This is a genomic window from Halarsenatibacter silvermanii (genome assembly GCF_900103135.1).
Taxonomy (GTDB): Bacteria; Bacillota; Halanaerobiia; order Halanaerobiales; family Halarsenatibacteraceae; genus Halarsenatibacter; species Halarsenatibacter silvermanii.
In genome coordinates, this window is the sequence record NZ_FNGO01000002.1 from 115,343 (window position 1) to 173,013 (window position 57,671).

54 protein-coding genes (2 of these 54 running past the window's edge) are annotated in these 57,671 nt (G+C 48.0%); 5 read left to right on the forward strand and 49 right to left on the reverse strand.

Going from position 1 to position 57,671, the window contains the following annotated elements:
- The 22 genes from BLT15_RS01515 to BLT15_RS01620 form a co-directional block, all read right to left on the reverse strand.
- On the reverse strand, positions 1 to 1,314 hold the start of the coding sequence (locus tag BLT15_RS01515) for an FAD-dependent oxidoreductase (protein WP_089757978.1). Its footprint begins 1,773 nt before the window's first position; the window shows 1,314 of its 3,087 coding nt (coding positions 1-1,314); its start codon is at positions 1,312 to 1,314; its stop codon lies beyond the left edge, outside the window.
- Positions 1,315 to 1,316: 2 nt separating this feature from the next.
- Positions 1,317 to 1,751, reverse strand: a complete 435-nt coding sequence (locus BLT15_RS01520) for a 4Fe-4S dicluster domain-containing protein (RefSeq protein WP_089757980.1) — start codon at positions 1,749 to 1,751, stop codon at positions 1,317 to 1,319.
- Positions 1,741 to 2,676, reverse strand: coding sequence for a methylenetetrahydrofolate reductase (locus tag BLT15_RS01525; RefSeq protein ID WP_089757982.1), 936 nt, complete (start codon positions 2,674 to 2,676; stop codon positions 1,741 to 1,743). The genes BLT15_RS01520 and BLT15_RS01525 overlap by 11 nt, the downstream gene beginning before the upstream one ends.
- 3 nt (positions 2,677 to 2,679) lie before the next feature.
- Positions 2,680 to 3,363: a methylenetetrahydrofolate reductase C-terminal domain-containing protein gene (locus tag BLT15_RS01530; protein ID WP_089757983.1), complete on the reverse strand. Its 684-nt coding sequence runs from the start codon at positions 3,361 to 3,363 to the stop codon at positions 2,680 to 2,682.
- On the reverse strand, positions 3,360 to 4,736 hold the full coding sequence (locus BLT15_RS01535) for a hydrogenase iron-sulfur subunit (protein WP_089757985.1): 1,377 nt from the start codon (positions 4,734 to 4,736) through the stop codon (positions 3,360 to 3,362). Before BLT15_RS01535 ends, BLT15_RS01530 begins: the two co-directional genes overlap by 4 nt.
- Before the next feature lie 70 nt (positions 4,737 to 4,806).
- Positions 4,807 to 5,850 (reverse strand): FAD-dependent oxidoreductase, encoded by a 1,044-nt coding sequence (locus tag BLT15_RS01540; protein WP_089757987.1) that lies wholly within the window; start codon positions 5,848 to 5,850, stop codon positions 4,807 to 4,809.
- A gap of 156 nt (positions 5,851 to 6,006) precedes the next feature.
- Positions 6,007 to 6,654, reverse strand: a complete 648-nt coding sequence (locus BLT15_RS01545) for a DUF1638 domain-containing protein (protein ID WP_089757989.1) — start codon at positions 6,652 to 6,654, stop codon at positions 6,007 to 6,009.
- Between the two features lie 25 nt (positions 6,655 to 6,679).
- A complete protein-coding gene (locus BLT15_RS01550) occupies positions 6,680 to 8,650 on the reverse strand; it encodes a hydantoinase/oxoprolinase family protein (protein ID WP_089757990.1) in 1,971 nt (656 codons plus the stop codon).
- A 159-nt stretch (positions 8,651 to 8,809) separates the two neighbouring features.
- Complete coding sequence (locus tag BLT15_RS01555; RefSeq protein ID WP_089757992.1) at positions 8,810 to 10,261, reverse strand: trimethylamine methyltransferase family protein; 1,452 nt, start codon at positions 10,259 to 10,261, stop codon at positions 8,810 to 8,812.
- Positions 10,262 to 10,282: 21 nt separating this feature from the next.
- Positions 10,283 to 10,915 (reverse strand): corrinoid protein, encoded by a 633-nt coding sequence (locus tag BLT15_RS01560; protein WP_089757993.1) that lies wholly within the window; start codon positions 10,913 to 10,915, stop codon positions 10,283 to 10,285.
- Between the two features lie 76 nt (positions 10,916 to 10,991).
- Positions 10,992 to 12,467 carry a trimethylamine methyltransferase family protein gene (locus tag BLT15_RS01565; protein WP_089757995.1) on the reverse strand — a complete coding sequence of 492 codons (1,476 nt, stop codon included), beginning with the start codon at positions 12,465 to 12,467 and terminating at the stop codon, positions 10,992 to 10,994.
- A 21-nt stretch (positions 12,468 to 12,488) separates the two neighbouring features.
- A complete protein-coding gene (locus BLT15_RS01570; RefSeq protein WP_089757996.1) occupies positions 12,489 to 13,118 on the reverse strand; it encodes a corrinoid protein in 630 nt (209 codons plus the stop codon).
- Between the two features lie 327 nt (positions 13,119 to 13,445).
- Entirely contained in the window at positions 13,446 to 13,850 is a 405-nt protein-coding gene (locus BLT15_RS01575; protein ID WP_089757999.1) for a hypothetical protein, read from the reverse strand.
- A gap of 38 nt (positions 13,851 to 13,888) precedes the next feature.
- Positions 13,889 to 14,839: a branched-chain amino acid ABC transporter permease gene (locus BLT15_RS01580; RefSeq protein ID WP_089758000.1), complete on the reverse strand. Its 951-nt coding sequence runs from the start codon at positions 14,837 to 14,839 to the stop codon at positions 13,889 to 13,891.
- A gap of 13 nt (positions 14,840 to 14,852) precedes the next feature.
- Entirely contained in the window at positions 14,853 to 15,788 is a 936-nt protein-coding gene (locus BLT15_RS01585; RefSeq protein ID WP_089758002.1) for a branched-chain amino acid ABC transporter permease, read from the reverse strand.
- Positions 15,789 to 15,802: 14 nt separating this feature from the next.
- Positions 15,803 to 16,516 (reverse strand): ABC transporter ATP-binding protein, encoded by a 714-nt coding sequence (locus tag BLT15_RS01590; RefSeq protein ID WP_089758004.1) that lies wholly within the window; start codon positions 16,514 to 16,516, stop codon positions 15,803 to 15,805.
- A gap of 5 nt (positions 16,517 to 16,521) precedes the next feature.
- Positions 16,522 to 17,286, reverse strand: coding sequence for an ABC transporter ATP-binding protein (locus BLT15_RS01595; RefSeq protein WP_234985456.1), 765 nt, complete (start codon positions 17,284 to 17,286; stop codon positions 16,522 to 16,524).
- A 176-nt stretch (positions 17,287 to 17,462) separates the two neighbouring features.
- Positions 17,463 to 18,752 carry an ABC transporter substrate-binding protein gene (locus BLT15_RS01600; RefSeq protein ID WP_159429759.1) on the reverse strand — a complete coding sequence of 430 codons (1,290 nt, stop codon included), beginning with the start codon at positions 18,750 to 18,752 and terminating at the stop codon, positions 17,463 to 17,465.
- Between the two features lie 508 nt (positions 18,753 to 19,260).
- The gene (locus BLT15_RS01605; protein WP_089758007.1) at positions 19,261 to 20,007 is read right to left on the reverse strand and encodes a Mut7-C RNAse domain-containing protein; all 747 of its coding nucleotides are present in this window, start codon (positions 20,005 to 20,007) and stop codon (positions 19,261 to 19,263) included.
- Positions 20,008 to 20,043: 36 nt separating this feature from the next.
- On the reverse strand, positions 20,044 to 20,982 hold the full coding sequence (locus BLT15_RS13495) for a LysO family transporter (RefSeq protein WP_234985457.1): 939 nt from the start codon (positions 20,980 to 20,982) through the stop codon (positions 20,044 to 20,046).
- A 58-nt stretch (positions 20,983 to 21,040) separates the two neighbouring features.
- Positions 21,041 to 22,114: an alanine/ornithine racemase family PLP-dependent enzyme gene (locus tag BLT15_RS01615; protein ID WP_089758009.1), complete on the reverse strand. Its 1,074-nt coding sequence runs from the start codon at positions 22,112 to 22,114 to the stop codon at positions 21,041 to 21,043.
- Positions 22,115 to 22,250: 136 nt separating this feature from the next.
- Entirely contained in the window at positions 22,251 to 24,641 is a 2,391-nt protein-coding gene (locus tag BLT15_RS01620) for a Lon protease family protein (protein WP_089758011.1), read from the reverse strand.
- A 195-nt stretch (positions 24,642 to 24,836) separates the two neighbouring features.
- On the opposite strand from BLT15_RS01620, the gene BLT15_RS01625 reads away from it, so the two are divergent.
- A complete protein-coding gene (locus tag BLT15_RS01625; RefSeq protein ID WP_089758013.1) occupies positions 24,837 to 25,484 on the forward strand; it encodes a redox-sensing transcriptional repressor Rex in 648 nt (215 codons plus the stop codon).
- Here the strand turns inward: BLT15_RS01625 and BLT15_RS01630 are convergent.
- The 3 genes from BLT15_RS01630 to phoU form a co-directional block, all read right to left on the reverse strand.
- Positions 25,478 to 25,753, reverse strand: coding sequence for a DUF503 domain-containing protein (locus BLT15_RS01630; protein ID WP_234985464.1), 276 nt, complete (start codon positions 25,751 to 25,753; stop codon positions 25,478 to 25,480). The two genes, BLT15_RS01625 and BLT15_RS01630, sit on opposite strands and share 7 nt — an antisense overlap.
- Before the next feature lie 42 nt (positions 25,754 to 25,795).
- Positions 25,796 to 27,214, reverse strand: coding sequence for an amidohydrolase family protein (locus tag BLT15_RS01635; protein WP_089758015.1), 1,419 nt, complete (start codon positions 27,212 to 27,214; stop codon positions 25,796 to 25,798).
- A gap of 107 nt (positions 27,215 to 27,321) precedes the next feature.
- Positions 27,322 to 27,978: a phosphate signaling complex protein PhoU gene (gene phoU / locus BLT15_RS01640; RefSeq protein ID WP_089758016.1), complete on the reverse strand. Its 657-nt coding sequence runs from the start codon at positions 27,976 to 27,978 to the stop codon at positions 27,322 to 27,324.
- A 334-nt stretch (positions 27,979 to 28,312) separates the two neighbouring features.
- Between phoU and BLT15_RS01645 the strand changes: the two genes are divergently transcribed.
- The 4 genes from BLT15_RS01645 to BLT15_RS01660 are packed head-to-tail and all read left to right on the forward strand — an operon-like array spanning position 28,313 to position 31,142.
- On the forward strand, positions 28,313 to 29,062 hold the full coding sequence (locus BLT15_RS01645; RefSeq protein ID WP_159429760.1) for a SagB/ThcOx family dehydrogenase: 750 nt from the start codon (positions 28,313 to 28,315) through the stop codon (positions 29,060 to 29,062).
- A 40-nt stretch (positions 29,063 to 29,102) separates the two neighbouring features.
- Complete coding sequence (locus tag BLT15_RS01650; RefSeq protein WP_089758019.1) at positions 29,103 to 29,708, forward strand: flavodoxin family protein; 606 nt, start codon at positions 29,103 to 29,105, stop codon at positions 29,706 to 29,708.
- Positions 29,709 to 29,720: 12 nt separating this feature from the next.
- Positions 29,721 to 30,818 carry a flagellar hook-length control protein FliK gene (locus BLT15_RS01655; RefSeq protein WP_089758021.1) on the forward strand — a complete coding sequence of 366 codons (1,098 nt, stop codon included), beginning with the start codon at positions 29,721 to 29,723 and terminating at the stop codon, positions 30,816 to 30,818.
- Between the two features lie 15 nt (positions 30,819 to 30,833).
- Positions 30,834 to 31,142 (forward strand): EscU/YscU/HrcU family type III secretion system export apparatus switch protein, encoded by a 309-nt coding sequence (locus BLT15_RS01660; RefSeq protein ID WP_089758023.1) that lies wholly within the window; start codon positions 30,834 to 30,836, stop codon positions 31,140 to 31,142.
- Between the two features lie 4 nt (positions 31,143 to 31,146).
- On the opposite strand, the gene BLT15_RS01665 is transcribed toward BLT15_RS01660, so the two are convergent.
- From BLT15_RS01665 to BLT15_RS01780, 24 genes are all read right to left on the reverse strand, one after another.
- Positions 31,147 to 32,166, reverse strand: coding sequence for a molybdopterin-binding protein (locus BLT15_RS01665; RefSeq protein ID WP_089758025.1), 1,020 nt, complete (start codon positions 32,164 to 32,166; stop codon positions 31,147 to 31,149).
- Positions 32,147 to 32,524 carry an XdhC family protein gene (locus BLT15_RS01670; protein ID WP_089758026.1) on the reverse strand — a complete coding sequence of 126 codons (378 nt, stop codon included), beginning with the start codon at positions 32,522 to 32,524 and terminating at the stop codon, positions 32,147 to 32,149. Before BLT15_RS01670 ends, BLT15_RS01665 begins: the two co-directional genes overlap by 20 nt.
- On the reverse strand, positions 32,524 to 33,276 hold the full coding sequence (locus BLT15_RS01675) for an XdhC family protein (RefSeq protein ID WP_089758028.1): 753 nt from the start codon (positions 33,274 to 33,276) through the stop codon (positions 32,524 to 32,526). The genes BLT15_RS01670 and BLT15_RS01675 overlap by 1 nt, the downstream gene beginning before the upstream one ends.
- A gap of 127 nt (positions 33,277 to 33,403) precedes the next feature.
- On the reverse strand, positions 33,404 to 34,204 hold the full coding sequence (yqeB, locus tag BLT15_RS01680; protein WP_089758030.1) for a selenium-dependent molybdenum cofactor biosynthesis protein YqeB: 801 nt from the start codon (positions 34,202 to 34,204) through the stop codon (positions 33,404 to 33,406).
- Complete coding sequence (gene yqeC / locus BLT15_RS01685; protein WP_143422992.1) at positions 34,116 to 35,069, reverse strand: selenium cofactor biosynthesis protein YqeC; 954 nt, start codon at positions 35,067 to 35,069, stop codon at positions 34,116 to 34,118. The genes yqeB and yqeC overlap by 89 nt, the downstream gene beginning before the upstream one ends.
- Before the next feature lie 237 nt (positions 35,070 to 35,306).
- A complete protein-coding gene (locus BLT15_RS01690) occupies positions 35,307 to 35,669 on the reverse strand; it encodes a winged helix-turn-helix domain-containing protein (RefSeq protein WP_234985458.1) in 363 nt (120 codons plus the stop codon).
- The gene (locus BLT15_RS01695) at positions 35,653 to 36,315 is read right to left on the reverse strand and encodes a nucleotidyltransferase family protein (protein WP_143422993.1); all 663 of its coding nucleotides are present in this window, start codon (positions 36,313 to 36,315) and stop codon (positions 35,653 to 35,655) included. The genes BLT15_RS01690 and BLT15_RS01695 overlap by 17 nt, the downstream gene beginning before the upstream one ends.
- A gap of 5 nt (positions 36,316 to 36,320) precedes the next feature.
- Entirely contained in the window at positions 36,321 to 37,136 is an 816-nt protein-coding gene (locus BLT15_RS01700; RefSeq protein ID WP_089758037.1) for a P-loop NTPase family protein, read from the reverse strand.
- A 41-nt stretch (positions 37,137 to 37,177) separates the two neighbouring features.
- On the reverse strand, positions 37,178 to 38,308 hold the full coding sequence (locus BLT15_RS01705; RefSeq protein WP_234985459.1) for a sodium ion-translocating decarboxylase subunit beta: 1,131 nt from the start codon (positions 38,306 to 38,308) through the stop codon (positions 37,178 to 37,180).
- A gap of 48 nt (positions 38,309 to 38,356) precedes the next feature.
- Positions 38,357 to 38,851 (reverse strand): biotin/lipoyl-containing protein, encoded by a 495-nt coding sequence (locus BLT15_RS01710; RefSeq protein WP_089758038.1) that lies wholly within the window; start codon positions 38,849 to 38,851, stop codon positions 38,357 to 38,359.
- On the reverse strand, positions 38,848 to 39,312 hold the full coding sequence (locus BLT15_RS01715; protein WP_089758040.1) for an OadG family protein: 465 nt from the start codon (positions 39,310 to 39,312) through the stop codon (positions 38,848 to 38,850). Before BLT15_RS01715 ends, BLT15_RS01710 begins: the two co-directional genes overlap by 4 nt.
- A 42-nt stretch (positions 39,313 to 39,354) precedes the next feature.
- A complete protein-coding gene (locus BLT15_RS01720) occupies positions 39,355 to 40,899 on the reverse strand; it encodes an acyl-CoA carboxylase subunit beta (protein ID WP_089758041.1) in 1,545 nt (514 codons plus the stop codon).
- A 205-nt stretch (positions 40,900 to 41,104) separates the two neighbouring features.
- On the reverse strand, positions 41,105 to 42,442 hold the full coding sequence (locus tag BLT15_RS01725; protein WP_089758043.1) for an NCS2 family permease: 1,338 nt from the start codon (positions 42,440 to 42,442) through the stop codon (positions 41,105 to 41,107).
- A 166-nt stretch (positions 42,443 to 42,608) separates the two neighbouring features.
- Entirely contained in the window at positions 42,609 to 44,387 is a 1,779-nt protein-coding gene (gene ade / locus BLT15_RS01730; protein ID WP_089758044.1) for an adenine deaminase, read from the reverse strand.
- Positions 44,388 to 44,397: 10 nt separating this feature from the next.
- Positions 44,398 to 45,480: a 4Fe-4S binding protein gene (locus BLT15_RS01735; protein ID WP_268762211.1), complete on the reverse strand. Its 1,083-nt coding sequence runs from the start codon at positions 45,478 to 45,480 to the stop codon at positions 44,398 to 44,400.
- 38 nt (positions 45,481 to 45,518) lie between these two features.
- Positions 45,519 to 47,867 carry a xanthine dehydrogenase family protein molybdopterin-binding subunit gene (locus BLT15_RS01740; RefSeq protein WP_089758047.1) on the reverse strand — a complete coding sequence of 783 codons (2,349 nt, stop codon included), beginning with the start codon at positions 47,865 to 47,867 and terminating at the stop codon, positions 45,519 to 45,521.
- Entirely contained in the window at positions 47,864 to 48,346 is a 483-nt protein-coding gene (locus BLT15_RS01745) for a (2Fe-2S)-binding protein (RefSeq protein WP_089758048.1), read from the reverse strand. The genes BLT15_RS01740 and BLT15_RS01745 overlap by 4 nt, the downstream gene beginning before the upstream one ends.
- Positions 48,346 to 49,275, reverse strand: coding sequence for an FAD binding domain-containing protein (locus BLT15_RS01750; RefSeq protein WP_089758050.1), 930 nt, complete (start codon positions 49,273 to 49,275; stop codon positions 48,346 to 48,348). Before BLT15_RS01750 ends, BLT15_RS01745 begins: the two co-directional genes overlap by 1 nt.
- Positions 49,217 to 50,551: a putative aminohydrolase SsnA gene (gene ssnA, locus BLT15_RS01755; protein ID WP_089758052.1), complete on the reverse strand. Its 1,335-nt coding sequence runs from the start codon at positions 50,549 to 50,551 to the stop codon at positions 49,217 to 49,219. The genes BLT15_RS01750 and ssnA overlap by 59 nt, the downstream gene beginning before the upstream one ends.
- Positions 50,535 to 51,938, reverse strand: coding sequence for an 8-oxoguanine deaminase (locus tag BLT15_RS01760; protein WP_089758054.1), 1,404 nt, complete (start codon positions 51,936 to 51,938; stop codon positions 50,535 to 50,537). The genes ssnA and BLT15_RS01760 overlap by 17 nt, the downstream gene beginning before the upstream one ends.
- A gap of 95 nt (positions 51,939 to 52,033) precedes the next feature.
- Positions 52,034 to 54,784 (reverse strand): molybdopterin-dependent oxidoreductase, encoded by a 2,751-nt coding sequence (locus BLT15_RS01765; RefSeq protein WP_089758056.1) that lies wholly within the window; start codon positions 54,782 to 54,784, stop codon positions 52,034 to 52,036.
- Positions 54,785 to 54,862: 78 nt separating this feature from the next.
- A complete protein-coding gene (locus BLT15_RS01770) occupies positions 54,863 to 56,155 on the reverse strand; it encodes a TRAP transporter large permease (protein WP_200769666.1) in 1,293 nt (430 codons plus the stop codon).
- Between the two features lie 48 nt (positions 56,156 to 56,203).
- Complete coding sequence (locus BLT15_RS01775) at positions 56,204 to 56,746, reverse strand: TRAP transporter small permease (protein ID WP_089758057.1); 543 nt, start codon at positions 56,744 to 56,746, stop codon at positions 56,204 to 56,206.
- A gap of 80 nt (positions 56,747 to 56,826) precedes the next feature.
- Positions 56,827 to 57,671 carry the 3' portion of a DctP family TRAP transporter solute-binding subunit gene (locus tag BLT15_RS01780; RefSeq protein ID WP_089758059.1) on the reverse strand. It continues 199 nt past the right edge of the window, so the window shows 845 of its 1,044 coding nt (coding positions 200-1,044); the start codon falls outside the window, past its right edge — the gene reads right to left on this strand; its stop codon occupies positions 56,827 to 56,829.

The window sequence follows — 57,671 nt, forward strand, 5'->3', positions numbered from 1 at the left end:
GGCCTCTTCAAAACCCAATTCCTGAACATCAAGGACTGAATGGCGGGCAGCTAAAGCTGCTGATCCGCTGGCGCCCATCACCGATTCAGGTATGTCTTTAGGACCGTTAACCACGCCGCAGGCATAAACTCCATCCCGGCTGGTGGAGAGAGGATCGAATTCATCTTCAGCAGCGAAACCGTATTTGTTGGTTCTCACCCTGAGATCCTGCAGTGTTTCGTGCATTTTTTCGGTCGGCTCCATGCCGCTTGCTAAAACGACGAGATCGTAGTCCTCAGCGGCAAAACCATCATCTCCCTCCGTGACTTTAAGCCTGACGTCTCCCTGGTGTTCTCCTTCTTCGATCTCGGCTACCCGGGAGCGCACGAAATTTATTCCTTCTGTTTCCTGAGCGCGATTGTAATAGCGTTCAAAACCCTTGCTGAATGATCTCATATCCATATAGTACATATCCACTTCTATCTCATCGCGGTGCTCTTTGGTGATAAAAGCATGCTTGAGAGAGTACATACAGCAAACTGAAGAACAGTAATTATGATCACAGCGCCTGTCACGGGAACCGGCACAGTGGATAAAAGCGACTTTTTCTGCTTCCTCCCCGTCTGAAGGACGAACGATATGGCCATCAGTAGGCCCGGAAGCATTCAAAATTCGCTCGTATTCCAGGCTGGTCACCACATTTTCATGTTCATCATAACGATACTGGTCGACTACAGTACCGTCAAAGGCTTCATAACCGGCAGCAAAAACAACCGAGGCTGCTTTTACGGTAAAATGCCTTTCGACCTGATCATAGTCGACTGCATCGAAGTTACAAACTTTTTCACAGACTCCGCATTTGTCCTCCTGCAGCTTGCGGCAGTTTTCCTCATCTATAACAGCTACATTGGGAACAGACTGAGGCCTGTACATGTGAATGGCACCGTGTTCATCCATACCCATATTGTACTCATCTTCTATAGTTACAGGACACTTGTCCAGACAGTCACCACAGCCTGTACACTTTTCTTCATCGACATAACGGGGCTTTTTCTTCAGCTTCACCTGAAAATCTCCGGGTTCACCGGACAGATTCATGAGTTCGGTCATCGTATAGGTGGTAACGTTCTCGTGTGTAAAACAATCGGTAATCTTGGGAGCCAGAATACAGGTGGAACAGTCATTTGTGGGAAAGGTCTTATCGAGCTGTGCCATGCGCCCGCCCAGACTGGGGCCGCTTTCAACCAGATAGACCGGCACTCCCATTTCGGCCAGGTCTGTAGCCGCCTGAATCCCGGCTATACCGCCTCCAACTACTACTACTGGATCTGGCATATTTATTCACCACCGGTTTCTTCGAGTGTATATTCGGTCGGTGCTCTGTCGCTCTCTAAGGCTTCTTCAACGCTGTTCAATCGATAGCGCAGCACATTTTTGTCCAGTTCGTCAAGCTCCTGTTCCAGCCCGGCATCACAGTAATCCTCTTCAACAGCCATTCGGCGCAAAACCCTGACAATATCGGCAAAACGGACATTTTGCGGGCAGGCCGATACACAGCGCCGACACTGAATACACTGCCAGATCTCTTCCCCATCGAGCAGCTCTTCTTCAAAACCCAGCAGAGCCTTTTTGATCATAAGGCGGGGATTAAAGCTTTCACGCTGCTCGGCCACGGGACAGGTTCCTGTACAGCTGCCGCAGCTGAAGCATAGAGAAAGATTTTCTCCTCCGGGACGATCCTGTACGGTGCGTTTAAATTCGCTATTCATCATCTACTTCCACCTCCGGTCGGGGATAAAGTCCTGCTTCTTCAACTACCACCGGTGTTATCTCTTCCCAGCCCACCGGCATCAGATGTATTCCTTTAACTCCCTCTGTATTTTTCACATGCTCTATTATTTCCACGGTAAAGTCTATGCCTTCCTGCCTTTTATCATCGGCATTAGCGATTCTATCTATAAGCTCATCAGGCACATCCATGCCCGGCACATCATTCTTCATATACTTGAGAGCAAATTCGGATTTGGTTGGCAGAAGACCTGCCAGGATATGAACTTCTTCATGCAGTCCTTCTTTTCTCATATCTTCCATCCAGCGATCAAATTTTTCCAGATTATAAATACACTGGGTCTGAATAAAATCCATGCCGGCCTTTATCTTCTTTTTAAGCTTCAGCATATGCATCTCATAGGGCTCAGCAAAAGGGTTGTGAGCTCCGCCGATATATAATTTGGGCGGGGTCCGCAGCTCGTCGCCGCTGACCAGTTCTTCATCGTCCACCATATCGCGAGCAGCTTTGATTAAACTAACGGAGTCCATATCGAATACATTTTTTGAGCCTTCGTCCTTACCAAAACTTTGATGGTCACCGGTGAGACAGAGAACATTGCGGAGGCCTAAAGCGCTTGCTCCCAGCAGATCGCTCTGAAGACCGATTCTGTTTCTATCCCTCGTGGTGGCCTGAATTATCATCTCCAGGCCTTCTTCATGTGCAATTTTAGATGCAGCAATGCTGGACATTCTCACTATAGCTGTCTGATTATCGGTCACATTGACAGCATCCACATATCCATGCAGATCCTCGCACTTTTCTCTGATAAAATCCGGATCCGCGCCTATCGGTGGGCCCATCTCGCTGCAGACGACAAAGTGATCCTCTTCCAGCAGTTTATGCAGGTTGGAAATATATTCTGGCATACACTACTCTCCTCCCGAGCGGAAAAATTCAGGGTTCTTATGGCTGCGCACGCCACCATCCCGGTAGGTTGTCCAATCCTTGGGTTCCTCGTGTTCCAGCAGCCGATCGAATACCTCGAGCTCCTTGGCGCGTTCATAAATCAATTCCCAGCCGCAGTCGATCTCGTCATCGACCTCGCAGTTGCCGTCCTCGGAACCGCCACAGGGTCCATTGAGAAGGCTTTTGGAGCAGCGGGCTATAGGACAGATCCCGGCGAATCTATCGAGAACACATTCTCCACAGCCGTGGCACATTTCCTCCCATTCTCCCGTAGCGCTGGTGCGGCCATAGAAAGTCGTATTAAGACCGGGCAGAATGAGTTTCTCGGGAAATCTGATAGCCAGATGCTGCACTCCAATACCACAGGCGAGCGAAAGAACAGCGTCGCTTTTCTCTATCTGCTCTTCAATCTCGTCTATAAATTCATCATCACACTGTCTTTTGATAGCATCGGCGGCGATATCAAGACTCTCTCCGTTCTGACTGAAATAAAGTTCCAGAAGATCACGCAGCGATTTCGCCTCTCTTTCTCCGCCGGCCAGGCTGACGGTTACACAGGTGCCGCAGCCCACAATCAGCAGTTCTTCGATATCCTCGGGCAGCATATCCCTTATCTCATCAACCTCTTTGCGTTCACCAACGATCATCGGTGGGATTCCTCCTTCCAGTTATCCAAAAAAGCACTGAGATCTTCGGCCATCCTGGGTGAAAGACGCCGGTACTCCAATCGAGAAGTATCCAATCCCAGCTTTTCCATATCCTCTCTGGCCTTATTTACCACCTGTTCACATCTATCATGTCCGGTAAGGTGCTTGCAGGCTTCGGATATGCACCCGAGTATAAGCAGTTCGCCATTACCGCCTTTCAGCCGGCTGAATATCTGCTCCCTTTTGACCGTGCTGGCACAGGGAACTTCCTCGACTTCCTGGGCTTTTAGAGGGTCATCATCAGCTTTCTCCCGGGCGATAGCGGCGGAATTCTCGCAAATTATCACCTGTACACCATCCTGCTCTTCTCCGTTTTCGCTTTCCCCGCTGCGGGTAATAGCACCGGCAGGACATCGGCTGATACATAAATTGCAGCCCTGACAGGCCAGGTCCATTATAGTCATGGAGTTGAGTTCTTCGTCACGCTGAACTGCCCCGTGGGGACAGACTCTCTGACAGGTGTAGCAGACAACGCACTTTTGATCATCTATCTCTCTATCCTCATCGTCCATCTCCTCCACACCCTGCAATATTCGCTTTATCTCAGCAAGGGTGAAGCTTTTTTCTTCCTCCTGATAGGTCAGAGCATTGGGACCGCGGGCGCCGCCGAGCACATATACGCCCCTCTTCCCGCTCAAAGTGGGCTGGAGATAGACATTTTCCTTCTGCAAATATCCATATTCATCCTGTTCTATCTTTAATATATCGGCCAGTCTGTCATTGTGAGCAGCCGGTTTCAGCTCGGGAGCTATAATCATCTCACCGGTCAGCTCAATATCTATATCCTCTCGTTGATAGCAAATTTCTTTTTCGCCGATTTCGAGTTCTCCCAGATCATATTTGAGGAAAACTACATTCTGCCTGCGGGCTTTTTCATAAAGCTCATCATTATTGTCCATAAATCTCATAGCCTTGTAGAAATAATATATATCTCTTTCAGGGGATTTTTCTCTGGCCTCGAGCGCGGTTTTTAACCCCCAGCTGCTTATGGCCGCTGGTGACAGCTCCGAATAATCCTGTACTATAAGCAGAGGCTCGTCGGAATCTTCCTCAAGAAAATCCTCCGGATCATCAGTCAAAGACTGACCTGCTTCTACGGGCAGCTCCTCCTGGAAAGGAAGATTTATGACTATGCTGGCTGCAGAAAGGCTCTCATTAACTTCACCATTGTCTTTAATTCCCAGCTCAAAGCCTCCTACCTCTCCCCGGCAGCTGCTCAAAATCTCCGGAGAGATGGAGGTGGAACTGAGTTCTTCCTCCTCCAGAGACTCCCCAATATATACAACATCATACTGATTGTCGGAACCTGACATCAGATTACCTCCTTTTAGCCTGCTGTAAAAATTGAAAGTTCCCGATCCTATCGTCAGCTTTGTATTCTTATCAGTTAGCCTTTTCCACCAGTTTATTATCAAGCAGGCGATAGGCCGTCTCCCGGCTTTTTGCAATGGTGGTGGCGCTGTCTCCCGGGCCGGTTACAGTCCCGGCCAGATACACTCCTGTCTCCTCTCCGGGCCAGATCGGCCGCAGAAATCCATCCTCTGTCTGCTGCAGATTGAAAATCTTTGACCAGTGCTCGTGTTCTGTGCCGCGGTGAATTCCTTCAGAGAGCACAAGCAAATCTGTATCCAATTTTTCCATCTTTCCCTCTTTTTGGTCTTCGTAATTGAGTTGTAAGGAGTCAGAGCTGCTCTCCAGGCGCAGAGGCTTGCAGTTATAATAATCGATATCGAGCTCGGAGAGCTTCTCAAAGGAAAGATTTACGAGGAAGCCGGCTTCCTGCATATCGATAAAGAACATGCTGAGATCCATTTCAGGAAAGTTGTGCCTGAGTACCTGAGCGATGCGATAATTATAGCCGCAGCAAACTTTAGAACAGTAACGAGCCTTTTCCTGAATGCTGCGGGAGCCGTTACACTGAAGAAAAACAGCCGAATCAGGGCTAAATCCCAGATTCATCTCCAGTGATTCCTCACAGAGCTGATCTTTTCTCCCTTCGAGCATATCCTCAAAATCACTGGCCCAGAGGATCCTCTCATCTTCGAATATTTCCGGGGTGCCAGTTTCCAGCTCTGACCACCGCTTGTGACCGGTAGCCAGCACGATTTCGGAGATATCATCGAGAGTATATTCTCCATCATCATCCTCGACAACCAGACCAAAACCTTCTTTTTCCAGACAGTCCAGCACAGCTGTGTTTTCTCTTACTTCAATTCTGTCGCTTTCTCGCACAGAATTGAAGATACTGTCAACAAGGCAGAGATTGCATTTGGTGCAGCTGTCGGTGGCTTTACAACCATAATTTTTTATATTACCACCCAGTTCATCTTCCTTCTCCAGCAGCACCACATCTTCCCCGGCATCAGCCAGCTCGGAAGCTACAGTACACCCTGCAATACCTCCACCGATTACACCAATTCTTGACATATTGTTCTCCCCTTCCGAATAAAGACAGGATGGTGTGATTTTACGGCTAAACAGGCCTTCGATCAGATAGGTTGTTAAACAATTTTAAAAAATTTAAACCTGCTTTCATGTCATATTTTAACATAACTGCTAATTTAAGTTCAACCGGCCTGGCGGCTAAACCAGGTTATGGCGCAGTATCGAGCGTCCGGGAGGAAAAACAGCCACTCCCTTTCCTTCTTCCTCAAATAGAAGCCTATGCATGAGGTCAGAAGAGCCCTCAATCTCCTGATAATCAAGATCCAGAAATTCCGCCGCCTCGCGGGCATATTTGCGATATTCAGCCAGATCATCTATCCAGGTATTCACAAATACGAGCCTCGTATAATTCTTATATTCCCTCGTCACCGTCTCCCGGGCCATCTCTTCGCCCACTCGATCAACATATTCTTCGAAAACGCTGAGAGGATCGCCTCCAAAATCTATCCAGCCCCGGGAAAGATAGATTGTGCCAGGATTGTCTTTGAATTCCTCCTGGTATTTGCCAGCTGATCCCAGAAGCAGGCTGATACAGTCGTGAACACGCGGGGCAATAATCGGCGATTCACTGGAACTGAGCCCCGAAATTCCGTGCGAACACAATCCATAAATCAAACGAATTTTATCGTAGCCCTCTTCTTCGCTCTGATCGATCTCATTTTGCAGCTTTTCCCGCAGTTTATCTGGCACCCTGTGTAAACCATATCCCATAAAATTAAGGTCATGATCAGGATCGAGTGCCTCTATTTCAGGTCGCATAGTCGAACAGGCGATAACTTTATCCAAAACAATCAACCCTCCCGCCCGATATTTAACTCCAGGGCTGGCCCACAGCCGAAAACTCCAGTCTGGTTTCCAGAAAAATTCCCTCTTCTTTACGGGAGCCGGCTACCTTTCCGTATACATCCTCGCGTTCGTACTCAACCTTGATATCCCGGCCGCCCGATCTTTTAGCTTTTTCAAGAATGTATTCTCGACCTTTCTCGATGGCGTTCTCAACTGCGTCTTCAAATTCCCGGTAGCCGAGCTTCTCATCGGGAAGATGTACTAAATAGCCAACATTTACCTCATCGGTGCGGACTATTATGGTTTCTCGCTCGATGATCTTACCCATAACTGTACCGACTGCATTGGCTACCTCGGCTGCTTCCGGCAGTTTTAGTTCAGCATTGAGTTTTTCTGCAACTTCAGGGAAATAAGCTCTGACCGGCGCTCCTACTCCCACCAGAGGAGGACCGAGTCTGCAGATAGTTTCCAAAAATTCACCGTTATCAGGTGAGATCAACCTGGCAATCATATATTCCATCTCCCGGGAAGAAAAATCTAGATCTTCCTCCCGGCCCAGCACTGCCTCGATGACCAGCGAGGTAATTTTATCATATACGCCGTTCAAAATTTCTTCAGCAAGTTCTTCCGGGTTTTGAGAATTTCTATTGGACATAACTTCCAGGGCAATCTCCGATGCCTGCTCATTCCAGCGATCAAACTCTCCACTGGTATGCAGAATATCGGTTGGTGTCAGGGAAGCTCTATGCAGACATCCCACTTTCACCAGCTGTTCCCAGGGGAGAAGTTCTGCATCCTGATCGAGTTTTCGCCCCAACTGCCATATGGTATGAGGCTTATCTTTGAGAACTGATACCAGCTCACGCTCCCGTTCGTTCAGCTCCATTCGCTCGGGTTCTGATAGATAAACCAGGGCTGAAACAGGCTGATAATTATAGGTGTAGGGATTCCTATCTCTGATTCGCTCGAGCTCATCGATTAAATGAGGATATTTTTCGGCCGCCCAGCTGAGGGGAAAAACTCGCTGAGGCCCTATCGATGTTTCTCCATCTTTGGATATCTGGATAAGACTATCCCCTCCAAGACCGATAGTGGTTATATCAGCGGCTTTAACCCGGGTGTGCCAGCCGCCGACCATAGCTCCTCTGGGATTTATGCGGGGACTTCCTTCCTCCAGCAGAGCCAGATCGGTGGTCGTCCCACCCATGTCAACTATAATCCCATTTTCTATATCGGCCAGATGACGAGCTCCCACCACACTGGCCGCCGGGCCGGAAAGGGAAGTCTCGACCGGTCTTTCTCTGGCTTCCGAGGTGCTTATAAGGCTGCCGTCTCCGCGAACCACCATCACCGGGGCTGATATATCTCTTTCCTCTATCAGAGAATCCACACTTTCTATCAGCTCAGTTATAAGAGGCAAAAGCCGGGCATTGAAGACAGCTGTAACCGCCCGCTCCTGAAATCCAAGATCGCTGGTCAGCTGATGTGCAGCTACCACCGGACAGCCGCTTTCCTCTCTCACTATTTCGGCCGCCTTCTGCTCCTGAATCGGATTGCGAACGCTGAGATAACCTGAAACCGCGAAAGCATCTACCTCGCCTTTCATCTCCCGGACCGCTTCTCTAATCTCCTGCTCATCTATTTCCTCTTTTATTTCACCTTTTATGCTGCAGCCTCCGGAAACTACAGCCTGTTCATCAGCGGGCAATCGCTCCTCGGGCTCAAAGCCTAAAAGCAGGGTACCTACAGCGGCTCCCTGCCCCTCCACAATAGCATTGGTGGCCAGAGTGGTCGAAAGGGAAACAAGTTCAATTTTCTCCGCCAGAACGGATTCATCTGCCATCAGATCATTGAGGCAGTTTTCTATGGCTGCATTCAGATCTTCCCGGGTGGTTATCTGTTTGGTGCTGGTTACTATCTCTTCTGCGCCCAGATCCATCACAACTCCATCGGTAAATGTTCCTCCTGTGTCTATTCCCAGTGCTAATTCAGACATCTAATTGTCCTCCTCAAGCTGATTAAAAACAAACAATTTTGCAGGATTGAGCCGTTTACAGGCTCCCCTGAATAAAAAGCCAAAAAAAATTTGTTGAGGAATAACCCACCCCGACAATCCGAGGCCGGGGCGGGTAATCCTGTAGTTCTTTCCGGGCATTTAAAGAATTTCGTTTTCAGCTCTCTGCACGATTTCATTTAATCTTCTGCTCACAGCATCGGGAAGAGGTTCAGGTTCGTAATTCTCCACAATATCCATTACTTTTTCATGAGCTCTGTCATAAAGAGTATCCTCATCTTCGGCCCAATTATCGTAAAACTTGCGCTCGAACAGATCAGGATACCAGGTCTCTTCCTCGAAATGATTCATGGTATGCTGTTCGCCCAGGAAGTGGCCTCCCGGTCCGACATCATCAACTATTTCGGTGGCCAGCTTTTCCGGAGTTACATCGATTCCTTCAACGATCCTGCGGGCAAAACCGATCAGTTCATCGCTGATCACCAGATTTTCCAGGGAAGCACAATTGCCGTGTTCAATATATCCGACATCGTGATTTAGGTTAGCACCTGATTGAGCCGTTATCACGATAGAAAGTGCATCCTCTATAGCCGCCTGTTCATCCACGATTTTTGCATCGGTGCAGCCGCAGGTTCCAAACATGGGGATGTCGATATAATTGGAAACGTCTGCCAGTGCTGCCTGCATCAGATGAAATTCGGGAGCACCGTAAGAGAATATTGTGGTGTTCATATCCATTATGGTGAATACTCCACCCATTACAAAAGGATTACCCTTATTGGTCTGCTGATTCAGCACCAGCCCGCTCAGACTCTCGGCCAGGCCGGTAGCCATAGCGCCGGCCAGTGTGGCAGGCACAGTTCCTCCAGCCATTATGCAGGGTGTATAAACTACGGGCAGAGATTTTTTGGCGGCAAGGACGAGTTTTCCGGCCGCATCCTCAGCATGCTGCAGAGGTGATATGGGTTCGGCATAGAGAGTCATGAAAGGATTTTCCCTGAGCTCCGCTTCTCCGCCGGCAATAACCTCACACATCTCTATGATATCTCCATAACCTTCGGCATCGTTTGCAGTAATTACTATCGGTTTGGATGAATTTTCGACCATCGCCTGAAATTGATGGCGGTCATAAACCGGCTGCGGGACATCCTGAACTATACCCAGAGACATAACAAAGTCCAGGTTGTCAAGCGCATCTATGGTTTTGGTAGCCATTTGAACAGATTCTTTACTGGCTTTAACTCTTTCTCCGGTACGGGGATCGCGAAAATGGGGTGTGTCAGAACCCGTGCCGAAATAGGCATTGTTGCCGGCCAGCTCCATAACCCTCTCCTTGGTTCGGCTGTTGCTGAGCGTTACCTTGTGGGGGGCAGTGCGGATAGCATCTTCAACTAGTCTGGAAGGAACTCGCACGTTATTGCCTTCCACATAACAACCGGCATCTTCCATGATTTCCAGGGCCTCGTCATGATAATATACTACACCTGTTCTTTCCAGAATTTCCATTGAAGCTTCCAGAATTTTTTCGATTTCATCTTCAGACAGAACTTCCAGTTTGGTGCCCTGTATAGTCCTGTAATTAGCTTTCTTCATATTTTATTACCCCCACCTTATTTAAGAGGTCATTTCCTGTACCAGATCTTTGGCGGAAGCAGCATCCGGAGCCCAGCCATCAGCACCGATATCATCAGCAAATTCTTTGGTCACCGGAGCGCCACCTACTAATACTTCAACATCATCTTTCAGCCCCTCTTCTTCGAGAACTTCAATTACGTTCTGCATCTCCATCATGGTGGTGGTCAAAAGCGCACTCATACCCAGCACATCAGCATTGTTTTCTCTGACCGCATCCACTATTTCATCGGCCGGCAGGTCTACTCCCAGGTCGATAACCTCCATGCCGCCGCTTTCCAGCATCATTCCGACCAGGTTCTTACCGATATCATGCAGGTCACCTTCGACGGTAGCCAGCACTACTGTCACAGATTCTTCTCTATCAGCGGCAGTGAGAAGAGGGTTGACCAATTCCATGCCCGCCTTCATGGCTTTAGCCGACATCAATACTTCTGGAACAAACATATCTCCTGCTTTAAATCTCTCACCCACTACATTCATCCCGCTGATTAAACCCTCGGAGATTATCTCCTGGGGTTCTGTGTCCTCATCTATTGCCTCCTGGGTAAGCTCCTTCACAGCCTCCTGATCACCATCAATAACCTTTTCTCTCATCTTTTCATAATCTGGCATGTTAACTATCCCCCTCTACTTTTTTTAATTCTTGTATATTTTAATAGATGCTGCTCAATTTTAAAAGGCGATTTCATCAATCGCGTTCGGCTTCTCTTTCTTCAGCCCGCTCCAAAATCTTATCAACCTCTTCCTGCTTGTCATCGGGAAGCTCTGGGGCTTCATAATTCTCAAGAATATCGTGCAGCTTATTTTTTATCCGATCGCTCATGCGTGAGCTGTCAGCCTTTTCCTTCCAGCCGTCGTAACGCATTCTATTGATCAGATCAGGAAACCAGGTCTGATTTTTAAAGTGTTTGCGGGTATGATCTTCGCCCAGGAAATGACCTCCCACACCTACCTCATCCACAACATCAACTGCCAGAGTTTCGTCGGTTACCTCGATTCCATTCATAAAGCGGCGAACCATTCCTATTATTTCATCATCCATTACCAGCTGTTCCAGGCTGCCCATGTTGCCTGAACTCATGTAACCGCAGTCGTGAACTAAGTTGGCGCCCGATTGAGCTGCCGTAAGTATGCTCATAGCTGCTTCTGCTGCTGCCTGTTCATCGATGGTATGGGAATCTGTGCATCCTGCTGTGCCGAACACAGGCACTCCCATGTGGCTTGAAACCTGAGCTATGCCGGCCTGCAGGCAGTTAAATTCGGGGCTGCCGTAGCTGTAAACTGTGGTATTCATATCCATAATGCCGTAGACTCCGCCCATAATGATCGGAGTTCCGCGGTTGGCCAGCTGAGCAAGAGTTATACCTGTAACGCTTTCCGCTATTCCCTGAACGAGAGTAGCAGCCAGAGTGGCAGGGCAGGTTGCACCAGAGATAATGCAGGGGGTGTAGACGATGGGTATACGTTTACGAGAAGCCAGCAAAACTTTGTCAATAGCCTCACGACCATGAAGAAGAGGTGAAGTGGGCTCGGAATAGAGGAAGAAAAAGGGCTTTTTCTGAAGTTCTTCCAGCGAACCGGCCACGACAGAGGCCATATCGATCATATCTTCGTACTGTTCGATGTCAAAACCCCAGTGAACAATGGGCTTATTGGTGTTTTCCAGCATTGCTTTAAAAGCATGAACATCGGCTATATTTTCTGTTACATCGCTGGGAGTTCCCAGATCCATAACATAGTCAATATTGTCCAGAGCATCACATACCTTAGCCGCATTTCTGTTGTCCTGAACCACAGGACGACGCCTCTCTCCAGAGTAAGGATCGCGATGATAAGTATTGGTTGGTCCGGGGCCAAAATGAGTTTTGTCATCATGTAAATCCAGAGCAGCTTTACCTTCCTGATCATAAAGGGTGATCTTAGAAGGGGCGTTATTCACCGCCCACTGACTCAAACCGACAGGTATCTTAACCAGCTCATCATCCTCTATCCAGCAGCCTGCCTCTTCGAAAATCTCCCGGGCTTCTTCCGAAAACACCTTGACACCAGTCTTTTCCAGCACTTCCAGAGCGGCCATATAAATCTCTTCACACTCATCTTCAGACAGTGACTGAAAATTCACAGTAGAGTTGGCTTCGAATCTGGCCCTCTTGTAGTTTGACATTATCTTACCCCCTTTTATTTTCTAAACCATTTCCTGCACTAAATCTTTAGCAGAGGCTGCATCCGGGGCCCAGCCATCAGCACCGATATCATCAGCAAATTCTTTGGTCACCGGAGCGCCGCCCACTAAAACATCAACATCATCTTTAAGTCCTTCTTCTTCGAGAACTTCAATTACGTTCTGCATCTCCATCATGGTGGTGGTCAAAAGCGCACTCATACCCAGCACATCGGCATTGTTTTCTCTGACCGCATCCACTATTTCATCGGCCGGCAGGTCTACTCCCAGGTCGATAACCTCCATGCCGCCGCTTTCCAGCATCATTCCGACCAGGTTCTTACCGATATCATGCAGGTCACCTTCGACAGTGCCTAAAACTACAGTGGTCGACTCCTCTCTGTCGCCTTCGGTAAGGAGCGGATTAACTATCTCCATACCGGCCTTCATGGCCTTGGCCGACATCAATACTTCCGGAACGAACATATCTCCCGCTTTAAATCTCTCCCCCACTACATTCATGCCGGCTATTAATCCCTCAGAAATGACTTCCTGAGGTTCTGCTCCTTCATCAACTATTTCCTGAGTCAATTCAGCTACGTTCTCCTGATCTCCTGCAATAACTTTTTCGCTCATCTTTTCATAATCTGGCATTTTTTGTATCCCCCTGCTGTTTGTAATTATATATATTGTCTATTTGGGTATTATAATCATGATTATTTCGGTTTAAAAAAATAATTACCTCGTGTAAAATAATCATGATTTTCCCTATATAATAATTTGTATACTGATATCCAAATTCCTCTTTTTTAAAAATAAACTTTTATCAAAAAACTTTTTTAAGCCAGCACCGGCATCAGCGCCAGCTAAGATATGCTGATCTATTATTTAGTTTTTCCTCATTATTAATAATTAAATGAAACGGGCTATTTTTCCTTTAAATTAAGATAATCACAACCAATGATTATAGGTCAATCGAATTCACCAGCCGGGATCAAAACGGTCGTTATTAATTCTTTTCCGCAAAGAGTTTATCAGTTTTTTTACGTGTTTCCAGGATTTCAGCTCACTTTCTCTATAAATATTACCATCAATCCCCCGAAAAGTTCGCTCTCTCCCCCGACTGCGATGGGGAAGAGAGCCGAGCTTTTTGAGTAAAAATGCAAATCTTTCTCTCACACTGGAGGCTGTTTTTACGCCATCTCTGGCCAACCCCTCTGCCTCTGCCGGCTCTATCTCCTTCAAACAGTAAAGATCTATCAGGGTTCCGATCACATCATCATTGTAATGAAGCCTCCTGTACTGAATAATTTCCTCGCTTATCTCAAGGAGTTTGTTTTCAAGATGGGTATAATCTTTGTCGCTGTCTTCTTTTAATTGGCTCATTTATTTCACTCCGCTGAATATACTTTTTTGATAATATTTTATTCCACCCTCTCTTCAACTTTACCGGCGGCAGCCGAAACGGCTCTTTCGCGGCCGATCAATCCCCGGGGGCGGAATCTCAGAATAGCAATTATGATGACCCCGACAGTCAACATACGCACATGCGGCAGCTGCTCGGCTCCCAGCGGAAAATACCCGGCAAAAATTTCGCTGGTGCTCCAGGCAGTCCAGATGAAAAAGGCGCCGATTATTGAACCCTTATTGTTGCCGCTGCCGCCGGCCACAACCATCAACAGAGGAATAAATGTCATCATGATGTCATCATAGGATTCTGGGTTGATATAGGCCTGATAATGAGCATAAACGGCGCCTCCCAGTCCTATTATCATCGCCCCCAATACCAGCGACTGCATGCGGTAGGAAAATATGTCCTTCCCCAGCATTTGAGTCAAAAGCTCATCTTCTTTAATTGCCATCTGAATTCTTCCCCAGGGAGAATGAACCAGTCTTTCCAGCACAATATAAACCAGAACCATCAGCAGAAAAGAAACGACTGCATAAGCCACGTAGATAAAAAATGGATGATCAAAATACCAGTCAAAAGGACGGGGTATGTCGCCTATTCCCCAGACTCCATCTCCTATCCAGCCTTCGTTTATCAAAACAGCCTGAACCATCATCCCCAGCCCCAGGGTGGCTATGGCGAAAAATCCGAATTCCAGGTGAAGAGTTACCCTGCCAATAATAGCACCTAAAAGACCGGCTATCAGCGCAGCTACAATCAGCCCCACGGGATAGGGCATGGCAAAACCACCAATCCTGCCGGCTGAAGGAGAGGTGGTCATTATAACAGCTCCATAACCCCCAACAGCTGCCATTCCGTGGACAGCAAGGTTGAATAAACCGGTGTATCCCCACTGCAAATTCAAACCCATAGCTATAATAGCATAAGCAGACCCAACGCAGATAATACTCAAAAGATATTGCATGATCTTACCTCCTCTAGCGGTCTAAGAAAGTTCCCTGAAAGATGCCATAAGGTCTGGTCAGGAGAATAATGATCAGGAAGAAAAATGCCAGCACCTCTTTATAAGCGCTCATTTCGATTGGTATGCCTCCCGCATCTATGAAAATCTGGAGGAAAACTGAACCGAACTCCTGAACCACTCCTATGATCAATCCGGCTCCCAGTGTGCCTAAAATAGCTCCGTGTCCTCCCGTGATGACCGCAAAGAACATGGCCATCAGCAGATTAAACCCCATCAGAGGTCTCAGCTGAACTACAATACCGTAAAATACTCCCCCCATTGCAGTCACCAGCCCGGCTATTACGGTGACCGTCGTATGTATATTCCTGATTTTTATGCCGGTTATGGAAGCGAGTCGTTCATTATCGGCGGTGGCCAGCATGGCTTTACCCAGGCTCGTATGGTATTGAAAATAATAGAGAACAGCCACAAGAACCACTGTGCCAATAACTACAAATAGTTCATCGGCGGTAACATTTATCCCCCCGGGAAACCTGTACATATGAGGAAGCCCGGCCACGTATCTGCGCATATCAGCTCCCCAGACCAGATAAACGATGCTGCGAATTACGAATAACATACCGAAGGCTGTAAGATAAAAAAACATGAAGGGAGCATTTCGTTCACGCAGTGGTTTGAATAAAATTTTGTCAAAGAAAGTCATTATTACAGCCAGAAAAATCATGGCGAGCAGCATCGAAACTAAAAGTCCAGGGCCGAAAGTGACCAGAGGCAGTTCACCCATCGGTATAAATTCCAGAAAGCCATAGGCCAGAAAAGCTCCCAGGGTAAAATAGGTTCCCCCGGTAAAGTTAAAATAATTCTGCAGCAGCAAAACATAGGATATTCCCAGGCCACCAAGAGTTATCACACATCCCAGTACGATTCCATCTACCAGGTTACCCAGCATATTATAATTCCTCCTTATCCGCCGAAGTAAAGATCCATTACTTCGTCACTTTCAAGAAGTTTATCTCCTTCAGTACCCAGAACTATCTCTCCGCTTCTTATCAGGTATCCAAAATCAGCTTCTCTAATGGCCTGATCTGTTTGAGCCACCAGGAGGATGGTCATATCATCCTTCTCCTGCAGCTCGACGATAGAATCCATAACATCAGTTACCAGATTGGGCTGAAGTCCGGAAGTTGGCTCATCCAAAATCAAAAGCTCCGGCTCCATCATTATCCCGCGGCTTATAGCCAGCATCTGCCGCTGGCCTCCCGATAAAGTCCCGGCTTCCTGGTCCAGCCGTTCTTTTAGAATGGGAAAGACCTGGAAAATCAATTCCAATCTTTCCTCTGGATCTCCCTCATATGAATATGCTCCCATCTCCAGATTATCCTCGACGCTCATCTCAGCAAATATATTTCTCTCCTGGGGAACATATGAGATATTCCTCTGCAGCATCTGTTCGGGGTTTAAATCGGTAACATCATCACCAGAATGGTAAACCCGGCCTTTCTGAGGGGGAACAATTCCCATAATGCTGCGCAGCAGGGTGGTTTTACCCGCGCCGTTGGGACCTATTAATACCACGAATTGACCCTTTTCCACTTCCATAGAAATGTCAAATAAAACCTCGATCATGCCATATCCACTGGTGACATCTTCTACAGATAAAAAAGAATTATCGGACATTATATTCACTCTCCCAGATAAGCCTTAACCACTCTCTCATCGTTTTGAACCTCCTCAGGGCTGCCCTCAGTGAGCAAACTGCCGTTGACAAGGACCATTATGGGATGGCAAAGATTCATGATTACAGCCATATCGTGCTCCACAACCAGAAAAGTGATATTCTGTTCCTCATTCAATTCTATTATTCTCTCATTAACTTTTCTCTGTTTTCCCGGTGGCACCCCAGCTCCCGGTTCATCCAGCAGAACAAGTTCCGGTTCAACCATCATCATCCTGCCCAGCTCCAGCAGTTTTCTATCCCCGCCGGGCAGGTTTCCGGCATATTCATCACATTTATCTCTCATATCCAAAAATTCTAATATCTCCAGCGCTTTTTCCACCAGCTCCTCTTCTTCCTGTTCGACTTTTTTGTTGTTTATCCAGTTATTCCATAATGTTTCTCCGGCCTGATCATGAGGAGCTATGAGGAGATTTTCGAGAACTGTAATTTTTGAAAGTTCCCGGGTTATCTGGAAAGAGCGGTAAATTCCCTTTCTGAAAATATCATTAGGACTATTTCCGGGCTGTATCTTCTCACCCCTGAGATAGATTTCTCCTGAAGTGAGGGGATGAAAACCAGTTATCAGGTTAAAGATCGTCGTTTTGCCGGCTCCATTAGGTCCTATCAACCCGGTAATACTGCCCTCTTCTACTTCCAGAGAACAGTTATCTACAGCCTGAATACCGCCAAAGTTTTTGCTGACATTTTTAAGCTCAAGTATAGAACTCAAACTAACCCCTCCCTCGCCTTATTAAGCCAACTGATATGGAGAAGATCCCAAAAAAAAGAGGGGAGATCACGGTGCTCCCCTCCTCTGACTTCATCATAAATACTCGAACTGTTATATAATATTAGACTCCCGGGATGCCGGGATGTTTGTTTATCTCAACCGCACCTCATTCTTGCTTACTCCTGAAATTCGGGAGGCATCAAATCTCTGGGGATAGGTTCTTCCATGCGGTTTTCTATTGTTACAATGCTGCCATCATCATCTATAGTCCAGAGCTGAATGGCAGAAAGAGCATCTCCGTATTCATCGAATTCTATAGCGCCTCCTACCCCTATAAAGTTGACATCTTCTCCTTCTTCCAGCAGTTCAAAAGCTCTGGCAAAGCCCTCAGCGGTAGCATGAACCTCCTCTCCAGGAGGAGAGGTGACTTCTCGCATGTGATCTCTTATATCGGTTCCCGTAACTTCATCCGGGCCTTTGTCGGAAGCAGCTATGGCCAGGGCGATTGAAGAAACGCCATCAAATACCGGAGCCATATAAGGTCGAGGAGGCTCTTCGCCATACTGCTCTTCATATCCATCATAAAAGCTATCTCTGGAAGGACTGTCCCAGCGTCCCTGAGTGGTGCCTAAAGCTATACCTGACATATAATCTGCGCCCAGAGCTTCGACCAGATCAGGTACACGCTGATCGGGGCTTCCATACCAGGGAATATCAGTCCAGCCGGCCGCATGAACTTCACCGTGCATGACCTCAGCATCTTCGGGATAGGCAATAATTACTGCCGCATCAACATTTCCGTCATCATATGCTCTTGCGATTTCGGAAGCATAACTGGCCTGACCGATCTCGAAGGGAACCGAAGCTACAACTTCACCGTCATGATACTCTTCAAAAGTTGCAGCAGTCGATTTCGCCAGCCCTTCACCGTAAGGATTGTTAACGTATATAATTCCTATCTCCTCATGACCGTCTTCAGCTATAGCATCGCCCAGAACCCGTCCGTTTTGCAGTCCGTGACCGGAGGTTCTAAAGAAATAACCATTATCATCTACTATTGATATCATGGGGGAAGTTCCAACGGTGACAAAAGTAACTTCCTGTGGAATTGTCACACCTTCAGCCACAGCCATGGCCACACCGCTGGAATAACCTCCTGCTATAGCCGGTACGCCATCAACATCGACAAGGCGCCGGGCTGCATCAACTCCGGTGGTTTCTTCTGTGGCCGTGTCCCGATTTTCAAGAACCAGGTCATATCCGTGTATGCCGCCCGCTTCATTAACATAGTGAGCCGCCAGCTCTCCAGCATTATACATAGCCTCCCCGAAAGGAGCAGATGGTCCGGACATGGGGGTTAAAGTTCCAATAACATATTCCTCCGCAGCACCTGTAAATGTAAAGGTAAAAGTGAAAACGACCGCCAGAAAAATTCCCAGAGCAAAGGTTAATGATTTATTTTTCACTTTTTGGCCCCCCTTGCAGAATTTTAAGAAAGAGTTTTTGTAAATGCTGTCGAATTTGCGCGGAATCATTTCACAAGATTATGTTTGCAATTTAAAATTTTTCAAATTTTTAGCCCTTAGCCTAACACCCCCTTCTGAGCTCGCTGGTTTAAAATATAGATCTTCTTTTCTTCAGCTGGTAAATAGGTGTGTCAAAAATTGCACTCCCATCGCCAAAGCCTGTCCCTGAACACACGCTAAGCCCGGCAGATCCTGAGCCGGGGACACTATTTTTTGGCCGTGGACTTAACCTGAGTTTCGAAAAATTTCGAGTATCACTTTGCTTTATATCTTCCAGCCATTATTTTTATGATAGTGATCTCATACGATATCTATCAACTGATAACAATCTTAAAATATTTTTATTTTTTATTTATAAAATATTTCTCACTTTTTCCTCATACTATTATCCTTATTCAAGAATCTGAATTTTTCTCCTTTAAATTATTTTGATCACAAGCGCGATTATTTACTGGCAGCATCTGTCAATCATCTTTTTTATATTATTATAATGTGAACCTCGCCAGTATATTCGGGCACAACCCGGACATAATTTAAAATTATCGTAATATTTTTTGGTGAGAGGTTTCAGGCGGTCGATAATTTGCTCTTTATCCACTTTTTTTAATAAAGAGTTGCATTCGGGACAGCGTCCGAACTCATTGATGTTTTCCTGCAGCCTGTATCTTGCCACGACCTCCTGCAGCTGTCGGGCAGGATCATCAGAGATAATTAAATGTCCCAGTTTGACTTTTTTTCTCTGCAGCAGACCCCGATCCCGCGAGAGCAGGACTCTTTCTTCCTCTTTTTGAATTCTGGCCAGCTCGGGATCGTCATAATCATTGTGGTACCAGGCATCAAAACCCATCATTCGCAGATAGGAGGCCAGCTTGCCGAGATGAGCATCGAGCACAAATCTTATGGGATCAGGGGGAACAGGCTGAAGCAGCCGCTGCGAATTTACATCTAAATTCAGGGGAGGAGGATAAACAGCCAGTCGGTCTCCAGCTCGAACTGCATAGGAGAAATCGAGAAACTCATTCCTGTCAGCGGCGGAAATTATAAGATCCACTTCAGTATGAGGAACTCCCATTGATTCTATCCTGTCCTTGACCGACTGTTTGCCGCTGAATCTGTGCTCTACCAGCCCGTTTTTATGTTCGCGGCGTAGAATTTCCTTTAAATAACCATAAAATCTAAATACCGCTGATTTCATCAATTATCGATCGCCTCCAGATGTCAAAAATTTTCTCTACAGGCTGATAAAAAACGGGACCAGTATGGGGACAAGAGCCGAAAGTATCATACCGTTTATAAAAGCTGGAATAACGATTGCTTCACCTCCGGATCTTTTTAAAAGCGGTAAAGTTACGTCCATGCTGGTCGCTCCACAGGGTGCAATAGCAGTTATGGGGCCCAGGGCGCTGGCGATAAGAGGGATTGAAACTATGGCCATCATCTCCCGCATGATGTTGGTCAGAAAAGCCAGAGAGCCCAGCTCGACTGAATAAATCTCCGTCAGCATAACCGCCGAAAGGCTGTACCAGCCAAATCCGGCCCCCACAGCTCCGGCTTCGCCAGCTGCAAACCCCAGCAAATTTCCAGTTATTATAGTTCCTATAATGCTGCCGACAGCAACAAATAAAGGGATCATGACGATACGCAGGCCCAGAGTTTTGAGCTGAGCCAGAACCCCATGTCTGCTGCCCAGATCTATCCCCACTCCCAGCAGCAGAACAGCCAGAGCGTACTGGGTCATATTTTCCAGCCAGGGCAAAAACCCCTCAGGAAGCACAAGTCCTATCACCAGCCCTGTAACGACCGTCAGCAGAATTATCGCTGTCAACCCCAGTAAACTGCCGCTGCTCTGCGAAACGAGGTCCTCGTGTGTGCTCTCATCCTCTGCTCTGACAGTCTGAGCCGCCCGCAGGTAATAAGAAAAAAGCTGCAGAAAAATGAGACTACCGATAATACCTCCCAAAGCCAGAATAAAAGACTGAAAGCCGATTCTCATTATATCGGAGATAACTTCTTCATCAGCCCCTATTCTCGCCCCCATAATTCCGATGAGAATGAGCAGCCCTATATGTAAAATATAGCCCGAAACTTTCAAAAGTTTACTGCTGTCCGCCGTAAAAAATCCGGCTGCCATTCCGCCGCCCAAAAAAACAAGCAGAATCCACATATCCATAACTGCTGGTCAGCTCCTCATAATAGTTATTTCAGATCCTTCCAGGGCAAAAAATCTGTCAGTCGAGCAAAACCTTTTTCATATACTCCGAGGTCATTCCCGCCAGCATGGCACCGTAAGAAAGGTCGAATTTCATCACATCCCCGACCTGATAATTCCTCCCGGCTTCGGTAACATCAATCAGCAGATGATCGCTGCTGGCTCCCATAATTTCCAGATTTTCCTCAAGGGGTTTTAGACCATCAACTCTGACATCCTGGCGACCCAGGGCCAGAATAGCTCTGCGGCGGAGACCGCGATCTTTAAATTCAGGCTTTTGACCGAAGGAATCGCGCCCGAGATTGCCGCGGGGAAGAGACGGTTTGTTTTTCAGTTCGATAATCCGGGCTGCCGCTTTAAAATTGCCGACTTTAAAGCCAGGCAGTTCTCTTTGATGGGTTGCGTCAGTTCCCTGCAGAATCCCTTCGCCTATTCTGAGATTGTTAATCTCCTGCGGCAGAGCATCTTTTTCCAGCAAAATAGTGGTGGCGGTATTGCCCCCCGAGATTACAGGCAGCTCAACATCAAATTTCTCTCTCAATTTATCCCTGATCTCGACCAGTTTTCCGGTATTTTCCCCGTCGGGCAGCACACCTCCATAACATCCCACATTGGTTCCAATTCCTTCGAAATCAAGTCCCTCCATCTCCAGAGCCCGCGAAAAGAATTCATCGATCTCGCTTTCCCAGAGCCCCTCTCTCAAATCTCCTGTGTCGATCATCACTATGATCCTGTGCCGGCGTCCGAGCTTCTGAGCTGCCAGGGAGAGAGCCTTCAAAGTTTTGAGCTCGCTGTTGAGGCTTATATCGACCTGACGCACCACCTCTTCTGCCTCTTCCGGATCGGGCAGACGCAGCAGCATATATTCAGCTTCGAGTTCTGCCTCCCTGAACTTTTTTATGTTATTCAACCGGGAATCCCCAAGAGAGGAAATCCCTTCTTCGATAAAAGCGCCAGCAACCTCTATATTCCCTGCCGCCCCCTTCACCACCCCGGTAAGTTCAACTCCCCTCTCCCGGCATCTTTTTTTCATAAGGCGGATATTTTTTCTTATCCCTCTCAAATCAATTTCAATATTAGGATATGCTGTCATCCTGGTGCCTCCTGAAGAAAACCGTTAATTTTTTGAGGTCTTCAGCTGGTAAAAAGAAGAACCTTATTTGTAATCCCTGCGAATCTCGATAGAATGTTCCGGTGAAAGCCGAATTGAGGACAGATCAGAGGGGGATTTATACCGATTCATCTTCCCCTTTCTCATCCTCATCCTGCAGATTACGTGCTGTTTCGGCCATCTCCTCCAGGACCGATTCCATGCGGGAATCTACTTCTTCCACTGAAGGCTCGAAGAAAAGATCGATTGCTTCGTCTATCCTTTCCACGGTGTAGATATGAAATTCACCTCTGCCCACTGATTCCAGAACTCTATCCTCGAGCATCAAATTTTCCAGATTCTGTTCGGGTATAACAACACCTTGCTCTCCGGTGAAACCCCGATTCCGGCAGACATCGTAAAAGCCTTCAATTTTGCAGTTGGCGCCACCTATAGGCTGAACCACACCTCGCTGATTCATAGAGCCAGTTATGGCCAGATCCTGTCTCAGGGGGAGCTCGGTCACAGAAGATATTATAGCCAGCAGTTCGGCACATGAAGCGCTGTCGCCATCGATATCGGAATAAGATTGCTCAAAAGCCAGAGAAGCCGAAAGTGTGAGAGAATGCTCGCGCGCATACCTGCCTCCCAGAAAACCGGAAAGGATCAATACTCCTTTGTCATGTATGCTGCCGCTCATCTCCGCTTTTCTTTCAATATTCACAACTCCTTCTTTCCCCGGAAAAGACTGACAGGTAATCCGGCTGGGTCGGCCGAAGGTGTGCTCTCCGGAATGATGAACAGAGAGACCGTTGATCTGTCCGATCTGCTCACCTTTTACATCTATAAGCAGCCTGTCCCTGTCCAGCATTTCCTGAATCTTTTCCTCGGCCAGATTTGCCCTGTATTCCTTCTTTTCAAGCGCTTTCTGAACATGTTCTTCTCTGACTTTATCATCATCTTCCATCTCCGACCAGGTGCTGGCTTCATAAATGACCTCGATTAATTCATTAAATCTGGTGGTCATCTTTTTGCCGTCCCGGGCCAGCCGCGAGCTGTACTCAATTGTTTTGGACACCGCTCCCGCGCAAAAGTGATTGATATCCTCCCTCTCACAAACCTGGGCAACAAATGAGGCAAAATCCCTCATATTCTCCTGGCTTCTTTCCATCTCTGTATCAAAGTGAGCTTTTATCTTAAACAGCTTCTTGAACTCCTCATCAAAATTGTAAAGAAGACTGTAAAGCATGGGACTGCCGACCATTATGACTTTTACGTTTATATCAAAGGGCTCGGGCTTGAGAGAGCTTATGGGATAGGATCGATACTGCTCTCCGATGTTTTCCACCTTGTGTTCCTGATTGATAAGGGCCCGCTTTAAGGTTTCCCAGGAAAAATGATTGGTCAGCACATCCTTGGCCTGCAAAATCAAATATCCTCCATTTGCCTCGTGGAGAGAACCTCCCTTGATCATGGTAAAATCAGTCGTAACCGTTCCGAATTTGCTCTTGCCTTCAATTTTTCCGAAAAGATTGTAATAGGTGGGGTTGGTTTCGAAAACAACCGGTCCACCTTCGGTGTCGGAATTATCGACTATCAAATTCACCTGATAGCGGACAAAAAAGTCGTCATCCCCCTCTCCCATATTCACGGGAAAAGGCATCTGCTGATCGTTATCCCCCTGAAGAAATTTATCCAGATTATTGACAATATCCTGTTTGACGTCCTCCAGATAATCGGTAACTTCTTCACCGCAATCCGAGTACCGATGCTTTAGCTGATCTATAATGGGCTGCACTATGGAAAGTCCCATCTCCTCCTGCAGTTCAGAAAGTTTCTCCTGAGCTTCTTCCTTTTTATCCCGAATATTTCTCATCAATTTGTCGAGCTGTTTCTTAATCTGCTGGCTCTTTTCTCTTATCTCTTCCCGTCTGTCATCATCCAGCTTTTGATATTCATCCTGTTTTATCGGTTCTCCTTCCTCATTTATCGGCACCGGCACAGGTCCTCGTTCGGATTTTTGCAGAGTGAAGCCTTCTTCGCGAATCTCCTGATCGAATTCTTCCATCATCCGGTTCGACTCCTGCTGATATTCCCCCATTATCTCACTGCGTTTTTCCTCGAATTCCTCACCCTCAAAAAGTTTGGGCAGCTCCTCTTTGAGCTCTTCAATAACATTATCCATATCGTCGCTAAGAGGCCTGCCGCTGCCGGCGGGTATGGTTATAGCCCGGGGAGACTCCGGATCTTCAAAATTAAAGATATAGAGCATATCATTCGGAGTAGGAATTTCATCGGCGATATCCTGCGATTTTCTGCGAGCATAAGTTTTCTTGCCCGTGCCGATAGGACCTGCCATAAAAATGTTATATCCTTCTTTATCAATATTGAAACCAAAATCGGTAGCTTCCACTGCCCGCTGCTGCCCTATAATCCCCTCTTCGAAAGGCGTTATTTCCTCGGTGGTTTCAAATTCGAATTGATCCCGGGCACATTCACAGCGCAGCTCTTCCGCGTCTAATTCTCTCATTATTTCATACCTCCTGTTGGTGCTCCAGCAGAATTAAGCACTCAAAATTGTAAGTCAGCGTTTGTACCTCGCAGAGTTGAGCATGCTTCCCTTGATAAAAAAACATCAATACGATAAAATGTAAACAGAAGGCTTGTGATTAGTATAACTTTTTGTTGGGGTTATGCTCCAGATATTATCGGGGGAGGTTTGAAAATGTCGGACAAAAGTCAGATCCCGGACAAAATTATAAGCAGACTTCCGCAGTACTATGTGCAGTTAAAAAGACTTCTGGAAAAAGACTGCCAGTACGTCTCATCCGAAAAATTGGCCGAACAGATGGAACTTTCCAGCTCGCTGGTCAGAAGAGACCTGAGTCATTTTGGCAGCTTCGGCAAAAAAAGCTATGGCTACGATATTCACTGTCTGCACGAAAAAATAGCCAGCATAATGGGCTTTACCCGGGAGAAAAACATGATTGTACTTGGGGCCGGGTACCTGGGTCGGGCCTTAGCTCATAACGATAGTTATGAGGAAAGAGGCTACCAGGTTCTGGCACTTTTCGATGTGGACCCGGCTATAATAGGTCTGGAATTCAACAATACTACAGTTCTGGATGTGGATTTAGCCCCGGAATTTATCGAAGAGCACGAAGTAGAGGTGGCCGCCCTTGCCGTTCCCTTTGAAGCAGCCCAAAAAATGGCTGACATGGCTGTAAATTCTGGCGTGCAGGCAATCTGGGACTTCACCGAAACTCCACTGGAAACGCCTCAGGATATAATTCATATAGAACAGAATATGAACGACGGCCTGTGCAAAATTTCCTGCCGACTCATGGACAGGAGCAAAACAAAAACTCAGTAATAATTTACCTTTCTATCTATCAGCTCCATGCCATGAGTTTCATCGGCTCGCTGAATTATTGCCGAGAATATCTTTTCCAGCTGATTTTTGTCACTGCTGACAGAAGCAACTCCGATCACCGACCGCTGCCAGAGATCCTGGTTTTCCACCTCTGAAACAGACACATTAAAATCATTATCAACTTTATCCTTGAAGCTCTGCAGCAGCATCCTCTTTTCCTTCAAAGAAGTTACGCCGGGTAAAAAAAACTCCATCCTCATAGCAGCCACCCTCAAACATATTACCTCCCGTTTACGGCATACTTATCAGCATCATTTGCGACCAAAAAGTGAAGATTTTCCAGCTGAAATAAAATCACCCCGGCCTTTATCGGCCTTGAGCTCTCCCTCTCTGGCGATTATCTCTCCTCCAGCTATGGTCATCCGGGGATAACCTCTGACGGTGATGTGAGCATAAGGAGAATATCCGGCAGCGGAATGGAGGTTATCGGATGTAAGCCGTTTTTTCTTCTCAGGATCAAAAACAACCAGGTCTGCCAGACTTCCCTCCGCTATACTGCCCCTCTGCGGATATAAACCGAAAAGTCTGGCCGGATTGGTGCTAAGCTGCCTGCTCAACTGCTGATAGGAAATGTGGTTTCTGTTTACGAAAAAATGATGGAGCAGAGCCAGGAGGGTTTCTGAGCCTGGTATGCCGGGCAGCATATTTAAAGGATTTTTTTCCTCGCGTTTTTGAGCGAGCGAAAATGCACAGTGATCTGTTGCCGCTGTGTCCACACTTTCCCGGGCAAAATAATTTCTCAAAAGATTTCGCTGGCCGCGGCTGCGCAGCGGCGGGACCATAAAATATTTCTCCGGCTCAGCCCCCTCCAAAAACTCCCTGTCCAAACACAAATAATGGGGAGTGGTTTCAGCGGCTATATTCGCCCCTTTCTCTCTCAGCTTCTCGACAGTCTTCATGGTCTCTCCGGCTGAAATATGGTCGACATAAAGAGGAACATCTTCCTCCCGGGCCAGCCGCCCCAGTCTTTTGACCGCAGCAGTTTCTGCTTCGGGCGGCCTTAAATCAGCATGATCGCTCAGCTTAAAATTGCTCTCCCCACCCAACCGAGAACTGATATCCTGGCGGGCTCTGGTTATTATCTCATCATGCTCGGCATGCACGGTGGGCAGAAGGCCCAGCTGCGAACATGCTTTCATGAGCCCGGCCCTATCCGCCTGCGGTATAAAATAACCAGCATCTTTATAGGTGGTAAACATCTTGATGCTGCTTATTCCCATATCCCTGATCTTCTGCAGCTGACGATAAATTTCATCATCAAAATAATGAACGGTCTGGTGAAGATTAAAATCTATGACCGCATTTTTTTCAGCCTGTTTTCTGCGGGAGCGGGCTGATTCCCCCAGAGATATATTCTCCTGATGATCGGCAAAATCGATAAAAGCAGTAACTCCTCCCAGAGCAGCAGAGCGGGTGCCGCTGTAAAAATCCCCGGCTGTCACAGTATCCCGCGAATGCAGCTGGTAATGAGTATGAGCATCTATGACTCCCGGCATAATCACACAGCCTGAAACATCGATTGTTTTAAGACCTTGCAAACCGTTTTCCAGATCAAAATTTTGATTCTCTCCGGATAACACCCTGCTGATAATTCCATCTTTTATCAGCAGGGTGCCCGGAAAAGTATCATTTTCCGTTACAATTCGGCCATTTTTCAAAAGCAGCGGCATCTAATACCTCCCGGTGCTGATCCCTTTCTGAGTATCTCATATTTTATCTGCGATAATAATGCAAAAAGACGGCCCGCTTACAGGCCGTTAACTGACAAATATTCAGCTCAATATTTAACCCGGTTTCCTGTGGACACAAAGATAGTCTCCTCTCCTATGTTTGTGGCGTGATCTCCGATCCTTTCCAGAGATTTGGCCACAGTTACAAATCTCATGGCCTGATTGATATCTCTCTCATTATCGCTGGCATTATCTATAATCCGCAGACTTTCCTCATAAATCCGATCGTTGATATTATCCACCCGTTCATCCTTGCGGCAGGCAGCCTCAGCCAGCTCATGATTTTCGGTCACGAAGGCCTCGAGTACCGCATCAAGCATGTCCAGCACCAGCTCTGCCAGTTCGGGAATCATGACCAGCGGTTCGAGATACTCCTCGTTTCTAAGCTCCAGAGCTATTTCCGCTATATTCGTGGAATGATCGCCAATTCTTTCCAGATCGCGCGTAATTTTGAGCATGGCCATGGCATATCGAGCTTCACCGGCTATAGGACTCCGCAGGGTCAAAAGCCGGGATATCTTGTCCTCTATAGTGACCTCAAAATTGTCCAGAACATCATCCCTGTTTATAATCTGCCGGGCCAGCTCGCCATCCTGGTCATCCAGAGCCTTGATGGAATTTTGCAGCATCTCATTGGCTATTTCGCTCATATCACTGAGATCATCGATTATTTCCTGTCTTTTTTGCTCGTAATCATTTTCCATATGGTTATCGAGCCCCCTTACAGAATTTTAACTGCTATAAAATGAGACTTCTGTCAGGTCAAATCAATCCAAGTCCCTGAAAACATTCCCGGTCGTGTCCAAAAATATACCCTCCGCAAAAAGCTTTCTTCTGCCTATTCGGTAATTAAATAATTCTGTGTTAAACCGAGAAATCCTGCTTGACCTCCACCGTCAAAGAGCTCAAATTCTTAGGTTCTTCTTGAGTTCAGTATCAACTGATAACAGGAAGAGCCATTTTTAAATGCCAGACCGTTATGGTATAATAAAACAGCGATTCTCAAAATTAAGAATTAACCGAGGGAGGTATGTAAAAATGAACGCAGAAGAGAGTGACCATATCGGAAAAAAATTTCTTGAGAAGACCAGACCAGATCAGCTGAGCCAGCCTGATCAACAGAAAAATGTCCCTCCTCCTCCCCGAAGCTGGGATTTAACTCCCAAAAAAACATATGATCTTCCCGCTCCCGAAGAAATTGACCTGCCCGAGGCGCATCTTCTCGAAACCATCGATAGCCGGCGCAGCAAGAGAAGTTTTACGGAAAAACCACTCAGCAATGAGGACCTATCGATCCTTCTCTATTACACTCAGGGTATCCAGCGTGAGCTTTCGGGTGAGATCAGCCTGCGCACAGTGCCTTCAGCCGGCGCCCGGCATGCTTTTGAAACCATGATCTACCTTGATAAAGCAACCAGTCTGCCCCGGGGGATCTATCACTATCAGGCCGAAGATCACAGTCTGGGCCTTATATTATCAGGCAACTTTCAAAAAGAAGCCGTCAGAGCAGGCCTGGGGCAAAATCATCTGGCCGAGGCTGCCGCGGTATTCTTCTGGGTCGCCGACAGTTATCGCATGGAATGGCGTTACAGCGAAAGGGCCTTTCGCTATCTTCATCTTGATGCCGGTCATGTCTGTCAAAACCTTTATCTGGCAGCAGAAGCTTTAGACGCAGGTGTCTGTGCTATAGCAGCCTATGATGACGATTATGCCAATAAACTTCTCAATCTGGACGGTCAGGATAATTTTGTAATATACATGGCCGCGCTCGGCTTTCGCAAAAACTAACAGCCGTGTTTTAAAACTGCCTCCGGGGAGGAAAAAGAACATGAAAATCACAGCTATCGAAGGAAGTCCGCGTCCACAGGGACACAGCAGTGAACTTTTGAACCAGGTGCTTAAGGGCTGCCGTGAGAAAGCGCAGCATCAGGAAGCCGATGTCGAAATCAACCATCTCCGTCCCTTCGACATGGATATAGAACCCTGCACCGGCTGTTTTAGCTGCAGCGAAACCGGAACCTGTATATTTTCCGACGACATGGATCCGTTGATAGATGAAGGGGGATTTGATCAGAGCGATATAATTTTGCTTTCCACCCCGATTTATTTTAACGGACATCCCTCGCATGTGAAAAAGATGATAGATCGCTGCCAGCCCATATACGCCAGCAAATACGATCTCAAAAAGCCAATAATTGACCGCGATAAGTTCAGACTCTCAGCCTGGCTGGCCTGTGCTGGCGGACCCTCATATGAAGATCAGTTCACCGCTGCCAGAATCGTGGCCGAAATGTTTTTCAAAACTGTCAACACTGAAAAGTTCGATGAGATAGTCAGACCTAACACCGATGAAGAAACTCCGGCCGACTCTCCCGGGCTCAAAAATAGTTCAAGGAAGCTGGGAATCAGCCTGGTAGAACGTTTTCTCTCCTGAGGAGGTTAGATCATGCCTTTTGAATCTTTAGAACCTCCCCGTCGGGCTGAACTTGAAAGGATAATAAGAACCCAGGTAAAAAAATCTTCCGTAGAATCCTCCACTTCTCAGGAGGGGTTGGCTGCAGATGCTGGCGAAGCTGAACTGGAAGCCGGTGAAAATCTGCTTCAGCTTCTCGGTGAACTTCCGGATGACATCGGCCAGGAATTTCTGCGAACCTGGCTCAATTCACGGCTCCCCCTCAAAGCTGAAACCGTTTTACCTCTCCTGCAGCAGCTGCAGGAGTTATCTACTTCCAGCGCCCGTCAGCGCCTGATAACGACTGCCGCTTTTCTTCAGCGCCAGGACCTACCTCTGAGACAGCATTTTCTGAGGTCTCTGACTGCTCTATCCGAAAGCCAGGAAAAACCAGAGATGGCTGAAGAACTCACTTCCGAACTGCCGTTATTTAACCCGGATTCTACTTCACTTTCGTCAGCAGAAAACCTGCAAAAACTCCCTGAAAACTTAAATCTTCTTTTTGAGCAGTTATTTTCTTTTCAGGACGAATCCGGAGGTGAAGGGGAAAGCGAAGGAAAAAACCTGAGTCCGAATGAAAACAGATTGCTTTCCGGGCTGCTCTCCATAAATATTTTGAATTTGAGCGAGCAGACAGGAGAAGCAGGTCGACTGAGGCTATATCTGGAATGGCCTCCTTTGAACATCCAGGCTGAAAGGCAGCTGGCTCTGCGAATTTCTTCGTTCTTTTCCGAAGAAGATAAAGAAAAAGCTGAAACGGAAGATGAAAATTTCAGCATCAGTTTTATCGTAGAGCTGCAAAACCTTGGGGTTATCAGAGCTGATGCTCTGCTTTTCGATCGGGAGATCGATCTGACTTTTACCGCCGGAAGCTACAGGACGCAGGAAGTGATAAGAGAAAATCTGCCCCGGCTGCAGGAAAAGCTTCAGGAGCTCGATTTTCAGATCAGATCCAGTTCAGTCTCTCTGGATGAAAAACTCGATACTTTCGGGCTCAGAAACGAGATTATGCAGCCAGAAACAGCTGATACGGAAGCAGGAGAGATTGAAGACCTGATAAAGGAATACCGCCATCTCGATTTTAGAGTTTAGAGGAGGTATCGGCGAATGGAAACAGATCGGGACGATAAACAAAACAGGAATTCAGAGGAAAAAATGGGACGAAAGCTGGCTGCCGCCCTGGGCTACGATATTGAAAAGGATGCTGCTCCCCGAGTTCTTGCCCGGGGCAGAGGGGAAATAGCCGAAAAAATAATGGAAAAAGCCCGGGAGGAAAATATACCTATTCACGAGGACAGGGATATCGTCAAAGTTTTGGTCAACATGGAATTAGGCGAGGAGATCCCCCCGGAACTCTATCGGGTAACCGCCGAAATTCTCAGCTTCATATATAGTCTGGAGGAAGACAACAGCTGAAAACTCAGCTCCTGCCAAAACTGCATTCGGGATAGCGGCAGATTTCACATTGCAGGCAAAGTCCGCCGTGACCTGCCTCTGCTATCTCTTCCGCCCGGATTTTTTCTCCCGCTGCTATTCGGGGCAGCATAATATCCAGAACGGTAACATCATAGAACATGGCGCAGGCGGGCAAACCAATGACCGGCACGTTATCGGCATAAGCCAGCATGAACATAGCCCCGGGCAGCACCGGAGCCCCGTAGGAGATCAACTCATCAGTCTCATCTTCAATAGCAAATCTGGTGACGTCATCGGGATCGACCGACATTCCGCCTGTGCATACTACTAGATCCACCTCCGCAGCCAGGGCAGAACTGATAGCCTCCGCTATCTGCTGTCGATCATCGGGTTTTATATCCGTTAAAACTACATCCCCACCGATATACTCCAGTTTTTCTTCCAGCACCTCTGTAAATTGATCCTCCACTCTGCCCTCATAAACCTCGCTGCCGGTGGTTATGACCGCCGCCTTCATATCTTCATAGTGTTTTACCCGCATGAGCGGTTTATCTCCCAGTTCGTTTTCAACTTCCCTGAGTTTCTCATCAGCTATCAACAGCGGTATGATACGGGTACCGGCCAGTTTCTCGCCTTTTTCCACGGGCGTGTTATTGTGGCGGGTGGCCATCATCACGTCCGGATGAAGATTGAGCTGTTTCAGCCTGCTGCTTTCCACCTTGAGCAGCCCATCATGGGCAGCCAGCAGGTTGATTTTCCCTTCCGATGGCTCTGTTCTTTTAAGTCCGCTGCCCTGGGCCAGATCAGCCAGCCTGGCCGCCCCTTCATTTTCATGCACCCTGTCTTCGCTATTTTCGAGTATATAAACGGATTTTTTGCCCAGATCCAGCAGATGGGGTACATCTTTTTCTTTGATAATATAGCCCTTTTTGAATGCAGGGCCTTTTCTCTCGCCCTTCTTGATCTCGGTTATATCATGAGCCAGCACATGTCCTACAGCTTCTTCAACTTTCAACCTCTTCATCATCTCTGCTCCTTTCGGTTAAGTTTATAATCTCAATCATTACCTCCACACTTCCGCCGCAAATTCCTCCTATCTTTTCGATCTCTTCGCTATCAAGCTCAAAACTGAGCCGCCGAAAATCAGGTTCCTCTTTTGATAGCATGGCTTCAGCGGTGGCCAGCACCTCATTTTCCACCGGTCCGCCTCCGATAGTCCCCACGGTTTCACCATCAGGTTTGAGCAGTATTACAGCCCCGCTCCCCCTGGGAGTAGAACCTCCGACCTCGATGATTTTAGCCAGAGCAAATTTTAAATCCTGATCGAAATCTGCTCCTGATTCAAATTCACGCAGCATTTCTTCGACCATAATCTCATTCATCAGGTACACCTCCTCACAGCTGTTAAAGCGCCGGCTATCGAGACGGCGATCTCCTCCGGTGTTTCGCTGCCTATTTCTATTCCTATGGGAGCATCAACCCCGTTTAAAATCTTTTCATCAATATCCAGTTCCTCCTGAAGCTCCTGAAAAATAATGCCGACCTTGCGCCTGCTGCCTATCATACCCAGATACTTCCAGCTCTCCCTTATGACCCCCTTCAAAACCTCATAATCCTTTTCATGCTCAGGTGTTACGATCACAATATAATCATTTTTGCCGCCGGAATATCCCTGCAAAAACTCCCCATAACTGCTGGAGATCAGCCGGGTATTATCGGGAAATCGCTGATGATTCATGAGATCTTTTCGGGGATCTATAACATAGACTTCAAAGCCGAGCATGTCGGCGATATTGGCCAGAGGAGCGGAAACATGACCGGCTCCAAAAATACAAAGCCGGGGTTTTTTGATCAGCTCTTCGGCAAAAAACTCCAGATCAAGATCCTGAACATCAATATCGATTAATTTATCCTCTTCCGGCTGGTTCTCTGCCAGCGAACTGGATAAAGAATCTTTAACAGCTTCATCCAGATCTCGGCTGTAATAAACACTGTCGCCTAAAATCAAAACTTTATCTCCTGGAAAGAGATCTAAATCCCTATTGCCTAAATCATCAGAAGCTGCTGTGTAAAGCATTGCTTTTTCTTCGGCCTTTATGGCCTCTTCAATTTTTCTCAAAAATTCAATGCGCAAAGTTATAACCTCCTTCTGCTGGTAAAATCAGATTAAGTCCATGGCCGACAACTAAACTTAAGCGGAAAAAATATCACAATAACTGAAGACAGGAAGATCCAGATTTTATCGACAGAGATAATGTCACTCAGCTCAGGTGAAAGATAGCCTCCAGAACTCCTCCTCCTACCGCCAGAGATTTGTCAGAAATATAATTGACGTATTCTCTCTCAGATCTGGGATCGATATCGGCCAGCTTCTGTCCCGGCCCTACATCGAGTCCGGGCTTTATGAGACCTCTAATGATACCTCCTATCCCGGTTTTCAGAGGCCGGCCGGCCACCTCACCTATGATCTCTCCCTCGCCGATCTTATCGCCTATCTCACGCTCGGAGGTGAAGGTGCCTGCGTTTTCGGAATGAATCACTCTCTCCTCAGAAAATCCGGCAATTTCCCCTGGTTTGCCCGTGTTTGGAGCCGGCTTCCCTTCATAAATTGCTCTTCCGAGATAATGTCCCCGGCAGGTTTCTATGACAGCATCCACATTTTTTCCTGCCTTAAAGCCCGGGCCCAGTCCGATGACTATGTCGGCTTTGCTCCGGTTTATATCTTCAGGATTCTTTTTCAGCATCCGGGCATCTATCAAAATTTCATTCTTGTCACGGGTAAAAGTCCGGCGAAAATCTTCAACCGCAGCCACAGGAATACCTTCTTTTTTCTGAACATTCAGCGCCTCTCCGGGCTCAGCAACTTTTCTGGCCTCGATACCTTCAACTTCCCAGCTTCCTTCGTACATGGCACTGGCGAAGGAGACATTCCGCCGTACAGCAGTCGGTTTTTCTTTTTCCACGATCAAAATCTCAAATCCACATCTGTGCAGACGAAAAGCTGCGCCGCTGGCCAGATCGCCTCCTCCCAGTATAACTGCCTGAATATTTCTTTTTAACATCGCGTAGATATCCCCCTCTTTGAGCCTGTAAATTCGCAAATCTCCTGATCGCAAATTTTCGATGAAGTTCCAGCAAACTCAGACCGACGGCAGGAACGGCTTCCCGAAAAGTCGCTATGCCTGCCAGGAAAGTTTCAATCCTTTTCAAAAGCCTCCAAGATAATGCGCCGGTCTGTGAAACCACCAGCTGAAGCTTTGAAAGATTTGTGGGAAACTTTTCCAACCGCAGATAGGACAGAAAAAGCTCGCTCAAAAGCCTCAAAGATACTGCCGCACCCCCGTCCTTTGATGCTGATCGGGGAATATTTATCCGCTGTTTTTCGATTAGTTCGCTCCGAAACAAATGCGGAGAACAGGGACGTCTGCCCAGTGCTGCCGCTCCCTGAACCAGAATGACCTGATCGCTGTAAGAGGGCACTTCCGGCTCATGATCGGCAGGAAGTTTACCTGAATGACGGGCAGCCCCATCCGCCTCTACCAGTATCAAAAAAGGGGCGGGAAAATTCTTGATCGCATTCACCAGCTCCTTATTCAGCCCGATCACTTTCAGCTTTTTCTCAGCTCCCGGCCTCTGTCTTTTCAGGCCGCGGCCGAGTACAAGCATTTCTTCCTGGCTGCCTTCAGCGTATTTCTTCAGCAGCGATCTGAGCTTTTGCTCATCAGCAGCAGCCCGAAAACAACCCGGCAGGTCGCCCGGCAGCAAAATTGCAGTTGTTGTCGTGTAAATGACACCGGAAAATTTAAACTCCCTGGCCAGCCGATTCATTATGGCGGTTTTACCGCCGGCACCTACAACGGCCACCATATCTCCCCGTGCTATTGACCATATATCTCTAAGCCGCATGTTTTTCCTGTGTGATCTCATAATATACAGTCCTTGTTTTTGGGATCTTCTTGTTATCAGTTGATAGATATAGTATAAGATCGGAGGAAAATTTCATTGTGAACGCAGCTTTATATCTTACAGTACAACTAAATGAGGTTTTTACACACCTATTAGTCAACTGAAGACAAGAAGATCCTGTTTTTGAATTCTGGCGGATTTTAAAAATTCTCTCTGCTCGTTATACTGAGACAAACATAACGAAAACAAAATTTAATTTCAGCAGCGGTCTCCTTCCGATCGCTTTCCGTCGAAATAATCGTCGGCCAGCTCCTGTACCCTGCCGGCAAAGTCTTTTTCAAGCCCGCGATATTTCCGCAGCAGAATGCGGCCCTTTTCCGTCAACCTGGAACCGCCTCCTCTGCTGCCACCAGCCTTACCCTCGGTCAGTTCAAAACCCAGCCTCTTCTCGAGAGAGTCAAGCAGATTCCAGGCCTGGCTGTAGGACATATCCATGGTCTCAGCCGCTCTCTTCAAAGAACCCATTCTATCAACCAGCTCCAGCATTTTAGCCGGGCCAGGCCCGAAAACCTTGCTGCCATCCTTTTCCAGCCAGAGCTTGTAATTAATGTCTAAATCCACAGCCATCACCTCTATCGGAATCTCCCGGTCTAAGCTGGAGATATTCCTCTCTGTAATCCAGGTCTTCGAGAACCGAACTATCTTCTGTCTCAAAATATTCGATCTCATCTCTGCGTTCTTCCAGAAGCTCGCGCAATCCGCCTTCGGGTTGCTCCGCACCGTCAGCCATCTTATAAAGATCTGGCAGCAAGGAGGTGGAGATCAAAACTGGATGTCCTCTTCTGCCGCAGCAGCGGGGCGCCAGTATAGATGGGTTTTCAGCTCTAAATTCTGCCAGCAAAGAATCATAGAGGGAGGTCTTAATCAGCGGCATATCTCCCAGCATAAACATTATTCCCTCCAGATCGGAGTCTCCCGGCTCAAGTCCTTCTATTCCGACCATAACGCTGCTGAACATCCCCTTCTCAAATTCAGGGTTCTTTTTGATGATGATCTCCCCCCTATTATCTATGTGAGGAGAGGAAATAAGCACTTCTTTTATCCTGTCGACTTCCGCTCCCAGAACCACCCTTATTTCACCGGAGAGGCTGGAACTCTGCAGGCGGCAGATTACAGTTTCCAGAATCGTTTTATCTCCCCAGGGAAGAAGCTGTTTTAACCGATGCATTCTGCTGGCCTTTCCGGCTGCCAGGACCACCGCTGTCACCAAAATCAGTCCACCTCCATCTCCACAACATTGATATCAATCTGCGGAACATTTATACCGGTAAAACTCTCCAGCTCGTTGGCCAGCACCCAGCGGTAATCCTCCAGATAATCGGGCAGAACCAGACCGTATTTTACCCTGATGTAAAGTGTCAGAAAAAGCCCCTCTTCTTTTTTCGAGATGGTCAGATCCCTGACCTGCTCGATGCCGTTAAAATTATCCGATATATGATAAATAACATCTGCAATAACCTGATTATAAACAATGAGGTTGCCAAAATAGGTAAAACGGGCCCTGACGATCGAACTTTCCCGGCTGACTTCTTCTTTATCTTTATCACTGCTGAACAATACGCTCAGTGAATCTATAAAAAAACCGAGAAATCTGCGCCTGACCTCGATAGTGGGCACAGGAATGACATGTGTTCCTTCCTGAGAACGGGCCTTGCGGGCCTGCTCTATTTCATCTTCGCTGGCCAGTTCGGAAATATTAAGGCTGTGATCTACACCTCCAAGTTCGAGTCTTGCGGTTATCTTCTCCACCATGGACTGTGAGGTGCCCAGGATCAAAATTTTATCGGCATCGGTTTTTTCTATGGCTCTTTTCAGCTCCCGGCGGTGATCATCATAGGCCATAACAGCTCTCTTGATGGCAGCAAGCTTGCTCGACTCCCTTTTAGCCGAACTTCCGGCCAGTATTCTTCCCTCTGAGATGAGCAGCCCGTCGTCCAGAATCAGAGGAATGTTGTGCTCATGTGCTACCATGCGGGCCCTATGACTTTTTCCGCTGCCGCTGGGACCAACAAGCGTATAAACTTCCATTTTTCTACCTCCTGCAGTAATCTGCTTTAACAATCCTCAAACTAGGCAAATATAGAAAGCATCACGCCGGCAGCCACCGCTGATCCGATAACACCGGCCACATTGGGGCCCATAGCGTGCATCAGCAGAAAGTTGGAGGAGTTTTCCTGCTGACCAACTTTGTTCACCACTCTGGCCGCCATAGGTACCGCCGATACTCCGGCTGCTCCTATCATGGGATTTATGCGGCTGCTGGTAACTCTATTCATGATCTTGCCCAGAATAAGTCCGGTTGCGGTTCCAAAGGAAAAGGCCACCACCCCTAAAAGCAGAATCTGCAGGGTATCGGCCCTGAGAAAGCGATCGGCTGAAGCGCTGGCTCCTACTCCCACCCCCAGCAGGATGGTGACGATGTTGATCAGAGCATTTCTGGCCACCTTGCTCAGCCTATCGACCACCCCGGATTCGCGGAAAAGATTGCCCAGCATGAGCATTCCCACCAGCGGCGCCGATGCTGGCACCAGCAGCACCACCAGGATGGCAACGGCCAGGGGAAATATTATCTTCTCCTTTTGAGATACCGACCTGAGCTGCTCCATCTTTATCCGTCTTTCTTCCCGGGAGGTGAGCAGTTTTATGATCGGCGGCTGAATTATCGGGACTAAAGCCATATAGGCATAGGCGGAAATTGCTATCGGTCCCAGATATTCTGGAGATAGGAGCGAAGATATATATATAGCTGTTGGTCCATCGGCTCCCCCGATAACTCCTATCGAAGCTGACTGAGGACCGGTAAACCCCAGCAGTATAGCGCCTATAAAAGTCATAAAAATCCCGAACTGGGCTGCCGCCCCTAAAAGCATGCTTTTGGGATTGGCCAGAAGCGGACCAAAATCAGTCATTGCTCCAATTCCCAGAAAGATAAGGGGTGGAAAAATTCCCAGCTCATTCCCCAGGTAAAAATAATGAAATAGTCCGGCGGGTTGATCACCGACAGCTTCCTCCATCAATCCTGTCATCGGCAGATTGACCAGCAGCATGCCGAAACCTATAGGGATGAGAAGCAGTGGTTCGTATTCCTTTTTTATTCCCAGATATATTAAGACAACAGCGACCGTTATCATAATTATCTCCCTGATGCCTATCAAAAAAAGTCCCGACCGCTGCATGAAATCCAAAAACGCCTGTGCCAACTTGATTACCTCCTCGCATCTCTACGGAATGATCCAATCGCTCTCAGATTATTCTATAGTCAGCAAAATATCGCCGGCATCGACCGACTGACCGGAAGTCACCGAGATATTCTTAATTCTGCCTTCAGCAGGGGCTGAAATTTCATTTTCCATCTTCATAGCCTCGAGCACCATCAGCAGATCTCCCTGATTTATCTTATCTCCGCGGCTCACCTTCAAATCCAGTATCTTTCCGGCCATAGGTGCTTCAACCTTTTCCAGTTTATCGCCCTCAGTTTCAGGGGGTGAATCTTCTTTATCCCCGCCCCCTTTTTGCGTTTCCGCCGGCGTGGCTTCTTCCTCTTCAACTTCAGAGTCATTTTCCTCAACCGCAGAGTCAGTTCGATCATCATTACTCCGTTCAGCAGGAGAGGCGCTCTGTTTATGGGGGCTGCTCCCAGTTTCAGAAACAGCCTGGCTCGTTCGGTCTTCTGTCCCTCCGATCTCTTCGACCTCAACCTCGTAAGTTTCCCCGTTGATTGTAACTCTAAATTTTCTCTTCATTCACGTCCAACCTCCTGTTCTCCGGTGTATTCAAAATTATCGCTGTAAAAATCGGCACTCATCCAGGATGTTACGGATCTGCTCTCTTTTCTAACCCGCAGCACCCGAAATTTTTTCTCGCTATCCCGATAATAACTCTGTAAAGCGGCTGTGATAACTGCTGTTATCTGCGGAGAAATTTCTCTGCTCTCCGCCGGCCCCGCTTTTCTCTGGGGACTCAATTCCCCGTCATCGTCTTTGGCCTGGCCGGTTCTCTTTTTCTTTGTTTTCTCGTCGGGCTTTTCAGCAGTTTTTGACCCTGCGATAAACTCTATGACTTTAACAGCGGTCATCAACAAAAGCAGGATAAAAAACACTATTCCCATCCCCAGCACGGCAACCTGAATGCCGGCCAAAAATTTATCGCCAAAACTCATCTCAGCCAGGGTTTCAGCGCTCTGTATTAATTCTAGCAATGACATCTAAACAACCTCCTGAAATCCAAAAATTATCCTCCGCACATTTTACACCGGAAAATTACCGTGTTTTTTATCGGGGCGGTGCTCACGTTTCTCCCTTATGGCCTCCAGAGACCGTATCAGCTGAGGCCGGGTCTCTTCAGGTAGAATCACATCATCCACATAACCCAGCGAAGCAGCCTGGTAGGGGTTGGCAAAATTATCTCTGAACTCATCTATTTTTTCCTGACGGGCTGCTTCCGGATCATCGGCATTATTTATCTCCTGGCGGAATATAATATTGGCCGCTCCCCGGGGCCCCATCACCGCTATTTCGGCCGTCGGCCAGGCATAAACATAATCACCGCCCATATGGGAGCTGCTCATGGCAATGTAAGCTCCTCCATAAGCTTTGCGCAGAATCACATTCATCAGCGGCACGGTCGCTTCGCTGTAAGCATGGAGCAGCTTGGCTCCATGTCTGATCACGCCGCCGTGTTCCTGCTCGACTCCGGGAAGATAGCCGGGCACATCTGTGAAAGTGAGGATGGGAATATTGAAGCTGTCACAAAATCTGATAAATCTGGCCGCCTTATCGGAAGAATCTATGTCGAGACATCCAGCCTTCACCGCTGGTTGATTGGCCACCAGACCCACGCTATGACCGCCCAATCTGGCAAAACCTACCACCATATTGCGGGCGAAGTGAGGCTGAACTTCCAAAAAATCTCCTTCATCAACGACAGGTTCGATAACATCCCTGACATCATAGGATTTTTGAGGTTCTTCGGGAACTATACCCCTCAAATCTTTAGATTTTCTAGCGAGCGGATCGCTATTATCCTGAAAGGGGGGCATTTCCCTGTTATTATCCGGTATAAAAGAAATCAGCCTGCGCATTCGGGCAAAACAGTCCTCTTCATTGTCATCGAGAAAATGAGCGACTCCGCTCTCCCTGTTATGAGTCATGCCGCCTCCTAATTCTTCGTGGGATACCTCTTCTCCCGTCACCGATTTAATCACATCCGGACCGGTTACGAACATCTTGCTGGTCTTATCCACCATAAAGACAAAATCGGTGAGAGCGGGAGAATAAACTGCACCTCCGGCGCAGGGGCCTAAAATTCCGGAAATTTGAGGGATGACGCCGGAATTTACCGAGTTACGATAAAATATACCTCCATAACCCCCCAGCGAATTAACACCTTCCTGAATTCTTGCTCCTCCTGAATCATTGAGGCCTATGATGGGAACGCCGGCTTTTGCAGCTTCATCCATTATCCTCCATATCTTTTTGGCATGCATCTCGCCCAGGGAGCCACCCATAGCGGTAAAATCCTGGGCATATAGATATATATTCCTGCCGTTGATAGTTCCACGACCCGTGACCACGCCTTCACCGGGCACATCTCTCTCGTCCATGCCCAGTTTTTGCGATCTATGCTCGACAAATTTACCGATCTCCTGGAAGCTGCCCTCATCCAGGAGCATTTCCAATCTCTCGCGGGCGGTATATTTGCCGCGATCATGCTGCTTTTTTATCTTCTCTTCGCCGCCGCCCTTCTCTATCTTCTCCTTTTTCTTTTTGAGCTCCTCAATCTTATCATCCATAAACCTTAAACCCCCTCTACTGATAGAACCTGTAAAAAATAGGATTATAAAATCTGGATCTTCTCTATATCAGCTGGAAAAGAATCTGAAATTTTTACCAGGAATTTAGACACTTGAATGGGGGCGGCCTGATTTCCGCCCCCATTCTTATCGTTTTATCAGGTTTAAGCCTGAAAAATTTTTATTATCAGCCTTATTGCTGGTCCTACTCCAGAAAGACGAAGTAAAGAATGAATACGACGAATAGCACCCAGCTGAGAACATTGGTCTCATCTTTCCTGCCGGTAAACAGTTTCAACAGCGGATAAACCACAAAACCCACAGCGATGCCGTGAGAGATCGAGTAGGCAAAGGGCATGGTGACCATCGTCAAAAACGCAGGGATTATCTCGGTATAATCATCCCAGTCCAGATCGGTAACGTTTGAAGTCATCATGACTCCGACAATTATCAGGGCCGGAGCGGTTGCGGCTGAAGGAACCATACCGACAATCGGCATAAAGAAAAGGGACAGGAAGAAAAGCAGGGCAACAAAAACACCGGTTAAACCAGTGCGGCCGCCTTCCTCAACTCCAGAGGCCGATTCGATATAAGTGGTGACGGTCGAGGTTCCAAAAAGGGCACCGCCGGTGGTTCCGATGGCATCAGCCAGGAGTGCCCTATTGGCCTTGGGCAGATTGCCGTCTTCATCCAGATAGCCTGCCTGCTGGGATAATCCGACCAGTGTGCCGGCCGTATCGAAGAGGTCAACAAATAGAAAGGAAAGTATAACCGCTATCAGACCCGCATCGAAGACAGCGGAAAGATCCAGCTGCATCAGCACGCCGCCCCAATCTCCCATGGTGGGCATCTGTACGACAGCGTCAGGTACCGGGGTTACCCCGGGAATAAAACCGAAAACTGTAGCCCCCAGGATGGCAAAAAGCAGCGCTCCTTTAACCTGCATAGAATACAGAACGCCGGCTATAACCAGTCCTACCGTGGCTACCAGAGCCGGTCCCTCAACGAAACTTCCAAAAGCAACCATCGTGGCCTCGTCCAGAACCACGTATTCAGCATTTTGAAAACCGATAAAGACGATAAAAAGTCCGATACCGGCAGAAATACCTATTTTTAAGCTCATGGGAATGCCGTTTACGAGCTGTTTGCGCACATGGGAAACCGATAACAGAATAAATAAAATACCTTCCAGAAAGATTATTCCCAGAGCAACTTCCCAGGCGACCCCCATTCCGATAACTACAGAATATGCAAAGAAGGCATTGAGGCCCATTCCGGAAGCAAGAGCGAAGGGATAGTTGGTCAAAAACGCCATGGCCAGAGTACCGAGAATTATACCGGCGATGGTGGCTATAAACACCCCCTCGAAGGGCATTCCAGCCGATTCGAGAATATCAGGATTAACAAATATTATATAGGCCATTGTCATGAAGGTAGTAAGCCCAGCAATAAATTCAGTCTTGACATCGGTGTCATTCTGACTCAAATTAAAAATGTCATCCAGAAAACCGCCCTCTTCGGTTGACTGCTGGTTATTTGCCATAATTTTTTCCTCCTGTTACGTTTTTTCGCCCTGGCTTACCTGGCATTTTAAAACAGTTCAATTATGTTCTCTCTCTGAACGAGAAATTTGCGGACCTTTTCAAACTGGCCATCTGCAGACCGGCTATCACCCCCCCGAATGGTCTTTATAAGCCCTGAGCGCCTTCTTAACCGAGCAGAAGAGACACATGCTGAAATGAATTGACATCGAAAAGACCGTTAACTGTGAGTTTCAACTCCGGAATTACCGGCAGGGAGAGAAATGAAAGCTGCATAAAAGGATCAGAAATTTTTACTCCCAGTTCTGCAACACAGGTTCGCAACTCTCCCAGCTGCTCAGCAGCTTCAGCTGCCGGCATTGGCGACATAAGCCCGGCTATCGGCAGAGGAAAACTCGCAATGACTTCCTCACTCTTTACAACTGCGATGCCTCCCTGCAGGGATTTCAATTCCTCAACAGCAGCTTTCATATCCTCTTCTTCTCTGCCTAGAACCATTATATTGTGAGAATCATGACTGACGCTGGTAGCCAGAGCTCCCTGCTCCAGACCGAAACCTCTGACCAGGCCCAGCGCGGACTTTCCTGAAGCATGATGTCTTTCCACCGCTGCCAGCCTGGCTGCCTGGTTGCGGCCAAGCAGTGATGAATCCGATTCTCCTGGTTTTCTTTTGATTGCCCCTTTACCGGTCAAAACCTGCTCTTCCTGCAATTCGATGATCCGGTAACTTTCTCCTTCCGGAAGACTAAATTTTTTGCTCTGGATACTCTGCAGATTTACTGAATTGAAAATGGCTTTTTTTCTCCTCTGCTCCGCCTCTAAATCGTCAGCATCAGAAAACTTTTCCCTATCATCCCCGGATTTTTTACCGGAAAAAATATTCTGCCAGTTCTTCTCACAGATTTCTCCCTCGCCGGCAATTTTAATGCCATCTTTGTACACGCTCAGAGGAGAAACCTGTTCAGGATCATCTAAAACCATGAGATCAGCCCGGCGCCCGGGTGCTATGGCCCCTAAATCTTCCAGCCCCAGAGCTTCGGCCGGGTTTAAAGCAGCCATTCTGTAGGCGCGCAGAGGTTCTAAACCGGCATCGATGGCCTTTTTGACGGCGTAATCAAGATGTCCCCTTTCGACAAGGTCCTCCGGCTGGCGGTCATCGGTGGCGAACATAAACCTGCTCACATTACCATCATCAACTGCGGAGAGCAGATCCTCCAGGTTTTTGGTCACCGACCCCTCTCTGATCATTATGTACATGCCGCGAGCGGCCTTATCCCGGGCTTCTGAAGCGGTGGTGCATTCGTGATCAGCGGCTATACCGGCCAGCAGATAGGAGTTCAATCTGGGCCCTGAAACCTCAGGAGCATGACCATCTATAAAGCTGCCCCTGAAAAGCTCCAGCTTCGCCCAGGTATCCTCATCGCCATTGATGACTCCGGGGTAATCCATGACCTCGCCCAGACCAAAAATTCCCGGTTCCCCCCGCAGCTCTGCCAGATCTTCAGCTTTCAACTCGGCTCCGGACTCCTCCCAGGGAGTGGCAGGAACGCAGGAAGGCAGCATCAGGCGAAAATTCCAGGGCAGCCGGCGGCCTCTTTCCAGCATGTACTTTATACCTGCAGCTCCAGCCACATTGGCGATCTCGTGCGGATCAGCTATCACCGTCAGCACGCCGCCTGGAATGATCTGACGGGCAAAATTTTTCACCGATATCTGAGAGCTTTCGATATGCAGATGAGGATCTATGAAAGCCGGAGCCAGATAATTTCCAGCCAAATCTATCTCCTCCTGGCCGGAATAATTCCCCCAGCCCAGGATAACTCCCCCGGCAACAGCGAGATCGCCCCGATGGATCTCCTCCTGAAAAACATCCATTATTCGCGCATTTTTGAATACCAGATCGGCTTTTTTATCGCCACGAACGGCAGGCAGAATATCTTTAAGCAAGTTATCACTCTCATTTCTCTATATACAGAGCATCGAAATTACATCTGGTCAGGCAGAGACCACAGCCGGCGCATTTATCCTCATCGACGACTGCATAAGAATCGGTAACGTCCAGTTTTATCGCCTCGTAGACACAGCTTTCCACACATCGGCGGCAGGCCGTACAGTTTTCTTCATTCACCACAGGTGGTATTGTTATCATGGTATCATTCTGCGGCAGGATTTCAAGTGCTTCACCACGCATATCTGAGATGCTCTCGTAATCATGAGCTTCCATATAACTTTCAATCTCCGAATTTATACGGCCGTATACGTCCGGACCCTCCAGTATAGCGGCGGTACAGACCTGCACGGCGCTGGCTCCCACCATCAGCATTTTTACAGCGTCGATTCCGCGGCTTATACCTCCTACTCCCAGCACGGGAATCTCGACGCTGGCGGCAGCTTCATAAACAGCTCTCAAAGCCAGAGGAAATACAGCCTCTCCGGAGAGCCAGCCGTAGCCGTTTTCGCTGCCCAGCACCGGCCTGCCATTTTCCACATCGAAATCGAGGGTAGGACCGAGCGAATTGATCAACGCCAGCCCATCAGCCCCGGCTTTTTCCGCGGCAGAAGCGAATTTAGGAATATCCACCTGAGGGCTGAGTTTGACGAACACGGGAAGTTCACAGGCTTCTTTAGCCGCCTTTATGCTTTCTTCCACAGGGGTGGTGTCGCCGCCCAGATAATGAGTGGAGAGCTCGACCGCCTCCACGTATTCTTCCACCTGTGAGGCCAGCTCAAAAATCTCCTCCGACGAATAACCTATGCCGGCTATTACAGGAAGATCTAGTTCGGAAATCTCAGGATATTCGCTTTCCAGCCAGCGTTCAGGGCCGATCTCCGACCACAGTTCAGCATTGAGAAACCCCCCTCGAATACTGGCCATATTGGGACGGGGAACATCGGCAGCCTCCACCGAGATCGTTTTCGTCACCAGCGCACCAGCCCCGCCGCGAGCCGCTTTTTCGGCCGCCCGGGCATCTTTGACCGGGGGACCGGCAGCCGGCATGACCGGATTGCTGAGTTTCATACCCGGTAGTTCTATGCTCAAATCAGCGATGATATCACTCCTAAACTGGTAAAGTTTGATTATATATCAGCTCTGTGATTTTTTTCGAGTTCAGACTTGATTCTTTCCGGTTTTAAAGGAAGAGATGTGAATCTAATCCCCGTGGCATCGTAAACGGCGTTGACCACAGCAGGTGCTGTAGCTATGGTTGCCGGTTCACCCACTCCTTTAGCTCCAAAAGGACCGTCTGAATCCTCATACTCGACCAAAGATACCTCAATTTCGGGGCAATCCTGAGCTGTTGGAACCAGATATCTGCTCAAATCAGGGTTTTGGACAAATCCGTCCTCGACGACCACCTCTTCGGTCAGCGCCATACCCAGCCCCTGAGCAGTGCCGCCTTCGATCTGACCTTCAACTCCCTGTGGGTTTATAGCCCGGCCGACGTCTATAGCGCTGTAAGCTTTTTCCACCTCGACCATACCCGTCTTTTTGTCCACGGCCACATCGACTACCTGGGTGTGGAAAGTGTAGGCCACGTATGCTTTCTCCGACTGACCAGTGTATTCATCGGGTTTATAGGTTTTGGGAAAGAAAGTGCCTCTTCCTTTCAGTTCAATCCCTTCCCGGGCCAGCCTGTCCTTGAGCTCCCAGAGGCTCATTTTATCGTCTTCATCGACTTTCGAATAGGCTTTTCCATCCTTAACTCCCATTTCGGGATGGTTGGTGCCGAATTCCCTGCTGGCGTAATGATAGATATTGCCCAGCAGATCTTCTGCCGCTTTTTTGACGGCATTACCGGTGAAGAAAGTCTGTCGGGTGGCAGAAGTCGAGCCGGCGTTTTGAGAGTTGTGAGTATCTCCCCGGGTTATCTCGACCACCCCGGGATCTATTCTGAGCACTTCTGCTACTATCTGGGTGATGACCGTTCTCACACCCTGCCCCACATCTGCGGCGGCCGAGTTGACCAGAACCGTGCCTTCATCGCTCAGCTCCACTTCGGCGATAGAATGATCGGGAAAGCCCTCGCCGTAACCAAAGCCGAACATTATCGTGGCCAGGCCTCTGCCCCTTAAAATATCTTCTTTATCGGCAGAAACCGCAAGCACGTCCGATTTCTCTTCTTCAGCCAGCCGGCAGGCCTCGACTATGGTCTCTTCAGCGTTCACACTTTGATTGAGAACCTGGCCATTGGGGGTTAAAGACCCTTCCTGATAAATATTTTTTTCTCTAAATTTTTTCGGATCCAGATCGAGTTCATGGGCCAGCAGATCCATTTGGTTCTCATAAGAATATCCCATCTGAGTTGCTCCGAAACCGCGCATGGCCCCGCCGTAGGGGTTATTGGTGTAGATTGCGGCAGCTTTTCCTTTGAGATTGGGGACCTGATAGGGGCCGGTGCAGTGATAAACACTTTTTTGCAGAACAGCCGGGCCGCTGGAGGCATAGGCGCCAGTATCTCCCAAAACCTCCGTCTCCCAGGCCGTGAGACTGCCATCATTTTTGACACCTGTTTTGTGCCTTATGATCATGGCATGACGTTTTGATTGAGCCAGGAAGGATTCCTCCCGGTTGTAAAGAAGCTGAACCGGCCTTCCCAGCTCCCGGGTGGCCAGCGCCAGGTGGATGTGTACGGATACATCTTCCTTTTTGCCAAAAGCACCGCCTATTTCGGGCTGTACAATTCTTATCTGATCTTTATCCAGCCCCAGGGATTGAGCGACGTCGGCCTGAGTATCATGCAGCCATTGACTGGCGGCATAGATGGTTATAATATCTTCTTGAGAGTCATATTCAGCGATGCCCTTTTCGACCTGCATCGGGACCTGATCCAGGCTCTGCGTGCGATATTCCTTTTCAACTATCAGATCAGCTGCAGAGAAACCTTCCTCCACATCTCCTCTTTCCACCCTGTGGTCACAGAGAATATTATCACAGCAGATTTCCGAATCCTCGAGATAGTGGGTGACCTCGATAAAATCGTCGTCATGCACCACGGGACAGCTGGGATCGATAGCTCTTTCCATATTCCCCACTACCTCGAGTCTTTCCAGCTCGACCTCTATTTTTTCTCTGGCCTCGAGAGCGGCTTCATCAGTCTCTGCCACTACCAGAGCCAGAGCATCGCCGAGATAACGCATCTTTTCGCCGATTCCAACCAGCACCGGATGATCCTTTATGATAAGGCCGAATTTGTTGAGCTGCGGAAAGTCTTCGGCCGTAAAGACGTCGGCCACCCCGGGTACTTCCCGGGCTTTTGTGACGTCAATTGATTTTAAATAGGCATGCGGGTGTGGAGCTCTTTTAACCCTCATATGAAGCAGATCGCTGTAGTTGAGAGTGAGATCTTCGGTATATTCCGCCTCTCCGGTGACTTTGCTCCGGGCATCAACTCTTTTTACTCCTTGCCCGACACTCCTTCTGCTCATAGGTCAGCCTCCCCTCTCTTTATTTTGTCGGCTGCGGCTTCGACAGCGTCGATTATTTTTTGATAGCCCGTGCAGCGGCAGATATTGCCGGCTAAAGCCCGGCGTATCTGCTCCCGGCCGGGGTTATCATCGGTTTTCAGCAGATTTTTTGCAGTCATCAAAATTCCAGGGATGCAAAACCCGCACTGCACAGCTCCTTTTTCTATAAAGCTTTCCTGGAGGGGATGAAGCGTGCCATCGTCGGCGGTCAAATTCTCTACAGTTTCTATCTCAGCCCCTTCCGCCTGAGGCGCTAAAACAAGACAGGAAGCGACCGGCTTACCGTTCATAATAACAGTGCAGGCCCCGCACTCCCCTTTTCCACACCCCTCTTTTGTTCCGGTCAAGCCGAGATCCTGGCGCAAAACATCCAGAAGCCTCTGATGAGGAGCAGCTCTTACCGTTCTTTTTTCACCGTTAACTATCATCGATATCTCCATCAGCGATCATCTCCTTTTCCGGAGGAGAGAGTTTTCAGGGCTCTTATCGTCAGATCTCCACTTACCTTTCTGCGAAATTCCTCGGTGCCCCTGATATCATCAATAGGATCAACAGCTTCAGCCGCGATCTCGCCCGCTTTCTCCCCGTCGATCTCGGGAAGTCTTTTGTCCTGCAGATATTGAGCCAGTTTCTTCAACATCATCGGCCGGGGGGCCACCGCGCCATAACAGGGACGGGCATCGGTTACAGTTCCATCTTCCTCCACATTTATAGCCAGAGCTATAGTCACACTGGAGATTATCATGGCCTGTCTTTTGCCCACTTTTTCCCAGTAAAACCTCTCGCCCTCAGCAGCCCGGGGGATTAAAATGTCAACCAGAAGCTCATCCTCTTCCAGCGCGGATTCTTTGGGACCTAAAAAGAACTCGTCGGCCGGAATTTCCCGACGGCCCTCTGCGCTCATGACCACAAAACTGGCTTTATGGGCCAGAAGAGGAGCAAGCGTGTCTCCCGCGGGAGAAGCAGTTGCTATATTGCCTCCCAGCGTGCCCCGGCTGCGTATCTGCCTGGAACCGACTTCCCGGGCAGATTGAGAGAGCAGAGGGGCCTGGTCGGCGATAATAGGGCTTTCTAACAGCTCCTGATGAGTTACCATGCTGCCGGCCTTTATCAAATCGTCGTCGCAGGCAATTCTATTGAGATAACTGATCTGGTTGAGATCAAGCCAGCAATCAACCCGATGCAGTCTTTCGAAGTGCTCAACCAGTATATCGGTGCCGCCGGCTATGACAACAGCTTCCTTGCCGTATTCGCTTTTTATCTCCAGAGCTCTGTCTATATTATCGGGCGCATAATATTCCGCTTCACTTTCAAAATCGCTCCCAGAAATCTCGGGCCTGGGCGCGGCATTTTTGGATGATTCTTTCATAATCTACTGTCTGCACCTCCTGATCCTTCATTATTGTCTCTCCCCGGGCAATGACCGTCTGTATATCTCCGCCGGCAATTCCCATGGCTATATGAGCAAAATAATTGTCCGCAGTCAGCGGAGTAGGGGGAGTGTAATCTGCTATTATCAGATCAGCTCCCGCTCCCGGCTCGAGCCGGCCGACAGGCTGAGAAAAAGTCTCGCCGGCCAGCCTGCTGTTGACATCGAAAAGCATCCAGCGAGCGAGATCTCCACCGCAGCTGGGATCGCCGCTCAGATAGGTCGGAAGCAGATCAGCAGCCGTCATGCTTTCCAGCATATCGGTCGTATAACCATCGGTGCCCAGGGCAGCATCCAGTCCGCACTCCCGCACCTTTTTAATATCCGCAGCTCCTACTCCATTGGAAAGGTTGGATTCGGGATTATGCACCAGATAACAGCCTCTTTCCGCCAGTTTGCGGTATTCATCTTCCTGTAAATGTACTCCATGTACCGCCATGGTGCCCGGCCGCCAGATGCCATGCCGATCCAGTCTTTCAACTATTCCTTCAAAACCTCTTTTGCGAGCATCTTCAACATCTGCACTGCCTTCGGCCACGTGGAGATGACAGGGAGCGTTATATTTTTCAGCCAGTTTTCCTGCTTTTTCCAGAGTTTCTTCTTCCAGAGTGAAGGAAGCATGCAGACCGACCGCACCGCTCAAATATGATCTTTCTTCTTCGGCGAGCGAATTGAGAAAACGTTCGTTTTCCCTCAAGGCCTTCTCTCTATTTTCCTTCCCGTTCCGATCGGAAACTTCAAAACAGAGGCTGGCTCTCAGACCCACATCCTCCACAGCCTGTTTCAAGATATCGAGCGAGCCGTCTATCAGACCATAACTGGCATGATGATCAAAAACTGTGGTGGTTCCCCTCTTTATGCCCTCCAGCAGCGCATAAACAGCGCTGTAATAGAGGTCATCTCGGGTTGAAAGCGTTCTGTCCAGCCGCCACCAGAGCTTTTCCAGAATCTCGGTGAATTCCCGGGGAGGCTCTTCGGCCTTGAGATCCATGCCCCGGGCAAAGGTGCTGTAAAAATGCAGATGAGAATTTATAAAACCGGGCATGATCATCTGTCCGCCGGCATCTATGATCTCGGCTTCGGGATAATTCTGCCTGATTTTATCTGCATTTCCCACTTCTTTTATAGAGTCTCCATCTATCAAAACCGCTCCTTCTTCAATAACTCTATCCTCGCTGTCATTGGTGATGACCACACCATCAGTGACCAGTTTCATAATCTATGCCCTCCTCGGCCAGCATCCTGCTGGCTATTTCGTTGGTCCTTTCCGAGATCTCCTTTTCATCTAAACTCACAACCCGCCCCTGACGAACGACAATCTCACCAGCGACCACAGTCATATCCACGCGATTATTTACTCCCGTATTGATGAGAGCTGATATGGGATCGGAAAGACCTCCTGCCAGACCAACTCTTTTGCTGTTGAGCATAAATAGATCGGCCGCCTGTCCTTCTTCCAGGCTGCCCAGCCGGGGCTGTTGGAGAATTTCGCTGCCTCCCCTGGTGGCCAAACGCAAAATATCTTCAGGACCGACCGAAGTTATGCCCGAGGTTAACTTGTGCAGCAAAAGACAGGTCTTCATTTCACCTATCATATCCGAAGAATCATTGCTGGCACTGCCGTCTACAGCCAGCCCCACAGGCACCCCTTTTTCTAACATCCGGGGGAGAGGAGCGACTCCGGAAGAAAGCTTCATATTAGAAATCGGACAGTGAGCCACGCCGGTGTTATACTCGGCCAGCTCGGCGAGTTCGTCTTCATTCAGATGAACTCCGTGAGCAAACCAGACATCATCTCCCAGCCAGCCAACCTCTTTCATATACTCCAGAGGTGAGCAGCCAAATTTGCTCTGACAAAATTCTTCCTCATCCTGTGTTTCGGCCAGATGGGTATGAGCCAGAACACCTTCATTTCTGGCCAGCTCTATCGATTTTTCCATCAATTCTCTGGTGACAGAAAAAGGAGAGCAGGGCGAAACTATCACCCGGCGGCGGGCAAAAGGATTACTATCGTGGTATTCAGAAATTACCCGTCGGGTATCCTCCAAAATTTCCTCCTCGGACTGGACCACGCTGTTGGGAGGCAGTCCGCCCTCATCCTGACCCAGCGACATACTGCCGCGGCAGGCATGTAATCTTATGCCGATATCTTCTGCAGCTGAAAATTCCTGATCAATAAGTTTTTTATCGCTCTGGTCGGGAAAAACGTAAAATTGATCCACAGTCGTGGTGCAGCCCGTCTTCAATAATTCGGCTGCTGCAGCCAGAGTGCTGAAGTAAACAGCTTCAGCATCGAGGTGCGACCAGATGGGATACAAAAATTTCAGCCAATCGAATAGTTCTACATCCTGCACCGCTCTGATGTTGCGGGTGAGCACCTGATAAAAATGATGATGAGTATTTATCAATCCTGGATACATAAAAAAATCTTCGCTGTTAATTACTTCCATATCATCACCGGAGTTCCTTCCGGTTTGGGAAATCTCAGGGGAAATTCTGGCGATTCTGCCGTTTTTAACGAGCAGATCATGGTCGGTCAAAACTTCACCCTGGTCATTCATGGTGATGATTTTGCTGACATTTTTAAATAATTTAGCGGCCACAGATAAAATCACCTTCCTCGAGGAAGTTTTTCAGGATAACTAAATAAGTTTTTTGACCTACCTATTCACCAGCTGAAGACAGGAAGATCCGGTTATTATTTCCTCAGGCTGGATCGCGAAACCGGCAGATCTTTTACATCCAGCCCAACAGCATCTTTAACTGCATTGCAGATAGCAGGAGCTGTTGGTGTGTTGGGAAGTTCCCCCATTCCTTTGGCACCAAAAGGACCATCGGGATGAAAATCCTCTACGATTATCGGCTCTATGTCCGGAGCATCTAAAGCCCGGGGCAGCCGCAGCCGGGCCAGGTTATCCTGCACGGGCCATCCTTCTTCAACGCTGAACTCCTCTTTTAAAGCATAACCCAGACCCATGACAGCTCCTCCTTCAATCTGTCCCTCTACATTTTGAGGATTGATAGCCCTGCCCACATCATGAGCTGCCAGCACTTTCAACACTTCGACGCTGCCGCGTTCTCTGTCGACTTCGACGACAGCAGCATGTACTCCAAAGCAATAGGCATAATGAAGCCTTTTTCTTTCCTCCGGCTCTGGATAGGCAGGTATCTCTTCCTCCGGCAGAGGGTCAGTCTGCGGAGGATTATATCTATAGCAGGCCGAAACCTCACCAGTTTCGACAAAAATATCAGCAAAATCCAGCAGTTTTTCACCGCTTTTAACCGCGGCTATTCCCCCTCCGGTTATTTCCAGCTCTCCGGCATCTTTATTCAGCAGATCGGATGCGCTTTTTTTTATCCGACCCGACAGCCTATCCATGCACTTTTTGAGCGCATTACCTTCACGAAATACCATGCGCGAAGCCGTGGTCACTCCTGCATCAAAGGTGAGTTCGGTATCGCTGGCCACCACTCGAAAATCTTCCGGACGACAGCCAAGAGCTTCGGCAGCTATCTGGGTGAGCGCCGTGTCGAGCCCCTGGCCGCTGTCGACCGAACCCACATACAATGTAATATAGCCGTCTTCGCCTAAAACAGCTCTGACCTCCAGCTCTTCGGGAAGTCCATTGCCGGTCCCGACGTTTTTATAGCCGGCGGCTATTCCTGTACCGATCTCTTTATTCGGGGAATCGCTCTCCGGAATTTCGAGCTCTTTAAGTCTTTCTTCCACCGCTGTCAGACATTTCTCGAGTCCGATGCCGCCCTCTTCCAGAATATCTCCGGTAATGGTAGGACTGCCTTCCTGCAAAATATTTTTTCGCCTTAGTTCAAAAGGATCCATCTCGAGCTTTTCAGCCAGCTTCTCCATCTGTCTTTCAGCGGCAAAACAGACCTGAGGACTGCCAAAACCTCTCATGGCTCCCCCCGGAGGCGAGTTGGTGTATACAGAATAAGTGTCAACCTTCACATGAGGCACTTCATAGGGACCGCAGGAGAAAGAAGTGTGTCGCAGGGATACGGGCTCTCCCAGCGAAGCATAGGCTCCCGTATTGCTGTAAATTTCTATTTCTGCTCCGACCAATTCGCCATCTTCGGTCGCTCCGGTCCGATATCGAAGCCTTGCTGCATGACGTTTGGTGGACATTCTGATAGATTCGCGGCGGCTGAGCACAATCTTAACAGGTCTGCCGGTAACATACGCGGCCAGGGCGCTGTGTATCTGCCCCAGAGGTTCTTCACGCCCGCCAAAAGCGCCGCCGGTTTGAGTAAGCTTAACCCTCACTTCTTCTTTGGGCAGATCGAGAGCGTCTGCAATAAATTCCTGATAGGCATGGGAGCTCTGGCTGGGAGAATGGACAACCAGTTTGCCCTCCTCATCGTATTCACTCAAAACCCCTTCCGGCTCCAGATAGGCATGTTCTATAAAAGGTGTTTTGTATTCTCCTTCCACCACCACATCAGCCCCGGCCAGCGGATCCTGCCAGTCACCCTTGCGCAGCTCATATTTTTTGAGCAGATTGCCTCCTTCGTGAATATCTTCCGCCTCCGGCTCCAGAGCTTTTTGAGGATCATCATGGACGGGCAGAGGGTTGTAGTCCACAGCGACCATCTCGCTGGCTCTATCGGCAGCTGCCGGATTTTCAGCCACAACCAGGGCAACAGGATCACCTACAAACCTGACTTTTTCCAGCGCCAGGACGGGCTGATGTTCTTCGATCAATCCAAAATAATTTTTTCCCGGGAGATCCTCGCCTGTCAAAACCTCTACTACACCTTCGGCATTTTCTGCTCTAAAAACATCAATACTTTCAATCTCCGCATGAGGTTCAGAGCTGAGAGTAAAGGCACCGTAAAGCATCTCATCCCTATCATCTATATCATCGACGTAAATGGGCTCTCCGGTCACTTTGGCAGCCTCCTGCTCTCCACTAAACCTCTCCCCCACCGGGGAATTCATACCGGGGGCAGAAGAAAATTTTGTCTCGCCCCTCAAAACCGCTGCCGCTCTGCTGACAGCCGCAATTATCTTGCTGTAACCGGTGCAGCGGCAGATATTTTGATTGAGGGCCTTTTTAATTTCCTCCCGGGAAGGATCGGGATTTTCATCCAGCAAAGCTTTGGCAGACATTATCATTCCCGGCGTACAAAAACCGCACTGGACAGCCCCCTCTTCCAGAAAAGCTCGCTGTATAGGGTGCAGCTTCCCTTCCCCGGCCAGTCCCTCTATCGTCTCTATTTCAGCACCGTCAAGATCTCTGACGCTAACCAGACAGGACTTTCTAGCCCTGCCATCCACTATCACCGTGCAGGTGCCGCAGTGACCCTCGTGACACCCATCTTTTGTGCCCATCAGACCTTTTTCTCTTCTGAGAAATTCCAGCAGGGTGCGGTCATCTCCCTCAGCTATTTTTATCGTTTCCCCATTTATGACCATGTTTCCTTCTTCCATGTTTATTCCATCCCTCCGATTCCGGAGATAAATAATTAAACAGTCGAACCCCTAAAAATTTTTATTGATTCTGTGTAATCATCCAATGCCCAAAATTGAAGGTATCAGTAATGTTATAAAATCTACATAGGTGATTAAAAATAACAATAAAAGCGAAGCCAAAATATATGGCCAGATTGCCCTGGTGAGCTCTTCCAATGTCAGATCAGTCAACCCCATAAGAACATATAGACAGGCTCCCACGGGGGGAGTTTTAAGTGCAATATTCAGCGCAAAAACCATTATAATTCCAAATTGAATAGGGCTAACTCCTAAATCAACTGCAATAGGGTGGAGGACTGGTCCCAAAATCACCAGCGCTGCCGCAATGTCCATAAACATCCCGACAATCAGCATAAGGATATTAATCAACAACAGAATAAGCAGAGGATTTTCAGTTATCGATAGAAAAAGTTCTGCTATCTGTTCCGGTATTCTCTGATTCGCCAGTATCCAGCCCATAATATTTGCTGAAGCTATAATCAAAAAAACTACACCGGTTGTTCTCGCTGTACTTTCCAGCAGATCAGGAATATCCCTTATATTAAGGGTTCCGTATACAAAATAACCTATCAAAAAAGCATAAAACACTGCCACCGCAGCTGCCTCAGTCGGTGTAAATACTCCCAGCAGAATACCGCCAAGAATAATAATAGGCATCAATAGAGCAGGAAAAGCTTTTATAAAAGCTGAAAAGATCTCTTTAAGAGAAGCCCTTTTCTCTGCCTTGGGGTAATTTCGTCTTTTGCTGATAATTGCTGAAACAACCATCATTATTATTCCCAGGATGATGCCCGGTAAAATTCCGGCTGCAAATAATCCTGCGATAGACACTCCCATCATTGCTCCATAGAGAACCATCATATTGCTGGGGGGAATAGTAGGACCTATTATGGAAGACCCCCCGGTGACGGCAGCAGCAAAATCCTCATCATAACCGTCCTCTACCATAGCAGGGATGAGCATTGACCCTAAAGCCGCTGCATCAGAAACTGCTGCACCTGTCATGCCGGCAAAAAATATGCTTGCTATAACATTAACATGAGCAAGCCCGCCACGTATGTGAGCTATTAACACATTGGCAAACTCAACAATTCTATGAGTGATTCGGGAAGAATTCATAATCTCTCCGGCGAATATGAAAAAAGGCATCGCCATAAGAGTAAAAGAGTCGAGTCCGGCAAAAAATCTTTGAGGTATCATACTGTAAAGCGCCGGCACATCCATCAGATAAAAAACCGCTACTGAAATGGAGCCCACGGCAAAACCTATCGGCATACCGGATAAAAGCAAAATTACGAATCCAATCCCCATAAAAGGAAGTATATCCATTTTGTTTTCCTCCGAAAGACTTATTTGTAATTTATAATGTTTTTATATTTAAGTCGTTTCTTTCAAGGCCTCTTCTACTTCAGTCTCTCCAAAGATATCGGATTTATCAGCCTCCGGGTCAAGAGAGGTTATAACATGTAAAATTTGCTGTATCAGGGCCAATCCAGCCGAAACTGGAACACTCATGAGAGGCCAGAACATAGTGACGCCCAGCGATAAAGAACGCTGAGACAATCCTCCGATGGCCATATTTATTCCTCTCCTGGTCAGTTCAAATAAAAATAAAATGACCAAAATACTTACCACCAGATTCCATATTTTTGCCACTTTTTTGGGCAGTTTATCCACTAAAATAATAAGTCCTACATGCTCCTGGTCCTTTATTCCTATGCTGACCGTCAGAAGGGCAGACCAGATCATAAGGTATCTGGCCAGAGCTTCCGTCCAGCCCAGGGGGCTGACCAGTACATATCTAAAAAATACTCCTGCTAAAACTGTTAAAGTCATGAGGCCTGTAAGAAAGATTACGACCATCAGTGTTATCCAGCCCAGAATTTCAGAAATCCTCTCTGCTATCCTAAAAATATTCATTGCAGAATCTCACCTGCCATATATTTTAAGGGGGCCCCGGATATCCAGCACCAGCAGCCCCCGAAGGTATCTATAATAATTTATTGAATGCCAAGTTCTTCTTCGGCCTCTTCAACAGCCTGCAAAAATTCTTCCGCCAGTTCCAGACCTTCTTCTCCAAATTCTTCTTCGATAACTTCCAGGGCAGCCGGTTCAGTTATTTCCCTAAAAGCTTCTAACTCTTCATCAGTGGGAGCATAAACTTCCATCTCTTCTTCAATTTTTGGCAGACCCTGATCCTCAGAAGCTTCGACGAGCTGGTTGACACCTCTACCGGCCGTATTTGCTGCCCGTGAGGCTTCGTAAATTACACTTTTTTCGTGCTCGCTCAAACCTTCCATAAATTGATCGTTTATTACCCATACATAGGGAGTATACATATGATTTGTGAGGGTGATATAATCCTGAACTTCATAAAGCAGTTCCATAGAAATTAAAGGAATTGGATTCATCTGACCATCGACAACTCCGGTCTCCAGAGCTGTATAAAGTTCTTCCCAGGCTATTTCAGTAGCGGAAGCTCCCAGAGCAGTTACGAATTCCTGGTGAATCGCTATAGGCATGGTTCTAAAGCTTACACCATCCATATCTTCAGGCGATTCTATCTGTGTAGCACTGTTGGTCAGCTGAAAAAAGCCGCCTGATTCCCCAAAAGCCAGCACTTCAAATCCATCGGTATTCTGCTCTATTTTTGATTTCATTGTATCAGCAAATTCCCCATCATATACCTCATGGGCTACACTATAATGCGAAATTGCAAAAGGAATATCAACTATCCCAATGGGCTCATAAAATGGAGCCAGGCCTCCAGCAGAGGCTATGAAACTCTGAATAACATTTCCCTGAACCTGTTCCATCATTTCCCGAGAGTCGCCCAGCGCCCCAT

Bases quoted from the DNA above. Each gene is read 5' to 3' on its own strand.
- BLT15_RS01520 (WP_089757980.1), bottom strand. From the start codon at position 1,751: ATGATGAATAGCGAATTTAAACGCACCGTACAGGATCGTCCCGGAGGA.
- BLT15_RS01525 (WP_089757982.1), bottom strand. From the start codon at position 2,676: ATGCCAGAATATATTTCCAACCTGCATAAACTGCTGGAAGAGGATCAC.
- BLT15_RS01530 (WP_089757983.1), bottom strand. From the start codon at position 3,363: ATGATCGTTGGTGAACGCAAAGAGGTTGATGAGATAAGGGATATGCTG.
- BLT15_RS01535 (WP_089757985.1), bottom strand. From the start codon at position 4,736: ATGTCAGGTTCCGACAATCAGTATGATGTTGTATATATTGGGGAGTCT.
- BLT15_RS01540 (WP_089757987.1), bottom strand. From the start codon at position 5,850: ATGTCAAGAATTGGTGTAATCGGTGGAGGTATTGCAGGGTGTACTGTA.
- BLT15_RS01550 (WP_089757990.1), bottom strand. From the start codon at position 8,650: ATGTCTGAATTAGCACTGGGAATAGACACAGGAGGAACATTTACCGAT.
- BLT15_RS01555 (WP_089757992.1), bottom strand. From the start codon at position 10,261: ATGAAGAAAGCTAATTACAGGACTATACAGGGCACCAAACTGGAAGTT.
- BLT15_RS01560 (WP_089757993.1), bottom strand. From the start codon at position 10,915: ATGCCAGATTATGAAAAGATGAGAGAAAAGGTTATTGATGGTGATCAG.
- BLT15_RS01565 (WP_089757995.1), bottom strand. From the start codon at position 12,467: ATGTCAAACTACAAGAGGGCCAGATTCGAAGCCAACTCTACTGTGAAT.
- BLT15_RS01570 (WP_089757996.1), bottom strand. From the start codon at position 13,118: ATGCCAGATTATGAAAAGATGAGCGAAAAAGTTATTGCAGGAGATCAG.
- BLT15_RS01575 (WP_089757999.1), bottom strand. From the start codon at position 13,850: ATGAGCCAATTAAAAGAAGACAGCGACAAAGATTATACCCATCTTGAA.
- BLT15_RS01580 (WP_089758000.1), bottom strand. From the start codon at position 14,839: ATGCAATATCTTTTGAGTATTATCTGCGTTGGGTCTGCTTATGCTATT.
- BLT15_RS01585 (WP_089758002.1), bottom strand. From the start codon at position 15,788: ATGCTGGGTAACCTGGTAGATGGAATCGTACTGGGATGTGTGATAACT.
- BLT15_RS01590 (WP_089758004.1), bottom strand. From the start codon at position 16,516: ATGTCCGATAATTCTTTTTTATCTGTAGAAGATGTCACCAGTGGATAT.
- BLT15_RS01605 (WP_089758007.1), bottom strand. From the start codon at position 20,007: ATGAAATCAGCGGTATTTAGATTTTATGGTTATTTAAAGGAAATTCTA.
- BLT15_RS13495 (WP_234985457.1), bottom strand. From the start codon at position 20,982: ATGGATATGTGGATTCTGCTTGTTTTTTTGGGCGGCGGAATGGCAGCC.
- BLT15_RS01615 (WP_089758009.1), bottom strand. From the start codon at position 22,114: ATGACAGCATATCCTAATATTGAAATTGATTTGAGAGGGATAAGAAAA.
- BLT15_RS01620 (WP_089758011.1), bottom strand. From the start codon at position 24,641: ATGAGAGAATTAGACGCGGAAGAGCTGCGCTGTGAATGTGCCCGGGAT.
- BLT15_RS01625 (WP_089758013.1), top strand. From the start codon at position 24,837: ATGTCGGACAAAAGTCAGATCCCGGACAAAATTATAAGCAGACTTCCG.
- BLT15_RS01635 (WP_089758015.1), bottom strand. From the start codon at position 27,214: ATGCCGCTGCTTTTGAAAAATGGCCGAATTGTAACGGAAAATGATACT.
- phoU (WP_089758016.1), bottom strand. From the start codon at position 27,978: ATGGAAAATGATTACGAGCAAAAAAGACAGGAAATAATCGATGATCTC.
- BLT15_RS01645 (WP_159429760.1), top strand. From the start codon at position 28,313: ATGAACGCAGAAGAGAGTGACCATATCGGAAAAAAATTTCTTGAGAAG.
- BLT15_RS01650 (WP_089758019.1), top strand. From the start codon at position 29,103: ATGAAAATCACAGCTATCGAAGGAAGTCCGCGTCCACAGGGACACAGC.
- BLT15_RS01655 (WP_089758021.1), top strand. From the start codon at position 29,721: ATGCCTTTTGAATCTTTAGAACCTCCCCGTCGGGCTGAACTTGAAAGG.
- BLT15_RS01660 (WP_089758023.1), top strand. From the start codon at position 30,834: ATGGAAACAGATCGGGACGATAAACAAAACAGGAATTCAGAGGAAAAA.
- BLT15_RS01665 (WP_089758025.1), bottom strand. From the start codon at position 32,166: ATGAAGAGGTTGAAAGTTGAAGAAGCTGTAGGACATGTGCTGGCTCAT.
- BLT15_RS01670 (WP_089758026.1), bottom strand. From the start codon at position 32,524: ATGAATGAGATTATGGTCGAAGAAATGCTGCGTGAATTTGAATCAGGA.
- yqeB (WP_089758030.1), bottom strand. From the start codon at position 34,204: ATGTTAAAAAGAAATATTCAGGCAGTTATACTGGGAGGAGGCGATCTG.
- yqeC (WP_143422992.1), bottom strand. From the start codon at position 35,069: ATGAGATCACACAGGAAAAACATGCGGCTTAGAGATATATGGTCAATA.
- BLT15_RS01700 (WP_089758037.1), bottom strand. From the start codon at position 37,136: ATGGAAGTTTATACGCTTGTTGGTCCCAGCGGCAGCGGAAAAAGTCAT.
- BLT15_RS01710 (WP_089758038.1), bottom strand. From the start codon at position 38,851: ATGAAGAGAAAATTTAGAGTTACAATCAACGGGGAAACTTACGAGGTT.
- BLT15_RS01715 (WP_089758040.1), bottom strand. From the start codon at position 39,312: ATGTCATTGCTAGAATTAATACAGAGCGCTGAAACCCTGGCTGAGATG.
- BLT15_RS01720 (WP_089758041.1), bottom strand. From the start codon at position 40,899: ATGGATGATAAGATTGAGGAGCTCAAAAAGAAAAAGGAGAAGATAGAG.
- BLT15_RS01725 (WP_089758043.1), bottom strand. From the start codon at position 42,442: ATGGCAAATAACCAGCAGTCAACCGAAGAGGGCGGTTTTCTGGATGAC.
- BLT15_RS01740 (WP_089758047.1), bottom strand. From the start codon at position 47,867: ATGAGCAGAAGGAGTGTCGGGCAAGGAGTAAAAAGAGTTGATGCCCGG.
- BLT15_RS01745 (WP_089758048.1), bottom strand. From the start codon at position 48,346: ATGGAGATATCGATGATAGTTAACGGTGAAAAAAGAACGGTAAGAGCT.
- BLT15_RS01750 (WP_089758050.1), bottom strand. From the start codon at position 49,275: ATGAAAGAATCATCCAAAAATGCCGCGCCCAGGCCCGAGATTTCTGGG.
- ssnA (WP_089758052.1), bottom strand. From the start codon at position 50,551: ATGAAACTGGTCACTGATGGTGTGGTCATCACCAATGACAGCGAGGAT.
- BLT15_RS01765 (WP_089758056.1), bottom strand. From the start codon at position 54,784: ATGGAAGAAGGAAACATGGTCATAAATGGGGAAACGATAAAAATAGCT.
- BLT15_RS01770 (WP_200769666.1), bottom strand. From the start codon at position 56,155: ATGGATATACTTCCTTTTATGGGGATTGGATTCGTAATTTTGCTTTTA.
- BLT15_RS01775 (WP_089758057.1), bottom strand. From the start codon at position 56,746: ATGAATATTTTTAGGATAGCAGAGAGGATTTCTGAAATTCTGGGCTGG.